Genomic DNA, 57671 nt, shown 5'->3' with positions numbered 1-57671 from the left:
GGGCCCGCGGTGGTCGGTCTCCACGACGGCCCTGACCCGGGCGACCGTCCCGCTCACGGGCACCGGAACCCGCACGAACTCCTCCGGCACCAGGCCCTTGTTGCCGAGCAGACCGTCGGGGTCCGGGATGCCACGACTCGACGAGTACAACGAGACACCCCAGTCCGCCGGAGCCAACTTCCGCTCCCCGGAAAGGACTTCTTCGACGGCGGCACTGTCCAGAGGCGCCGGCGCCTGCGCGCGGGGCACGGGCGCCAGGAAGCGGACACGGTTGCCGTAGGTGGCCCGTGCCGGCTCCCAGGAGGCTTCGGTCTCGGTCCACCGCATGGTCCAGATCTGCGGTTCGGCGACGGCGGAACCCGCGGGCAGGGCCAGGTCGCCCCAGGTGTTGTCCATGGTGGGAGCGAGACGGCCCTCCCAGCCGGTCGACAGGTCGACAAACTCCCTCGACCCCGTGGACGGCGAGGGTACGTCGTCCACCGGAGGCCCTTCACGCCATACGACGAGGGCGGCGGGGGCGCCCTCCAGCGGCACCTCGATGGTCGAGACGCCGTCGGTGACGGTGACGTGTCCGGGGCGGCGGGTGCCGGTCGCCGGGTTCCAGATCTCGGCCTCGGCGACCGGGGCCCGCACGGTGACGGAGGAGGTGCGGGCGTAGCGCGCGGGGTCGATCTCGTGGCGGTCCCCCGGCGGATGCGTCCGGGCGTCGGGGAAGGCCCCGGTGACCAGCGCGACCGCCGCGTCGCCCTTCCTCCTGACGAGCAGCGGCACCTGGCCCGTCGCGTAGCCGGCGGCGTCGGCCACCGCCGTGGCACCGGCCTCGGCGTCGGTCACCCGCTCCAGGCGCGGATGGTCCAGCAGCGCGGCTACGACGGAGTCGTCGCCGGCGAGCCCGGCCGCCCGTGTCGGAGGGCGGCCGACGACCACGACCCGTCCTCCGGCGTCGAGGAGTTCGGCCAGCCGGCGGGCCGTCTCGTGCTCCAGGACGCTCGCCGAGGGCAGCAGGACCGCGGTGTACGCCAGATCCCTGATGCGCAGGGCCCCGTCGCCGGCCTTGGCGCCCTGGATCGAGGCGTCGTCGATGACGTCGAAGGAGATCCGATGGCGGTCGAGGGCGCCCACGGCGGGCCCGAGCCAGTTGTTGGTGCCGCACAGCTCCAGGTAGTGGCGCTGGGTCTCGTCGACGTCGGCGTGGGTCTCGCCGAGGCGGCCGTCGCCGAAGTGCTGGACCGGGGCGTCGAGGGGGATGAGGGACTGCATCGTGGCGGTGGGGTGCAGAACCGCGACGTCGGCGCTGTAGGTGCCCCACGACAGGATCGAGCAGATCCGGGCGACGGCCCGGGAGAACGCGGGGTACTGCCGCCAGTAGGGCTGGCGCCAGTCGGTGGACGGCGGCGCCCACTCGAACCAGCCGCCCGCGGTGCCGAAGTAACTGGCGTGCGGGTTGTAGAGGTTGGCCCCGCTGCGCAGGAACGGCAGCAGCCAGTCGTAGGTCTCCTCCAGGGTGCCGCCCCAGCCGGAGGAGTGGAACGACTCGATCCAGACGCGCTCGTGGCCGTAGAGGTGGGCCATGGAGGAGTGGACCTTGGCGTCGCCGTGATGGTCGCTGCCGGCGGCGCTGTACCAGCGGTGGGTGCGGAAGTAGTCCGTGTAGAGCTGCGTCGACTGGGCGGGGAAGCCGGATCGGGCGGGGTGGCTCTGGTCGCAGCCCAGGAGCAGGCCGCGCTCCTCGTGCCAGGCGGCGAGGGGACGGAAGAGGGCCTCTTCGGTGAGTTCGGCGCGGACGGCGTAGTAGTCGGCGCGGATCCTCCCTGCCCGGTCGGAGTCGTCCCCCGTGAAGAGGGCGGGAAGGTGGTCGAGGAGGTCGTAGCCGCGCCGGGAGCGGAACTCCTCGGGGAAGCGGCCGGTCCAGGAGTTGGTGGCGGGCAGCTCGTCCTGGAAGCTGCCCGCGATGACATTGCCCAGGTGGTCGGGTACGCGGCGGTCGTACTCGTGATGGATGGCATCGAACAGGAGTCCGACGGCTGCGGGGTTCAGATAGTCGAAGGCCGTGGGAACGGCGAGGACCAGGCGTACCTCGGTGCCGTCGGGGGCCTCGATCCGTGGCGGTCCTCCATGGCCGGCGGAGCCGGGCCGCCCCGACGCCGTAGCGACCGTCAGGCGTGCGCCCGTGCCGTCGTACGCCCCCAGCAGCGTCTCCGTGCCCTTCAGCGCGACCGCGCCGCCGGTGACGACCGCCCGGCGCGAGCGCAGGGCGCGGCCCGCCGCCTCGGGGTGCCGGCGGGTGATGCCGCCCTGGACGTTGGCGCCGGAGAAGCCGATCTGGTCGTAGAACCACAGGCGCGTGCCCAGGTCCCCGGCGATCTCGCAGGCGTCCTGGAAGCGGGCCCACCACTCCTCGCCGAACCACACCGGGTCGTCGGTGCGGGCGCCGAAGGTCGGGCCGGCCGGTGCCAGGTTGATCACCACGAGGTTGTGGACGCCGCCGTCCGCGAACCGGCGCAGCTGCCAGGCCAGACGGTCACGGGTGACCTTCGCGCCGGACCACCACCACAGCGGGGTGGGGCCGAAGTCCCGGGGCGGGTTGTCGAACAGCTGTCGCAGGGCTGGAGAGATCACGGATGGGTCCTTCCGAGTACGGCCCGGACACTCTCACGGATCAAAAACGTTTTACGTCAGCCTCACCGTAGGACACCCCCACGGCCCCCACCAGAGCTGCGGGGCCGTCAGGTCGTTTCCACGGATGGCCGCATGACGTCTTGTTGGAACGTTTTTACCCTCCTATAGTCGCTGGACATCGGCCGAGAACAGCGACGTCCCCCTCCGCTCGGACCCCTCTCCCCAGACGGAGCCGCATCATGGCCCGAACCTCGCCTGCCCCGAACCAGCCGGAACCGCCCATCGAGAAGCGCCTGTGGAAGGTCGCGGGCCTCTCCGGCATGGCGTCCTACCTGGATGCCGCACTCATCGTCAGCATCGGTGTCAACCTGGCCATCTACCGCGACGCCTACGACATGGGCGTCTGGATGGCCGGTGCGATCAGCGCGATCGTCACCATCTGCATCGCGGTCGGCTCCCTGGTCGGCGGACGTCTCGCCGACGTCTTCGGCCGCCGCCGCCTCTACAACCTGGACATTCTCTGTTACGCCGTCGGGGCGATCATCATCACGCTGGCGCCCGACGACATCACCCTGCTGGTGGGTGTCCTGCTCGCCGGGCTCGCGGCCGGTGCCGACCTGCCGACGTCCCTGGCCGTGGTCTCGGACGCGTCCCCCGACCACGCCCGGGGCCGGCTCATCGCCTTCACGCAGGTCATGTGGATGCTGGGCATCATCGTCGTGGTCTTCGTCGGCTTCGCCCTGTCGGACACCGGCATGCTCGGGGCCCGCCTCATCACCGGCCATCTGGCGGTCGCCGCGCTGGTCACCTGGCATCTGCGCTCCCGGCTGGAACTGGCCACCGGGCCGGATCCGGAGCAGGACCAGGTCCCGGCCGAGCAGGGTGTCGCGCTGAAGAACGTCTGGACCCGGGCCGCTCTGGTGCCGATGCTCGCGACCTTCGCCTTCTACGTCACCTGGGGTCTGGGCGCCAACACCATGGGCCAGTTCACGACGTATCTGCTGGTCACCGTCAGCGGGGCCTCGCAGAGCGTGGCGACCGGCATCAATCTCGCCTGTCTCCCGATCGGTCTGGTGCTGACGCTCGCCTTCGTCCGGATCGCCGACGGCCCACGGCGCGACCGGATGTTCTACGTCGCCACGGTCGTGCAGATCGCGGCCTTCGCGATCGCCTCGCTCACCGTGGGCGCCATCGTCGGCTTCCTCGTCTTCTACATCCTCTACCAGCTGTCCTATCCCTTCGCGGGTGAGGCCAACTACAAGGTGTGGTCGCAGCTGACGCTGCCCGCGGAGACCCGGGGCACCACGCAGGGGATCACCTACGCCGTCTCCCGCGGGGTCTTCGCGGGCGTCGCGTTCGTCACGCCCGCGCTGCTCGACCGGAGCCCCAGCGTGCTGCTCTGGGTGATCACCGGCTGCATGGCGCTGTCGGCCGTCGCGGGTCTCTACATCGTGCGTGTCCTCGTTCCCCGCTCGTCCCCGGCCGCCACCGCGCCGGCGGACGTCAAGGTCGCGCAGGCCTGAACCGAATCCCGAAGGAGCGCCGACCATGGCGACGACCGAATCCACCACGACGTACGCCGGTGAACGGGAGGCCGGTCTGGGCGAGTTGCTCCCGCCCGTGACCCGGCGCCGCCCGCGGATCGGGCTGGTCTCCGGCGGGCTCGGCACGTACTGGCCGCAGTTCCCGGGACTGCTGCCCCAGTTGAAGGAGTCGGCGGCCTATGTCGCCGAGCGGCTGGGGCAGTTGGACGCGGAGGTGACGGACGCCGGGTTCGTCTCCGACGCACAGGAGGGCGCGGCCGCCGCCGAACGGCTCCGGCAGGTGGACTGCGATCTGATCGTGCTGTTCCTGACGACCTATCTGACCTCGTCGATGGTGCTGCCGATCGCGCAGCGCACGCACACACCAGTACTGGTGGTCGACCTCCAGCCGTCCGAGCGGATGGACCACGTCTCCTTCGACACCGGCGACTGGCTGGCGTACTGCTCGCAGTGCTCGGTGCCGGAGGTCGGCAACGTCTTCCGCCGGGCCGGTATCCCCTTCCGGTCGGTGTCGGGCTGGCTGCGGCAGGAGTCGGCGTGGCGGCGCATCGAGCGGTGGGTACGGGCCGCGCACGTCCGGGCCGCGCTCCGGCACGCCCGGCACGGGCTCATGGGGCATGTGTATCCCGGGATGCTCGACGTGCAGACCGATCCGACGCTGCTGTCGGCGACGTTCGGCTCGCACGTCGAGGTGCTGGAGTTCGACGATCTGCGGCACCGGGTGGAGAAGGTGACGGAGGCTCAGACCCGGGAGCGGGTGGAGCTCGCCCGGCGGATCTTCACCGTGGACGACAGCGTGGTCGACGAGGACTTCGCGTGGGGCGCGACCGTGTCGGTGGCTCTCGACCGGCTGGTGGAGGACTTCGGCCTCGACACCCTCGCGTACTACCACCGGGGGCTCGACGGCGAGCAGCACGAGCGGCTGGGCGCGGGCATGATCCTGGGTGCCTCGCTGCTCACCGCCCGGGGTGTGCCCGCGGCCGGTGAGTTCGAACTGCGCACCAGTCTCGCTCAGTTGGCCTCGCAGAGCGTCGGCGCCGGGGGCTCCTTCACGGAGATCCAGGCGCTGAACTTCGAGGACGGGGTGGTGGAGATGGGCCATGACGGACCCGCCCACCTCGCGCTGAGCGCCCGCGATCCGCTGCTGCGCGGCCTCGGTGTCTATCACGGCAAGCGCGGCTGGGGTGTCAGCGTGGAGTTCGACGTCCGGCACGGCCCGGTGACCCTGCTGGGCCTCGGCCAGGACGCCGACGGCAGCCTGTCGTTCATCACCTCCGAGGGCACGGTCGTCCCCGGGCCGCTGCTGGAGATCGGCAACACCACCAGCAGGGTCGACTTCGGCCGAGACCCCGGTGAATGGGTGGACGCGTGGAGCGCGACGGGGGTCGGGCACCACTGGTCGCTGGCGGTGGGTCACCACGGTGCGGATTTCGGGGCCGCGGCGAGTCTGCTGGGGATCGATCACCGGGAGGTCTAGGGCCCTTCTGATGGATCTCCGTGGAAGACGGAGCGGCGTGCGGTGAGCGTGTGTGCCGGGCGTCGCGACGCCGCGGAGATCCATCAGAAGGGCCCTGGTCCCGGTCGGGGAGCCTCGGCCGCCCGTACCCGGGCCAGGACCTCCCGGATCATGTCGGCGCTGATCATGAAGTGCTCCCGGGCTATCCCCTCGGCGCGCTCCGGCTCGCCCGCCGCGACGGCCTCGTAGAGCGCCGTGTGCCCGTGACCGGCCCGTTCATGGTGGGAGCGCTCGCCTCTCCCCCAGGGTTCGATCGGGAAGCCCAGACTGACCCTGGTCAGCAGGTCCCGGCTGAGCCGGTCGATCTGCGGATTGTGGGTGGCGGCGCAGATAGCCCGGTGGAACGCGCTGTCGGCGGCCTGCTCCTCACGGGGTGTGGCGGCGGAGAGATGTGCCGTCAGGGCCACGCGCATCGGCTCCAGGTCCTCGGGGCGCCGGCGCCGGGCGGCCGTCGCGGCCACCATGCCCTCCACCAGCCCGCGCAGGTCGAAGAGTTGCTCGAACTCCGCCCAGCGGGGCAGCAGCGTACGGCGGACCGCGGCGCCGGAGGACTCGGTCCAGCTGTCGCGGACGAAGGCTCCGCCGTTGCGGCCCCGGCGGATCTCGATGACGCCCAGCGACTGGAGGCGTGCGACCGCCTCGCGCACGGTGGGGCGGCTCACGTGCAGCAGTGCGGTGAGCTCGCGTTCGGCGGGCAGCCGCTCGCCGGGCAGGAAGTCTCCGACGGCGATCGCGGTGAGCAGCCGGTCGGCGACCTCGTCGACCGCCGAGTTCACCCGGACCGGACGCAGCGAGGACGACGGACTGTCGCCGTGAAGGACACGGTCGAGAACGCGAGAGAACTCGTCACCGGGTTCAGGTGCGGATGTCAGTTGTCCTCCCGCAAAGTCGTCGCTCCTGTAAACGCGCGCGGGCCACGTGAACCCGCTGTTACTTCTTGCCCCCACCCCGCTAAAAGGTCTTGTGGAGTGACCTTTTAGCCCCTCACTATCGCATCCATCCGTCACATCCCAACGATTTTCAGACAGCGGTCGGTTGGTTCCGACCGGTCTGGGAGGCTTCCGCGTGGCGATCCCCGAACCGAACCACACCGGAACCGTCGACTTCAACGGCCATTCCACCTGGTACCGGATCACGGGCGAACCGGGCAGGACACCCCTGGTGGTCCTGCACGGCGGGCCCGGCGCCGGCCACCACTACACGCTCAGCATCGCGGGGATCTCCGAGCAGGGCCGCCCCGTGATCCACTACGACCAGCTCGGCACCGGGTTCTCCACCCATCTGCCCGGCAAGGGCGCCGACTTCTGGACCGTCCAGCTCTTTCTCGACGAACTCGACAACCTGCTCCGGGAGTTGGGCGTCGCGGACGGCTACCACATCCTGGGCCAGTCCTGGGGCGGCATGCTCGCCGCCGAGCACGCGGTACGCCGCCCGCCCGGGCTGCGGGGACTGGTCATCGCCAACTCCCCGGCGTCCATGCAGCTGTGGCTCAAGGCGGCCGCCGAACTGCGCGCCGAGCTCCCCGAGGAGGTCCAGCACACCCTGCACGCCCACGAGGCGGCCGGGACCACGGACCACCCCGACTACCGGGCGGCCGAACAGGTCTTCAACGAGCGCCATGTGTGCCGTCTGACACCCAACCCGCCCGAGGTGCAGGCCACTTGGGACAACATCGCGGCCGATCCGACCGTGTACCACACGATGAACGGACCCAATGAGTTCCATGTCGTCGGCACCCTCAAGGACTGGTCGGTCATCGACCGGCTCCACCTGATCGAGGTGCCGACCCTGCTGGTGTCCGGGCGCTTCGACGAGGCGACCCCCGAGACCCTCCGTCCCTTCGCCGACCGCATCCCCGATGTGCGCTGGCACATGTTCGAGCATTCGAGCCACATGCCGCACGTCGAGGAGGAGGACCTCTACCTCCGGGTCGTCGGCGAGTTCCTCGACTCCACCGACTGACCCGGGAGTTCCCAGCCATGTCCCGCAACGCCGGACGGGGCGCGCTCGCCGCCGCCACCGTCGCCCTCACGCTCACCGCGGCCGCCTGTTCGTCCTCCTCCGACCCGGGCTCCTCCTCCGGTCCCAGCGCTTCCACCTCCGGGTCCTCCGCGTTTCAGACCCAGCACAAGGGCGGCACCCTGAAGCTCGTCGCCCACGCGGCCGCGGGCAGTTTCGACCCGCAGGTCAACTACACGCTCCAGTACTGGCAGTTGTTCCAGTCGATGTACGACGGGCTGCTCGCCTTCAAGAAGGTCGACGGGCAGGAGTCCTTCACCGTCGTCCCCGACCTGGCCACGGCCATGCCGAAGGTGACCAACGGCGGCAAGACCTACACCTTCACGCTCCGCAAGGGCGTCACCTTCTCCAACGGCAAGGCCCTGACCACCGACGACGTGGTGGCGTCCTTCCAGCGCATCTTCAAGGTCTCCAGTCCCACCGCGGGCACCTTCTACAACGGCATCGTCGGCGCCGACGCCTGTCTGAAGACACCGGCCTCCTGCACCCTGCCCCAGGGCGTGATCGGAGACGCCAAGGCCAACACGGTCACCATCAACCTGACGGCCGCGGATCCGGAGTTCGAGTACAAGCTGGCGGTCCCGCACGCCGTCGTCGTACCGAAGGACTCGCCGACGAAGGACGCCGGGACCAAGCCGCTGCCGTCGACCGGGCCGTACATGGCGGCCTCGTACGACCCCAACCGGGCGCTCGAGCTGGTCCGCAACCCGCACTTCGAGGAGTGGTCGCGTCAGGCGGAGCCGCAGGGATATCCCGACGCCATCGACTACACCTTCGGCCAGACCGTCGAGTCCGAGGTGACCGCCATCGAGAACGGCCAGGCGGACTGGATGTACGACGCGCCGCCCGCCGACCGCCTCAACGAGATCGGCACCAAGTACGCCTCGCGGGCACATGTGAACCCGCTGACGGCGTTCTGGTACGCGACGCTCAACGTCAACATGGCTCCCTTCAACAACAAGTTGGCGCGTCAGGCGATCAACTGGGCCGTGGACCGGTCCGCCGTGGTGCGGCTGTACGGCGGCACCAATCTCGCCTCTCCCGCGTGCACGGTCCTGCCGCCCGGCTTCCCCGGGCACGTCGACTCGTGTGCCTACACCAAGGGCGGCGGTACGACCTGGAAGGCCGCGGACCTCGCCAAGGCCAAGGAGCTGGTGAAGCAGTCCGGTACGGCTGGGCAGGAGGTCGGCATCGTCGTCCAGGACGACGACGTCAACAAGTCGATCGGGCAGTACCTGCAGAGCCTGCTCACCCAGCTCGGCTACAAGGCGACGCTCAAGCCGCTGTCGGGGAACATCCAGTTCACCTACATCCAGAACACCAAGAACAAGGTGCAGTTGGCCCTGACGTCCTGGTACCAGGACTATCCCGCGGCCTCCGACTTCCTCAACGTGCTGCTCTCCTGCGCGAGTTACCACCCGGGCAGCGACTCCAGCATCAACATCTCCGGGTTCTGCGACAAGGGCGTCGACGCGAGGATGCAGGCGGCGCTGAAGACCTCGGGGACCGACAAGGCGAGCGCCGACAAGCAGTGGGGTGCGATCGACCAGACGGTCATGGCCCAGTCTCCGGTGGTACCGCTGATCAACCCGAAGATGATCGACTTCACGTCGACGCGGGTCGGCAACTACCGGTTCAGCAAGCAGTTCTACATGCTGGTCGGGCAGTTGTGGGTGAAGTGACCCTGCCCCCGTCGGCAGGGGCCCGGCGCTCGCCGGGCCCCTGGCGGACCGCCGCCGGCGATCTGCTGCACAACAGGACGGCGCTGGCCGCCGCCGCGGTCCTGCTCCTCGTCGTGCTGGCGACCTTGTGCGCCCCGCTCTACGCGGACCACATCGCCCACACCGACCCCTTCCAGTCCCATGTCTCCGGCACCACGGTCGTGGACGGAAAGACCGTGCCGGTGCTCACCCCGAGCAGCACCGGCCTCGGCCTCGGCGTCACCCCGATCGGCCCGACCTGGGATCCCGCCCACGACTTCCTCGGCGCCGATAACCAGGGCCGGGACGTGCTGGCCCGGCTGCTGTACGGCGGCCGTACGAGCCTGTTCATCGGGTTCACGGCGGCGCTGCTCACCTGCGTCGTCGGTACGGTCGTGGGAGTCGTCGCCGGGTACGCGGGCGGGGTCGTGGACGCCGTCATCTCGCGGATCCTGGACGTCGTCTGGGCGTTCCCGGTGTATCTGCTGGCCATCTGTCTGTCGGTGGTGCTGCTCACCAACGGTCTCAGGCTGGGCCCCGTCACCGTCGACGCGGGAAGTCTCTGGCTGCCCGTCACGATCATCGCGGCGATCTATGTGCCGTACGTCGCCCGGCCGTTGCGCGGTCAGGTGCTGGTGCTGCGCAACAAGGAGTACATCCAGGCGGCCGTAGGCTCCGGCGCGCCCACCCCGCGCATCCTGTGCCGGGAGGTGCTGCCGAACGTGGTGCCGACGGCGATCGTGTTCGTCCCGCTGATGACCGCGCTCGCCATGCTCACCGAGTCGGCGCTGTCCTTCCTGTCCGTCGGCGTCCAGCCACCCGACGCCAGCTGGGGCACGATCATCGAGGACGGTCTGGGGCTCCTCTACACCCGGCCCGCCGTGACGATCGCGCCCGGTCTGCTGATCGCCCTGACCACGGCCGCGCTCAACGTCCTCGGCGACGGGGTGCGCGACGCGCTCGACCCGAGCGCCCGGCTGCGCGGAGGGGTGTGACCATGCTCGTCTTCGCCCTCAAGCGCTTCGCCTCGGCCCTGCTGGTGATGTTCGCGATCAGCGTGCTGGTGTTCCTTATCTTCTTCGCCACCCCGGGAGTCGACCCGGCGGCACGCATCGCGGGCCGCAACGCCGACCCGGCCACCCTCGCCCAGGTGCGGCACTCCTTCGGCCTGGACCGGCCGATGCCGATCCGCTATCTGCTGATGATGCGTCACCTGCTGATCGACCGGGATCTGGAGTCGTTCGTCAACCGCGGCTCCCGGGTCATCCCGCAGATCATCCAGGCCACCCCCGTGACGCTGTCCCTGGTCATCGGCGCGGCCCTGATCTGGATGACGGCCGGCATCCTCATGGGCACGGCCGCGGCGACCCTGCGCGGCCGGGCCGCCGACCCGCTGATCATGCTGGTGGGCGTTATCGGCGTCTCGCTCCCGGCGTACTGGCTCGGCGAGGTCGTCAACCTCCTCACCCAGAAGCAGCTGCACGACTCGCTCTTCTCCTGGGTGCCCCCGCCCGGCTACGTCGGTCTCGGCCAGGACCCCGGCCAGTGGGCGCTGCACATGCTCTTCCCCTGGCTGACGCTCGCCCTGCTGTACGCCGGGATCTACGCCCGGCTGCTGCGCGGCGAGGTCGTCACCGCACTGAACGAGGACTACGTCCGTACGGCCCGCGCCAAGGGTCTGTCCGAGCGGCGGATCCTGCTCCGGCATGCCCTGCGCTGCTCGCTGATCCCGATCGTGTCGCTGTTCGGCCTGGACTTCGGCGCGCTCGTCGGCGGCGCCGCCCTCCTCACCGAGGTGGTCTTCGGCCTGCCCGGCATCGGCAAGCTCACCTTCGACGCCCTGCAGAACCTGGACCTGCCCGTGATCATGGGCACGGTGCTGTACGCGGCGTTCTTCGTGGTCCTCGCCAACGCCCTGGTGGACATCCTGTACGCGCGACTCGATCCGAGGGCCCGCCATGCCTGAACCGCTGCTGGACGTACGTGACCTGCGAGTGCGCTTCCGTACCCGCCAGGGCCTCGTCACCGCCGTCGACGGTCTCTCCTTCTCGGTCGCTCCCGGCGAAGTCCTGGGCGTGGTGGGCGAGTCGGGCTCCGGCAAGAGTGTGTCGATGCTCGCCGTGCTGCGGCTGCTCACCAACCCGAACGTGAGCGTGTCGGGTGACGTCCGCTTCCGTGGCCGTGACTTGCTCGCCCTGCCCGACCAGGAGATGCGGGCGGTGCGCGGCCGGGAGATCGCGATGGTCTTCCAGGACCCGATGACCGCGCTGACCCCGGTGTACACCGTGGGCTGGCAGATCGCCGAGGCGATCAGGGCGCACGAACAGGTCTCCCGCAAGGAGGCACACGCGCGTGCCGTCCGGCTGCTCTCGGACGTCGGCATTCCCGACGCGGCCTCGCGGGTGAACGCCTATCCGCACGAGTTCTCCGGCGGGATGCGCCAGCGCGCGGTCATCGCGATGGCGCTCTCCTGCAGTCCCTCACTGCTGATCGCCGACGAGCCGACGACGGCACTGGACGTCACGGTCCAGGCGCAGATCCTCGATCTGATGCGGGACCTCAATGCAGGGGGCTCCGCGATGGTGCTCATCACCCACGACATGGGCGTGGTCTCCCAGATCGCCGACCGGGTCCTGGTCATGTACGGCGGCCGGGCGGCCGAGGAGGGTCCGCGGCGGGCGGTGTTCCACGGTCCGCGGCACCCGTACACCTGGGGTCTGCTCGACTCGGTGCCCCGGGTGGGCGGTCCCCGGCTGCGGCGGCTGCCCACCATCGCGGGGGTGCCGGTCGCACCGGGTGGGGTGCCCGAGGGGTGCGCGTTCGCGCCGCGTTGCCGGCTGCGGCACGACCGGTGCGAGGAACGGCCCGTTCTGTCGGGTGACACCCACCTCGACGCCTGCTGGCTGCCGTCCGGCGATCGGGCCGGACTGAGAGTGAGCGCGAGAGACACGGAGGCGACGTCGTGACGGCACAGAACATCGTGGCGGTGGACACGAACGCACCGCCCGCCGGAGAGGTCCTCCTGAGGGCCACGGACGTCACCAAGCATTACCCCGTGCGCGGAAGGCGTCAGGTGCTGCGTGCCGTCGACGGGGTCTCCCTGGCGGTGCGCGGCGGTGAGACCCTCGGCGTCGTCGGGGAGTCCGGCTGCGGCAAGTCCACGCTGGGCCGGTGTCTGGTCCGGCTCACCGAACTCACGGGCGGGCGTGTCGAGTTCGACGGGCAGGACATCTCGACACTGTCCGCTCGACGGCTGCGTCCGGTGCGGCCGGGCATGCAACTGGTCTTCCAGGACCCACAGGCCTCGCTCAACCCCCGGCGTCGTGCCGGGGACATCGTGGCCGAGCCGCTGCTCGTGCACCGGTACGGCAACGCGGCCGCGGTCCGCCGCAGGGTCCGGGAGCTCTTCGACGTGGTAGGACTGGCGGCGGCCCATCTGGACCGTTATCCGCACGAGTTCTCCGGCGGTCAGCGCCAACGCATCGGTATCGCACGGGCCTTGGCGACGAATCCGAAGCTGATCGTGGCCGACGAGCCGGTGTCCGCGCTGGATGTGTCGATCCAGGCGCAGGTGCTGAACCTCTTCGCCGATCTCCAGGAGGAGTTCGGTCTCACGTACGTGTTCATCGCGCACGATCTCGGTGTGGTCCGTCATGTGTCGGACCGGATCGCCGTCATGTATCTCGGTGAGATCGTCGAGCTCGCCGGCACGGAGGCGTTGTACTCGGACCCGGCCCATCCGTACACGCAGGCCCTGCTGTCGGCGGTACCGGACATCGACGACGGGACGTTCGCGGAGGACGGGCCGCCCCGGGAGCGCATCGTGCTGACCGGTGAGGTGCCCAGTCCGGCGGACAAGCCGACGGGGTGCCCGTTCCGCACGCGCTGTCCGTACGCCCAGGCTCTTTGTGCGGTGGAACGCCCGCGGCTCTCGCCGAACGCCTCCGGCCGTCAGGTGGCCTGTCACTACCCGCTCGCCGTTTGAGATGGTGAGGTCGGGCCCGGGGTCTGCAGCCCCCGGGGCCGGTCACCCGGCCGTCAGGTTCAGGTCCTCAGGTTCATCCGAACTGACCGACCACGTAGTCGCCGGCCGGCTGCTGGGTCATGACGTTCAGCCGGTTGAAGGCGTTGATGACGGCGATCAGGGAGACCAGGGCGAGGAGTTGGTCCTCGTCGTAGTGCTTGGCGGCGTTCTCCCAGACCTCGTCCGAGACGCCGGTCCCGTCGGCGAGGCGGGTGCCGTGCTCAGCCAGCTCCAGCGCGGCCCGCTCGGCCTCGGTGAAGACCTTGGCCTCACGCCACGCGGCGACCATGTGGAGACGCTGCGCGGTCTCGCCCGCGGCGGCGGCCTCCTTGGTGTGCATGTCGAGGCAGAACCCGCAGCCGTTGATCTGGCTCGCGCGGATCTTCACCAGTTCCTGGGTCGTCATCGGCAGTCCCGAGTCCGTGACCACCTTCCCCGCGGAGGCGAAGTGCTTCAGCAGCTTGCCGGCGAGCGGGCTGGCGAAGACGTTGAGCCGGGCTTCCATGGTGTGCTCCTTCTGCCGTTGTCGATGGCTACACACCTATGACCGAATGGACCGGCGGATTGTGACAGGCCCAGATGTGATCTGCGTCTCCCTGGGAGGGGTCCTGAGGGGTCCCCTAGCCGCCGTACGCCTTCTTCCAGCGGGCCCGATGCCGTGCGTCGCCCTGACCACGGCCGTTCACCGGGCCCAGCGACACGAGCGAAGCACCGTTGTTCCACAGGCCGAGGAGGTCGCGGTGCACGGCGAGGATGTCGTGCTCCACCGCGAACCTCTCGGAGGGGCCGGTGAAGCGGGAGGTCGTCACGAACACGGCCACGTCGGCGCGGAAGTGCACCCGGGCCCCCAGCAGATCACGCAGCTCGCGGTTCGGGATCGCCCTGCTCGGTGCGTACCGCTTGCACTGGACGACCATCGTGCGGCCGTCCGGCAGCCGCCCGAGGACATCGGCGCCGTTGTCGCCCGCACCGCCCACCCGGCGGACCTCGGTGCACCCGTCCCGCCGGCACAGCCCCGCGACCAGTTCCTCGAACTCGGTGCCCGTCATGACGTCCACCTCGGCGAGCGTCCGGCGGCCCGCGTCCACCGCGTCCTCCTGACGCCAGCGACGGTCCCGGCCACGCAGAAGCCGGTCCGTCCGCCACAGCCACCACCCGATCGCCCCGGCGACACCGACCAGCAGGAAACCCAACAGATACGGCCACACCCTCGCCCAGAACACCACGAGGAGGACCAGCGCCATCGCGCCGCCTGCCGCGCCCCACTTGAACCTCAGCGCCCGCCGTCTGCGAGCGGCCGTACCCCGTCGACGCCTGGCCACGGCGGCCTCCCCCCGGTGTCCCTGTCCAGGAGTCTGGGCAGTGCGGGCGGGCGTGGGAAGGGCGCGAGTCGGCCATGTCCGGACAGCCGCCATGGACGCGGCCGGCCGCGGTACCCGAAGGCACCGCGGCCGCCGGGGAACGGGTCAGCCCTTGACGGGCTTGCCGCGGCCCCAGGCCCAGGCGAGGCGGTCGGCGCCCGACTGGTTGGTGGTCTCCAGCCACGGCCCGTTGGCCGGGCCGACGAGCTTCTGCACCGAGTAGATGTCGTCGGTGCGCAGGCCCGGCCAGTACACCGAACCCATCTTCAGCTCGCGGAAGGTGTCGGTGACGGCCTGGATGAAGTTGACGAAGTTGTCGTCCGGGGTCTTCACGTTGTAGTTCAGACCGGTCGTCATCGGCGCGCCGAACTCGTCCGCCACGGTCCGGTTGGCGCAGTCGCCGATGCGGACCTTCAGGTCGGCCACCCACTCGTCGTAGGTGGCGTACGACTTCCAGAAGCCGTAGTGGTGCAGCGACAGGTAGGTGCCCTTCAGGCGCGGGTCGGCACAGACCGTGGTGACGTGGTCGTTGTAGCCGGCGCCGCTGACGAAGACGCGGTTGCGCGGCACCGACTTGTAGGTGTTCAGCCACTTCGCGGCGATGTCGGCCCACTGGGTGTCCGTGTAGCCGTGCGGTTCGTTCATCGGCTCGAAGTAGACCCGGGCGTTGTTCTTGTAGGCCTTGACGACGGTGTTCCACATCGGCCAGTAGGTGGCCTCGTCGTCGATGAAGCCGTCCTTGCGGTCGCCCGTGCCCTCCCAGTAGGACACGATGACCTTGAAGCCGTGGGCGGTCGCCGCGTCTATGACGCCCCGGTACGACTTCCAGTACGAGCCGTTGACGGTGTACGGGTTGATCGGCAGCCGGACGGTGTTGGCGCCGAGGTTCGCGCGGAACGCCGAGATGATGCGGCTCGCCTTGGTGTACGTCTGGGCGTAGGTGTCGGTGGTCGACAGGCCCGACAGCTGGAGCTCGTCGTCGGCGAAGTTGTCGCGCGGGTCGGCCCAGTTGACGCCCTTGAACTGGGTCGTGTCGGTGGTCGGCGCGGCGGCGGAGGCGGGGCTGCCGGTGAGGGTGGCGCCGCTGACCGCGGCGATCGCGAGGGCGACGAGCGAGGCTCGCAGCCTCGGGGCGCGACGGGTGCTGACGGGGGTCTTGCGCATCGACCAAACCCTTTCGGAATGACAGCATGTTTACGTAAACATGACGGCGCCGGAATCGTGGCATCCGCCTCGGCGACCGTCAAGGTTTCCCACACGTAACATCCGGTGCGACACGCAACACGTTCGTGTGCGGACGAAGGAGGCAGCAGTGGTGGAGCGGGGAGGTTCCGGTGTCCCCGGAGGCCGGCGCAAGCAGCGCGTGTCCATGGCGGACGTGGCCAAGCTCGCGGGCGTCTCCTCGCAGACCGTCTCGCGGGTCGCCAACGGTCAGCCCGGGGTGATCGATTCCACGCGCGAGCAGGTGCTGGCGGCGATGCGGGAACTGGGGTACCGGCCCAACAGTGCCGCGCGGGCGCTGCGGTACGGCCAGTTCAACACCATCGGCGTGATCCTTTTCAGCCTGTCCTCCACGGGCAACAGCCGGACGGTGGAGGCGATCGCCACCCACGCGGCGGCCGAGGGGTACGCGATCACCCTGATCCCCATCGACGTCCCGACGCAGGACAACGTCCTGGGCGCCTTCACGCGCATGGGCGAGCTGGCCGTCGACGCGGTCATCGTCATCATGGAGATCCATCTCCTCGACACCGGGACGGTGCAGCTGCCGCCCGGGGTGCATGTCGTCGTGGTGGACTCCGACGCCGGCGACCGCTACAGCGTGGTCGACACCGACCAGGCCGACGGCGCGCGGCAGGCCGTACAGCATCTGCTCGACCTGGGCCATCACACCGTGTGGCACGTGACCGGCCCCCAGGAGTCCTTCGCGGGGCAGCGCCGGACCCAGGCCTGGCGTGCGGTGCTGCGGGAGGCCGGGCGGCCGGTGCCGCCCGCGCTGTACGGGGACTGGTCGGCCGAGTCCGGTTACGCGGCCGGGCTGGTGCTCGCCGAACCGCCGGACTGCACGGCGGTGTTCGCCGCCAACGACCAGATGGCGCTGGGCCTGCTGCGCGCCTTCCACGAGCGGGGGCTGTCCGTGCCGTACGACGTCAGCGTGGTCGGTTTCGACGACATCCCCGACGCGGCGTTCTTCGTGCCGCCGCTCACCACCGTCCACCAGGACTTCGCGGAGGTGGGCCATCGCTGCGTGCAGAAGGTGCTTCAGCAGATCCGCGCGGGCGGAACCGGACAGCCCGGCACCGACCTCGTCCCGACCCGCCTGGTGGTGAGGGCGAGCACCGCGTCACCGCGGGGGTGAGTGGGGTGGCGGATCTTCGTGCATGATCCGACCCCCTGTGTGGCGGTGCTTGCCGTCGGCCTGGTCGAAAAGTACCGGTGCCCGCTCCTGGTCACCGCACCTTCTCAAGGTCGCGCCCGAGGCCCTGGTGCGGCGGATCGACGCGCGGCGCTGCTCTGGCCGGCCACGTGCTCGTCCGCGTTGGTTGACCTTGCCCCAAGGGGAGCCCGCAGCATCGCTCCATGGTGCGGAGCAAACGGCTGCTGGTCGACGTGGAGCCGCTGCGGACGGGCGCGTTCCGGCGGTTGTGGGTGGCGGGGATCGTGACCGCCCTCGGGGCTCAACTGACCGCGGTCGTCGTGCCGTTGCAGATCTACGAGTTCTCCGGTTCGTCGGCCTGGGTGGGTCTGGCCGGTCTGGTGGGCCTCGCCCCGATGGCCGCGGCGGCACTGTGGGCAGGGGCACTCGCCGACGTACGCGACCGGCGGCGCGTACTGCTGACGACCACGATCGGCGTCGGGGTGACGTCGTTGCTGCTGTGGGCGCAGGCGTGGGCGAATCTGCGGTCGGTTGCCGTGCTGCTCGTGCTGGTCGGTGTCCAACAGGCCCTGTTCGGTGCCCACTCCACGGTGAGCAGGGCCGTGACACCGCGTCTGGTGCGGCCCGGGCTGCTTCCCGCCGCCAACGCGCTGCAGTCGATGGTCCTCCTGTCGGCCGGGATCGCCGGACCGCTGCTGGCCGGTGGCCTGCTCCCGGTCGTGGGGAGCCGGACGCTGTACCTGGCGGACGCGGTCGCCGTCTGCGCGACGGTATGGGCGGTGTGGCGGCTGCCGGCTCTTCCCCCGGTGAGCGGCGGTGAGCGACGACAGGGTGCGGTTCTGCGCCAGATCGCTGACGGCGTACGGTTCGTGACCAAGCGTCAGGTGCTACGGACGGTCTATCTCTGCGACTTCGCCGCCCTGACCCTCGGTCTGCCCACGGCACTGTTCCCGCAACTGGCGGCAGAGACCTTCCACCCGTCGGACATCGGGGTGTTGTACGCCGCCGTCTCGGCCGGGGGTGTGCTGGCGGGGTTGTTCTCCGGGGCCTTCGCGCGCGTTCACCGCCACGGTGTCGCGGTGGCGGTGTCGGTCGGGCTGTGGGGCCTGGCGGTGGCGGGGTTCGGGTCGGCCCACTCGCTGCCCGCCGCGGTGGCGTGGCTGCTGCCGGCCGGCGGCGCGCTCCTCGCGCTGGGCGTGTTCCGGAAGACGGTGCTGCAGACGGCCGTTCCCGACGGGATGCGCGGCCGGCTCCAAGGGATCGACACGGTGGTGGCGGTCGGAGGGCCGCGGCTGGGCGACCTCCTGCACGGCACGGTCGGCGCCGCCCTCGGTGTCACCCGGACCGTCATGGGCGGCGGCGTCCTGACCGTCGTGGCGGCACTCGCCCTCCTCCTGTTCTTCCCGGGGTTCCGGCGCCATCGGGCACCGGCCGGGAGCGCACAGGAGGCGCTCAGCGCGTGAGCCGCGTTTCGGAGTCGGCGGCAAGGAATTGCTTCAGCCGCACCACGAAGTCACTTGGCCGCGTCGGGATCGACGAAGGGCGCCTGGAAGCCGACCCGCGCGGCCGGGGCGGGCCGGCCCCGCCTCGGGAACGAGCACCGCGTCCGCCGGCGTCCTCGCCACCTCGCGGCGCTGCTCCCGGCCCTCCCATGACGGTCGCCCTCAGACGTTGCGGCGGTACTGGCCACCCACCTCGAAGAAGGCCTCCGTGATCTGCTGGAGGGAGCAGACGCGGGTGGCGTCCATGAGGACGGCGAAGACGTTCTCGCCGCGTACCGCCGCGTCCTTGAGGGCGTCCAGGGCGGACCGGGCCTCCTCGTGGTGGCGGGCGTGGAAGTCACGTACGCGTGCCAGCTGGGACTGCTTCTCCTCCTCGGTGGCGCGGGCGAGTTCGACGACGCCGGGCTCGGCGGTGTCGGCGTGCGGGTTGCGGAACGTGTTGACGCCGACCAGGGGCAGGGAGCCGTCGTGCTTGCGCTGTTCGTAGAGCATCGACTCGTCCTGGATGCGGCCGCGCTGGTAGCCGGTCTCCATCGCGCCGAGCACACCGCCGCGTTCGCTGATCCGCTCGAACTCCTGGAGCACGGCCTCCTCGACCAGGTCGGTGAGTTCGTCGATGATGAACGACCCCTGGAGCGGGTTCTCGTTCATCGCCAGGCCCCACTCCCGGTTGATGATCAACTGGATGGCCAGGGCCCGGCGTACGGACTCCTCGGTGGGGGTGGTGACGGCCTCGTCGTAGGCGTTGGTGTGCAGGCTGTTGCAGTTGTCGTAGATGGCGATCAGGGCCTGGAGCGTGGTGCGGATGTCGTTGAAGTCCATCTCCTGCGCGTGCAGGGAGCGCCCGGAGGTCTGGACGTGGTACTTCAGCTTCTGGCTGCGCTCCCCCGCGCCGTACTTCTCCTTCATCGCCACCGCCCAGATACGACGGGCGACCCGGCCCAGGACCGAGTACTCGGGGTCCATGCCGTTGGAGAAGAAGAACGACAGGTTGGGGGCGAAGTCGTCGACGCGCATGCCGCGCGCGAGGTAGGCCTCGACGTAGGTGAAGCCGTTGGCGAGGGTGAAGGCGAGCTGGCTGATGGGGTTCGCGCCGGCTTCGGCGATGTGGTAGCCGGAGATGGACACCGAGTAGAAGTTGCGGACCTGGTGGGCGATGAACCACTCCTGGATGTCGGCCATCATCCGCAGGCTGAACTCGGTGGAGAACAGGCAGGTGTTCTGGCCCTGGTCCTCCTTGAGGATGTCGGCCTGCACGGTGCCGCGCACGTTCGCCAGCGCGTGTGCGCGCAGCTGAGCCGACTCGTCGGGTGAGGGGTCGCGGCCCTCCTCGGCGCGGAACCGCTCGATCTGCTGGTCGATCGCGGTGTTGAGGAAGAACGCCAGGACCGCCGGCGCGGGACCGTTGATCGTCATGGAGACCGAGGTCGTGGGCGCCACCAGGTCGAAGCCGTCGTAGAGCGCCCTCATGTCCTCCAGGGTGGCCACCGAGACGCCGGAGGTGCCGACCTTGCCGTAGATGTCGGGGCGCTCGTCGGGGTCACGGCCGTAGAGGGTCACCGAGTCGAAGGCGGTGGACAGGCGGGTCGCCGGCTGGCCCTGCGACAGGAGCTTGAAGCGGCGGTTGGTGCGGAACGGGTCGCCCTCGCCGGCGAACATGCGCGCCGGGTCCTCGCCGTCGCGCTTGAAGGGGAACACCCCTGCCGTGAAGGGGAAGTGGCCCGGCAGGTTCTCGTTCCGCCAGAACCTCACCAGCTCGCCGTGGTCGGTGAAGCGGGGCAGGGCGACGCGGGGGATCTTGTTGCCCGACAGGGACTCACGGGTCAGCTTGGTGCGGATCTCACGGTCGCGGACCTTCACGACCTGCTCGTCGCCGGAGTAGGAGGCGATGACGGCGGGCCAGTTCTCGATCTGCCGGACGATGTCGTGCGGGAGGCGGGTGCGGGCGTCGTCGAGCAGCGCGTGCACGTTCGCGGCGTCGGAGCCGGCGTCGGTGAGCTCGGCCCCGACCAGCTCCAGGCGCTGCACCCGCCGGGCCGCCTCGGCCAGCCGCTCGGTGTCGGCGTGGTAGGCCCGGACGGCCTCGGTGATCTCGGCGAGATAGCGCACCCGGTCCGGCGGAACCACCTGCCGGATACCGGAGGAGTGGCGTACGTCGACCCGCGGCAGGCTGCCCTCGGGCAGCGGCAGTCCCTTCTCCGCGAGGACCGCCGTGAGGTGCTGGTGGAGTGCGGTGACGCCGTCGTCGTTGAAGGTGGCCGCGGAGGTGCCGTAGACCGGCATGTCCTCGGGTCGCCGGCCGAACGCCTCGCGGTTGCGGACCAGTTGGCGGCCCACGTCCCGCAGGGCGTCCTTGGCGCCGCGCCGCTCGAACTTGTTGATCGCCACGACGTCGGCGAAGTCGAGCATGTCGATCTTCTCCAGCTGCGAGGCCGCGCCGAACTCGGGTGTCATCACGTACAGGGAGGCGTCGACGAACGGCACGATCGCCGCGTCGCCCTGGCCGATGCCCGGCGTCTCCACGATCACCAGGTCGAACCCGGCGGCCTTCACGACGTCGATCACGTCGGAGAGGTGCTCGGGCAGCTCGCGGCTGCCGCGGGTGGCGAGGCTGCGGAAGAACACCCGGTCGCCGTCGAGGGAGTTCATCCGGATCCGGTCGCCGAGCAGCGCACCACCGCCCCTTCGCCGGGTCGGGTCGACCGCGATCACGGCGATGCGCAGGGTGTCGCGCTGGTCGACACGGAACCGGCGCACCAGCTCGTCGGTCAGCGACGACTTCCCCGAGCCGCCGGTGCCGGTGATACCGAGAACCGGCACCCGCCGCGCCGCCGCCGCGGCCCGCAGCTCCTGCCGGAACTCCTCGGACAGCTTGCCGAGTTCGGCGCCGGTGAGAGCGCGGGCGATGGCGAAACGGTCGCCGGTCAGGACCGCGGTGAGGTCGGCCGGCTTGCCGTCCCAGAGGTCGAAGTCGCAGTCCTTGACGACCGTGTTCACCATCCCCGCGAGCCCCAGTCGCTGCCCGTCCTCGGGCGAGAAGATCGTCACCCCGCTCTCCCGGAGCCGGGCGATCTCCTCCGGCACGATCACCCCGCCACCGCCGCCCACCACCCGGATGTGCTCCGCGCCCTGCTTGCGGAGCGAGGCCACCAGGTACTCGAAGTACTCGACATGTCCGCCCTGATAGGACGAGACCGCCACGCCGTGCGCGTCCTCTTCGAGAGCCGCGTCCACGACCTCGCGCACGGATCGGTTGTGCCCGAGGTGGATGACTTCGGCGCCCTGCGACTGGAAGATCCGTCGCATGATGTTGATCGAGGCGTCGTGCCCGTCGAACAGCGCCGAGGCGGTGACCAGGCGGACGGGGTGGACGGGGCGATGCAGATCGCTCATGGCGGAGCCTTCCCGGGGCACATCGGAAGAACACGGGCTGAGAAAATAGTAGGACGTCCTAGTAAATATAGAGGGGTCCGGGTGACGAGAAGCACAGCGGCATGCCGCATGCATGACGGACGGACCTGATCCGGCCGCGGGCACCCGCTGGCGCCGAGCACCCCACCCTATGATCCCGTTCGGCGCGCAGGACGCGGTCCGGGCGGGCCACCGAAGGCGCCGTGGTCCCGGTCCCCCGTCCGGCCGACACGTCGGCCGGGTCGAACTGACTCCCGGTCAAGCGATCTCGATCCTTGATCTCTACGATGAGAGCTCAAGACAACCATTCCGGCCGGTCCAACGGGGGGACCCTGAGGGACCGGCCGGGGGTCGCCGATGCCAGGGTCCGCTCCCCGGGCTGCGGTGATCTTCCTTCCCAGGAGGACCTTCCGCATGTTCCGAAGTATTGGCAACGCTGTCGTCCGACATCCCGTCTGGACGATCGTTGCGTGGTTGATCGCAGCTGTGGCGATCGTGGCCACCGCTCCGAGCCTGCCCTCGAACAGTGACGAGAGCAGTTTTCTCCCCAGAAGTTATGAGTCCATCAAAGCGGCGGAACTTCAGGTGAAGGCGTTCCCCAGCGCCTTCACCCCGTCCGCGATCGCGCTGTACAAGCGCACCGACGGCGGCAAGCTGACCGCCGCCGACCAGAAGGATGTCGCCCGGATCACCTCCGAGCTGGGCAAGAAGAAGATCGACCAGGTGCAGAAGGTCGTCCCCGGCCAGCCGTCCTCGGACGGCAGGTACGCCCTGACCCTGGTCCAGATGGACAGCAAGAACGCCGGCCAGCCGAAACAGGCCGACGCGGCCAAGGTGTTGCGCGACGACGTCAAACAACTGGCCAAGGGCACGAACCTCGACGTCAAGCTCGGCGGCTCGGCCGCCCAGGCCCTCGACCAGCAGGACTCGTCCAAGCGCGGTGAGGCGCTGATCGGCATCGGCACCTTCCTCATCATCCTGGTGACGCTGCTGATCATCTTCCGGGCACCGATCCTGGCCTTCCTGCCCCTGATCACGATCGGGTTGGTGTCGGCGATCGCCAACGGGCTGATCGCGTACGCCACCAAGCTGTTCGACCTCCAGGCCAACAGTTCGATCTCGTCGATCCTGATCGTGGTGCTCTTCGGCGTGGGCACCGACTACTTCCTGTTCCTGATGTTCCGCTACCGAGAACGTCTGCGTCTCGGCGACGAACCGAAGCAGGCCATGATCAACGCCGTCGACCGGGTCGGAGAAGCCATTGCCTCCGCCGCCGGAGCGGTCATCATCGCCTTCCTCGCGCTGGTCCTGTCGACGCTGGGCTTCCTCAAGCAGATGGGCCCGGCGCTCGCGATCGCGGTCACCGTCACCCTGATCGCGGGCCTGACGCTGATCCCGGCCGTCGTCTCCCTCATCGGCCCGAAGGTGTTCTGGCCGTCCAAGTCCTGGCAACGCGAGCCGGAGAACGCCCGGTTCGCCGCCCTGGGCCGCGGCGTGCGGAACCGTCCGGCGCTCACCGCCGGACTCTCCGGGCTCATCCTGGTCGCGCTGTCGCTCGGGACGTTCGGCTACAACGCCACGTTCGACCTGGCGTCCGGCTCCATGCCCAAGACCAAGGAGTCGATGGTCGTCCAGGACGAGATGCAGAAGGCGTACTCGGCGGGTGCCGCCGCGCCGACCGACGTCTATCTGTCCAGCACCGACGGCAAGCCGATCGACACGACGGTCTTCGACGGGTACGTGAAGAAGCTCGGGGCCGTGGACGGCGTGGCGAACGCTCGCCTGTCGCAGTTGAACAAGGACGGCACGACCATCGACTTCACGGTCACCCTCAAGTACGAGGCGTCGACGGACAAGGCCATCGAGACGGTGGGCCGGGTCCGCGAGGTGGCGCACTCCGACGCCCCGGACGGCACCGAGGCCGTGGTGGGCGGCATGTCCTCGATCTACAAGGACATCGACACGGCGGTCAACCACGACTACCGGACGGTCTTCCCCGTCGCCGCCGCGCTGATCATGCTCATCCTGGGGCTGCTGCTGCGCAGCGTGGTCGCCCCCTTGTACCTGATGGCGTCGGTGGGCCTCGGCTTCGGCGCGACGCTCGGTGCCACGGTCTGGATCTTCCAGGAGGGCCAGGGACACTCGGGTCTGATGTTCATGCTGCCGGTGATCATGTATCTCTTCGTGGTCGCCATCGGCACCGACTACAACATCCTCATGATCGCCCGGCTGCGGGAGGAGGCCCGCGAGGGCCGTGAACCACGCGAGGCAGCCGGTATGGCGCTGCGGCACGCCGGTCCCACGGTGGCCGCGGCGGGCTTCATCCTGGCGGCGACCTTCGCCACGATGATGCTGGCGGGCAACGCACTGCTCACGGAGATGGGCTTCGCGGTCTCCTTCGGCATCGCCGTCGCCGCCTTCGTCATGGCGATGTTCTTCACGCCCAGTCTCACCGCCCTGATCGGCCACGCGGCCTGGTGGCCGGGGCACGCGGACCGGGCGAAGCAGACACCGGCCGCGCCCGAACCGGTCTCCGGCGATGACCGCGACACCGCGGTGCAGGATCCGGCCGGTCGCCGCAACTGACGCCGAGGTGACGGGAGGGACGGCGTCCGCCGGGCCGCACGGCTCGGCGGACGCCGTCCCTCCGTCCCGAGCTGCCGTCTCTTCCTCCCGAGACACCCCTGCCCGGCCGGATGCGACGGTTGTCTGCCACCCTGGACGCCGTGCCGAACCCCGCTCCCGTCACCCCGGACGCCCCCTCCCTCGTACGGGTCCCGCTTCTCACCCAGCAGTGGCTCGACCTCGCCTTCATCCACTGGGCCGCCGAGCCGGGCGTCGTGGCCGGGCTGTTGCCGCGCGGCACCGTCCCCGACACCCACGACGGGCTGACCTACGTCGGGCTGGTCGCGTTCCGGATGCACCGGGTCGGCTGGCTGGGGCTGCCGGGGGTGCCGTATCTCGGGACGTTCCCGGAGACGAACGTGCGCCTGTACTCGGTGGACGGGCACGGGCGGCGTGGCGTGGTGTTCCGCTCGATGGACGCCTCCCGGCTGATCCCGGTGGTGATGGGACGCGTCGGCTTCCGACTGCCGTATCTCTGGTCCCGGATGAGCGTCCGCACGGCCGCTGACACGGTCACCTACACCAGCTCGCGCCGCTGGCCCGGCCCGCGCGGCGCCCGCAGCCTGATCACGGTACGGACCGGCGGACGCATAGAGGAGCCGACCGGTCTGGAGCACTTCCTCACCGCCCGCTGGGGCATGCACAACGCCTTCTTCGGCGGATCCGAGTCGCCGGCCTACCTGCCCAACGACCATCCGCGCTGGCCCCTGTACCGCGCCGAGCTCCTCACCTGCGAGCAGGACCTCGTCACCGCAGCCGGCCTGCCCGCCCCGACCGACCCCCCGGTCAGCGTCCTGTACTCCCCGGGCGTCCCGGTCCGCCTCGGCCGTCCGGCCCGTCCCGCAGGCATCCCCACGCCCTGACCTCGGGGGCGGTGTGTTCACGGGGCCGGTCGGTGATCTCCGGCCGACGCGTCATCGAGCTGGCCGGACGGCGGCAGCGGCCCCGTCGAGGTCGTACCCATTGCGCGCGCCCGGGCCACCGCGGCAAGTAACTCGCCAACCCCTCCACGATGAGGAGATCTATCCGCCTGGTCCCCTGACCCCGACAGGAACGTCGTTCCTCGGACATTCACGCCGGGATCACGTCCGATGGGTTGAACCGGACCGCGACCTCACTACCGTCTGTGGCGTCCCGACCCACACAGTGAGGTGTCGATGTCCGCAAGACATGTCCTCGCCGGCTTGGCGCTGGTGCCGGTGCTCGCACTGCCGGCCGCCACCCCCGCAACGGCGTACGGCGGCCACCAACTCCCGGCGCCCAAGCCGCACTTCGACCTGCAGGCCCACCGCGGCGGCCTCGGCATGACGACCGAGGAGTCCCTGGAGGGCTTCGGGAAGGCGATGCGCCTCGGGGTGTCCACGCTGGAGCTGGACACCCATGTCACCAAGGACCGGAAGGTCGTCGTCAACCACGACCGCCAGATCAGCGCGGTCAAGTGCCGTGACACGGGGCCGGTGACGGCCGGCGACCCGATGTACCCGTATGTCGGCAAGTACATCAAGGATCTGACCCTGGCTCAGATCAAGTCCCTGGACTGCGGTTACCAGCAGCTGCCCGGCTTCCCCGAGCAGGAGGTGGTCAAGGGGTTCCGGATGGCCGAGCTGAAGGACGTGCTGAACCTGGTCAAGAGCTACCGCGCCAAGCGGGTCAGGCTCAACATCGAGACGAAGGTCGAGGCCGGCGCACCCGAACAGACCGCGCCGCGTGGGGTGTTCGTGCGGCGCGTGTACGAGGAGATCCACCGCTCGGGCATCGAGCGGCAGGTCACCGTCCAGTCCTTCGACTGGGGCGCGCTCAGGGCGATGCACCGGCTGGCCCCGAAGTGGCCGCTGGTCGCGCTCACCAACTACGACTTCCTCCAGGTCGGCAAGGCCGGCGCGTCCCCGTGGCTCGGCGGGATCGACGCCGACGACTACGGCGGCGACTTCGTCAGGGCGGCCGCCACGATCCCCGGTGTCAGGACCCTCTCCCCCAACTACGGCTTCCCGCAGAGCGGCAAGGTCGGCGACCCCGACTTCCGCTTCTACGCCGACCGGACGATGGTCGAGGAGGCCCATGCCCGGGGTCTGAAGGTCGTTCCGTGGACCTGCGACGACCCGGCCACCGTGGAGGCGCTCATGGACATGGGCGTCGACGGCGTCATCACCGACTATCCGAACCGTGTACGGCAGATCATGGCCGAACGCGGCATGCCTCTGCCGAGGGCGTACCGGCCCCGCTGACGCGGTGGCGCCACCGCGAGCCCGTCGCGGCGCCACCGCCGGCCCGGCGGCCATGACACTGTGCCGTCGGGCTCGTCGGGCTCGTTCTACAGTGTCCACAGGCCCGTTCCGCGAGCTTGACGCCGCGTCCGGCGCCAGTAAGAATCCCCGAATGAATGTGACCGGTCACACAAGCAGTTCCGCGAGCATCCGGGATGTCGCCGCGGCCGCCGGGGTCTCCTACCAGACCGTCTCCCGGGTGATCAACGGTCACCCGAGCGTGCGGCAGTCGACGCGGGAGCGGGTCCTCGCCGCCATCGACGAGCTGGGTTTCCGGCGCAACGCCACCGCGCTCGCCCTGGCCAGGGGCCGCAGCAGGGCCGTGACCGTACTCACCGCCGACACCACCCACTACGGCTACGCCTCGATCCTCCAGGGCGTCGAGGAGGCGGCCCGCGCGGCCACCTACTCGGTGGGCGTGGGCGTCCTCGAATCGGCCGACGAGGCCGCCGTCCTCGCAGAGGTGCAGCGGGCCGCGGACCTGGGCGGCGGACTGATCGTGATCGCCTACGATCCGGCCGGCGTCCGGGCCCTGGAGGCCGTCCCGGCCGGGCTGCCGGTCGTCGGCGTGGTCGAGACCCCGGCGAGCGCGCCCACCGACAACCGGCCGTGGGTGTGGACCGACGACCGCGAGGCCGCCTACGAGGCGACCCGGCATCTGCTGTCCCTGGGCCACGAGACCGTGCACTACGTCGCCATCCCCTCCGGCACCCGGCGCACCAGCGCCCGTACCGGTGGCTGGCGGCAGGCCCTGAAGGAGGCCGGTGCTCCGGAACCCCTTCCGGTGCAGGGCAGTTGGGGCCCCGCCGGAGGTCATGCGGCCGGCCTCGAACTCGCCCGGGACCCGTCCGTCACGGCGATCCTGTGCGGCAACGACGACCTCGCGCTCGGTGTGCTGCGCGCTCTGCACGAGGCGGGCCGCCCGGTGCCGGGCGAGGTCAGCGTGGCGGGGTTCGACGACGCCCCGCACTCCGCCTATCTGACGCCGTCCCTGACGACCGTGCGCCTGGACTTCACGGGCCTGGGCCGGTCCGCGTTCGCCCTGCTGCACGCGGCACTGGAGGAGTCCGCGCCGATCACCCCGCACCCGGTCTCCGCGCCGGAACTGGTGATCCGGGAGAGCTCGGGACGGCCGCCCGCCTGAACGTCCCTCACCCGGGCCCGCTCCGCCCGGCATGCCAACGACACGCCTATGAGCGGTAGTTGACCGCCGGGAGAGCCGGCCTCGGGGCAGGACGCCTGCTCGCCCATCCGTACAGAACCACCGAGCAGACCGCCGCCAGCGCGCACCAGGTCGACACGAACTCCAGCCGCCACAGCAGCCAGCACACCAGCGCGCCCGCCCCGGCCAGGACTCCGAGCCCGGTGAGCCACCGGTCGCCGGAGAGCAGCAGCGCGCCGACCGTGGCGATCAGGTAGCCCGCGACGAGGAGTTCGGCCCGGGGCAGCCCGATGACGTAGGCCATGGTGTGGCTGCGGATCTCGGCCCGGGCCGGGCGGGTGGCGAGCCCGTGGGCGAGGAAGGTGGCGGTCAGCGCCCCCACCGCCACGAGCGCCGCGACCCGGCCTCCGGCTCGGCGCGGGGCGGCGCACCACACGCCCACCGGCACCCACACGGCGAGCACGGGCAGGGCGATGACGGCCCAGGTGACGGTGGCCGCACCGGTCCCGCCCCCCACGTGCCAGATCCGGGCCTCGACCAGTTGGTGGGCGTCGAGCAGCAGGGGCAGCGCGGCGAGGGGCAGGTCCCCGGCGCGGCGGGTCCGGATCAGGCGGCCGCCCCGACGGACGCGATGGCCGCACCCGCCACGACGTCCGCTGTCGCACTCCAGCACATGACACCACCATGTCAGGCCGTGCCCCCGGCCGTGCGCTCCGCCACGACGAGGACAGGGCGGACCGCTCACGCGCAGATGCTCAGCGGTGGCCGGAACGAGCGGTCGGTGCCGGAGTCCGAGTTCACCTGGACGCGTACGGTCTCCAACTGCTGGAGCAGTGAGTCGAGTTGCCGCTGGGTCGGGTCGCGGAAGAACTCCAGGACCGCTCGGTGGAAGGCGTCCCGCAGTTCGGGCGGCATCACGTCGGAGGCGTCGAAGCACAGGGTGCGGGCGCGGGAGGTGAGCAGGGAGTCGAGTTTCCGCTCGACCGGCGTCACGGAGGCCGGCGGGGACAACCCGGCCGTGTCCGGGAACAGCGGCCGTACCGAGGAATCCGCCCGCGCCCGCCAGAGTTTCCTCCCGGCCGGGCTCGACAGCCGCTCCACGAGTTGCTGGGCGTCCGGGTCGTCGCTGAAGACGGCGGCCATGTCTCCCGCGACCTCGAAGGCGTCCTGGTATGCGGGCTCTCCGTCCAGATAGCGGGCCGACGGCTCCACCTTCACGTCGTCGCCCGCGTAGACGTACCGGATGAAGGCGCTCTGGTGCTCGTGCGTGCAGTCGAATCCCGGTGAGCCGAGCAGGCCGCGCGGCTGTCCGCCGGCGCCGGACACGCCCTCGAACGACGTGGTCAGGGACCGTTCCACCGACTCCGGGGGACGCTTGCCGAGCAGCCTCGCCCAGGTGGTCCAGGCGCGCTCGACGGCCGGGTCACGCCAGTCGAGGAGACCCCTGGCCCATGCGTCGTAGAGGGTGGGGCCCGCCTGGTGGAGCAGGAGGTCCTCGATCCAGTCGGTGCCGGGCCAGCCGGAGGTGGCCTGAGAGGCGAGCCCCACGCACCAGGTGGGCCTGTCGTCGGGCGCGTCCCGTCTGCTCCACACCAGGCTCTTGAGGTCGGCCTTCAGCGGCACCCAGTACGGGCGCGCCTTGTTGTCCACGATCATGGTCGGCACCCAGGGCGGGTAGGCCCGCTGGGTGGTCTCCGGGGCGAGCGGCTTCAGCTGGTCGCGGCGGGCGTACTCGGTGAGTTCGCCGATGCTGTTGAGGACCGCCACGTCCGGCGGGTCGTCGGCCTCCAGCTGTGAGACGAGCGTCTCGCGCAGTGAACGGGTGCCCTCGTAGGTGTACGTCCGTCCGGTCCCGTCGTCCAGCTTGTCGAGGACGGCTTCGAAGGCCTTGCCCTCCTCGCCGGTCCAGGGGCCGAGGACGACCAGCGGGGCGCGGGTGTCCGAACCGCAGCCGGGGACGAGGGCGAGCAGACACGCCACGAGGAGGACGCGCAGGACACGGCTCATGCGACGGCTCATGCGACGGCTCATGCGACGGCTCCCGGGCGAGCGACGAGCAGGTACTCGCGGCGATAGGCGTGCAGCGTGCCGGCGATCACGGCCGCGCCGACGAGACCCGTGGGGAAGACGAACGGGGCGATGCCGTCGAGGAGGGCGAGCCGCCCGTCCGCCAGGTCCTCGTCGATCCGGGCCCGGAGCGTCTCGATGGCCTGTGGCTCCGGTCCGGCGAAGGGCCTTTGCTCGGCGACCGTCTCCGTCCCGGGAGAGGTCCGCTTCGCCAAGGTGTCCGCGACGGGGACGGTCTCGTGCTGGGCGTCCAGGGCCAGCAGGGCGTCAACCGTCAGGAACGGTACGGCGAGCAACGGCAGGGCGGCGACCGCGAGGGGGATGCTCAGCCGGATCCGGAAGCGGCGGCGCAGGAAGGACACCGTCCGCCACAGCCCGGCGGCGAGCAGGGCGAAGGCGAGCGCGGCGATCACCGCCGCGGCGATCGTGTCCGCGCTCCAGGCGGCCCGGTCGGCGAGCCGTGCGCGCAGCCGCCCCTCCAGTCCGCTCACCCGGTCGACGATCGTGGTCGCGGCGGATCCGGTCTCGGCCGGACAGCTCGGATAGGGGTTCTCGCCGGTCGCTGCGACGGCCTGCGAGCAGAGCATGCTGCGCGCGTAGGTGAGTTCGGCGTCGCGCAGGACCGGGTCGGTCGCATGGCCCTGCGCCCGGCCGATCCAGCCGGTGTAGTCGACGACCAGCGCCGACACGACCCGTAGTTTCTGCTCCTCGGCGACGGTGAGGGCGCCGCTGCGGGTGACCTGGTTCAGGCTCTGCGTGGCGCGGGCGATCCGGGTCCGGTACCGCTCACTGAGTCCGCTGAGCTCGGCCGCCCGGCCCTCGGCGAGGTTCCGCTCGGCCTCGCTCTGCGCGATGAGCAGCGAGGCCCGCGCGTCCGCGAGGTCGACCAGCGCGGGCGCCGCGCGTTCCCGGATGTACGCGGAGTCGCCGCGCACGCCCGCGTAGGCCCAGCCGAGCGCGCCGAAGGCCACCACGGCGAGCAGCGGCAGCGCGACGAGCCGGTCCCGCAGGTAGGCGCGATTGCGGTGGCCGACCTCGGAGGGCCAGGCGTAACGGTGGACACGGCGGACGAGTTCGGCGGTTACGGCGGCGACTGCCCGCGTGAGGCGGAGGGTGTCCTGTGTGACGGCGCGTGTGCGACCGTACGGAGCCAGTCGGCGACTCTCTTGCCGAGCCATGGGCTGTCCCTGTGGTGTCGGTAGGCGAGCGGGCGGATCTCGTAGGCGCGGTCCAGGAGGATTTCGGCCACGGCCGCGTCCTCGGGTGCGGCGGAGCGGGCGGCCTGGTGGGCGAGGGTGACGTAACGGCGGGACAGGTCCCCCCGCAGGCCGTGCTCGTCGGGCGGGAGGCCGAGCCCGGGGTCGGCGCCGGCGGACAGGGCCGCGAGGCCCGGCGCGTCGAGGGCGCCGCGGGCGAGGGCGCCCTGTACGGCCTCCCAGACCTCGACGGTCATCCGCACCCTGGCCTCCTCGTCGGTCAGGCCGTGCGCGTGGAAGAGCAGAGCGAGGCGCTCCAGTGCCTCGCTCAGCCGCTGCGGCGCCTCGTGGTCGTGCCCGGCCCTGCGCACGTACTCGATGCCGATGCGCACGGCCGCGGTCCGCGCGGCGGTCCGGTGCCGCGAGTGTTGCGCTACGGCGTCCAGTTCGCGTACGGCCTCCTCGCGCGCCCTTTCGCCGTCCAGCGCGAGCCGGGCCCTGGCGGCGCCGAAGGCCGCGCTGCCCAGGGACGGGTTGCGCAGCCGGACCGCCTCGTAGAAGGTCAGAGCCTCGTGCCGGCGGCCGAGGCGTTCCGCACAGTGTCCGAGGGCCAGCTTGGGCGCGTACTCGCCGGGGATCGCCGCGTACACCCGGTCGAAGTGCCGCCGGGCCCTGGCGACCTGGTCGCGGGCGAGGGCGAGGAGCCCGTGGTGCCAGTCCAGCCGCCAGTCGTAGGGGGCGCGTCGGGGGCCGATCCGTGCCTCGGCCGCCCGCAGTTCCCGTTCGGCGGCTTCCGGTCCGTCGGCCGGGTTCCGCAACCGCAGCCGGCAGCGCAGGAGATGGACCTCCGTGGAGTCCCGCCAGTCACCGATGTGCTGGAGCAGGGCCTCCGGGGCGGCGTCGGCGAGCCTGCTCAGCTCGGCGTGGTGCTCGTCGTGGGGGTCGGGGTGCGGGACGGGTAAGCGCTGGGCGACTTCGGCGGGCGAGGGCGGGGCGAACGGGGACGGGGCGTCGGGGGCGGCCCAGTGGGCGAGGGGTGGCGCGGAACCGAGGGCGCCGTCGAGGGCGTAGGGCGACTGGAGGAAGAGCGGCGAGGGCTCGAAAGTCTCGGCGCCGGTGCGCAGTGACCTCAACTCACGGAAGACACCCCGTAGTTGCTGCTCCATCTCGCGCGCGTCGGCAAACCGAGCGGCGGGCCGGCTCAGCGTGGCGCGATGCAGAACCCGGGCGAGCGAGAGGAGCCCGAGCCCGCGGGGCACGGGGGCGGTGGCGTCACCGGGCACCCACGGTTCCTTGCCGGGCACTTCCCCGTCCCCCGACAGATCCTCGGCGTCACCGGGTGCCTCTCCGTGGCCGGACAGGTGTCCGGAGCTCGACGCCGCCCCGCCGTGCGGCGTCTGGAGGGGGCCCGGAGAGCCCGGGTCGTCCCACGACTGCGCCGGCCCGGGGACTGGTGCCCGGCCCGTACCCGAGCCCTCACCGACCCGCCGTGCCGCACTGGTGCCGGGCCCCTGGTCGACACCCGCCGCCTCGTCGCCGCCCGACGGATCCTCGACGCCCGGCCCTTCAGCCACACCCGAGGTCTCGCCAACGCGCGATGCCTGCTCGCCGCCTGACGTCACCCCGCGGCCCGGAACCCCCTCAACGCCCGGCGTCCCCCCGACACCAGGCGTCTCCGTCGCGCACGAGTTTTCGTCGACGCCCAAGCTCCCCTCGACGCCCGGCGTTTCGGCCACGCCCGACGCCTCGCCGACGCCGATCCCCTCCTCGCCGCTCGGAACCCCCTCGCCGCCCAGCGCTTCAGTCACACGCGAAGCCTCACCAACGCCCGGCGCCTGGACGTCTCCCGACCTCTGGGCCACGCCTCCTCTCGGAGCCGCACCCGACGCCTCACCCACGTCCAGTGCCCCCTCAGCAGCCGTTCCCTGCGCGACGGTCGGCGTCTCGCCCGTCGTCAAGGCGTCCTCGACAACCCGTGTCCGTTCGGCGGCCGACAGGGCGCCCCCTGCCGCCTGGGCCACCTCCGCAGCCGACGCCGTTCCGGCATCCGCCCCCGCTGCCCTTCCGACACCCATCCCCGTCGACCCGCCGGCCCCCTCCTCCTCCCCCAACGTCCCAAGGTCCCCCAAGCGAGCCAAGTCCTCCGCCGACGTGCCCAGTCCGCTCAGTCGGCGCAATGTCTCGCCCAGGCTGAACAGGTCGTCCTGTTGCCGGGACTCGCCGTTCGGGCCCACGGTCGCGGCCTTGAAGCCGGCGGTGGTCATCCCCGGTGCCCCGGCCGGGCGGACGCTCCCCACGTCGATGATCTTCGTCGTGGTGCCGTCGTGCATGACGTTGTCCGGTTTCAGGTCGCCGTAGACCTTGCCGGGCCGGTCGGCGTGCAGATACGCGAGGGCGGACAGGATCCGTACGCCGTAGGCGAGCACGAACTCGTGGAAGCGTTCGTCGCCGAACTCCCCCGGGTTCAGTTTCGCCCGCGCCCGCACCTCCTCCAGCGTCAGCCCGTCCACGTACTGGAGGACGAGGAAGTCACCGACGCCCGGGTGATGGCCGTAGTTGAAGACGCGGATGATGTCGTCGTGGCCGAGGTCGACGAGGGCCCGCCGCTCCCGGGCCAGGGCGGCCGCCGCGGTCGCCGCCTGATCCGGGTGCAGCATCTTGATGGCGACCTCGCGGTTGTCGACCTTGGTGTCGAGAGCGAGGTACACCTCCCCCATGCCGCCGTAGCCGAGCGGCCGGATCAGCCGGTACTGGCCCGCGAGCAACTGCCCTGGGGGCAGCGGCAGTTCCCCGGGGTCGATGCCGGGGCCCCAGCCGCGTCCCAGGAGCGTGATCGTGGGCAGCACGGTGGGATCGGGGTTCTCCGCGGGAAGGTCGACATGCGCCGCCCTCAGATACATCGGCGGTCCGGCGACGACAAGCGGACCGAACGACCCCTCGGATTCCGGTACTTCACCGAACGCACTCCCGCCCCGAGCCCCCTTCATGCCTCCTCAGAATAGGGCCAGGTGCCGGGATCGACCCCTCGCGTTCCCCTTCAGACCCGGATGTCGCCGGGTTCGGCCGGTCGCAAGGCCGGATCGGCGTCCCTCTCGCGGCGGCGCCCCTCTAGAGTGAGGGGTCCCTGTCAGAAGCGTCCGGACCGCAGCCGTCCTGGCCAGGAGCGGTGAAGGAGACACGGTGACCCTGCGCGAGAGCGATCCGGAGTCTGTCGGCGGCTACCGGATCGAATCGCGGATCGGGACCGGCGGCATGGGTGTGGTCTATCTCGGCCGGTCGGCCTCGGGACGGGCCGTCGCGGTGAAGGTCGTCCACACGCGGTACGCCGACAACCCCGAGTTCCGGGCCCGGTTCCGGCAGGAGATCGTCGCCGCCCGCCGGGTCAGCGGCGCGTTCACGGCGCCGGTCGTGGACGCGGACCCGGAGGCGGCACGGCCGTGGATGGCCACCGCGTTCGTCCCGGGCCGTACCCTCGCGGAGCTGGTCGACGAGTCGGGGCCGCTGGACTGGCCCGCACTGCGCCGCCTCGGCACCGAACTGGCCGAGGCGCTGCGGGAGATCCACCGCGCGGAGGTCGTGCACCGGGACCTCAAGCCGAGCAATGTGCTGCTCCTGGAGAGCGAGGGCGACGACGGCGCCGTACGCGTCATCGACTTCGGCATCTCGCGCGCGGCCGACAGCGATGTCCGTACCCAGACCGGCATGGTGATGGGCTCGCCGCCCTTCATGGCACCGGAGCAGTTCAGCCGCCCGCACGAGGTGGGCTCGGCGGTGGACGTCTTCTCGCTGGGCGCGGTGCTCGTGTACGCGGCCACCGGGCACAGCCCCTTCGAGGCGGAGAACGCCTATCTGGCCGCGTACAACACCGTGCACGGCGAGCCGCGGCTGGGGGAAGTGCCCGAGCAGCTGCGCCCGTTGGTCTCGCGCTGTCTGGCGAAGGAACCCGCGGACCGGCCGACGTCGGGCGAGGTCCTGGAGAGGCTGGCGGGCCTCCCGGAGGAACTGCCCGCCGGGCCGCCGGCCGACGAGCCGTCCCGGGCCCCGGAGGCCGGGACGACTCAGACGGTGCCCTCGCCGCTCGGTGCTGCCGGGACGGTCCCCCGCAGGCGCCGCTGGAGGAGACTGTGGGCCGCCGTCGCCGTCGTGGCGCTCCTCGGCGGGGCAGGGGCGGCCGCGGTCGCCGTGGTGGGCGAAGAGCCGGCGGGCACGGTCGACGAGTTCGACGCTCTCGCTCCGCGGACGACGCCCGGAATGACGGCACCCGCGGGCTGGCGGCCCTGGCACAACGCGCTGGGTTCGGACGGGAAGGACCAGCCGATGGGGATCGGCCCGTCGTGCACTCCGGACGCTCTCGGCGTCTTCTGCGCCTCGGAGGAGGTCGCCCTGATGCGACTGGACCCGGCGACGGGAAACCTCGATTGGACGAAGTCCATGAGCCGCAAGCAGGTCAGCAGCTTCTCGGTGCGCAGGCCCGTCGTCCATGACGGTGTGGTGTTCGTCTACGGCACGGACCGCTCGCAGGGCATCGACGCCTATGACGGGAAGACCGGCAAGCGGCTGTGGCAACTGAAGGGCCCCCTCGGCCAGTTCGATGCACTGGGCGGAGTGCTGCTCGTGCCCCTGGACGAGCCGAGTCCCTCCAACACGGCACGCTATGCGGCCTATGAGCCGCGCACGGGCAAGGAGTTGTGGCGGCGCGAGCTGGCCTCCACCTCGTCGAGCCCCTTCTACGAAGGCCCCGGGGACACGCTCTACGCCGATCTGCGCGGCGGCGAGGGCGGCATCGCCCGCCTCGACGCACGGACCGGCAGGACACTGAGCAGCGTCGACGCGCCCAAGGGCGACCTGTGGCTGGCGACGGTCCACGACGGCACGGCGTACTACGCGCGCTGGGAGGACGACTCGGGTGTGTCCGCGGCCTTCTTCGTCCAGGACCTCGCCAGCGGGAAGACCCGCCGGATCGACTTCCCCTGGAGCGTCGAGCCGGAGGCGCCGCCGCTGGTGCAGGGCGACACCATGTACATCTTCGACTACGGCAACGAGACCCTGCTCGCCCTCGACGTGAAGCGGGGCAAGCCGCTGTGGTCCAGCTCGCGCGACCTGCGCGTCTTCAGTGAACCGGCCTACCACGCGGGCCGGTTGTACGTCACGATGCCGGACACCCGCATCGTGGCCCTCGACCCGAGGACCGGCAAGGAGATCGGCCGCAGCGCCCCGTCCTTCGACACCGCCGGCCGCTCCTTCGAGGAACTGTCGCCGACTTCGGTGCCGCCGCTGCTGGTGGGGGACGTGCTGTACGGGGTCAGCGGCCCGGGGATCTTCTCGGTGGCCGACGTCACCTGAGCCGGGCGCCGGTCGCGCGGGGGTGGGCCCGGCGCGGAGGCCGGACCCACCCGGGCACTCAGGCGGTGTGCAGGGTCAGGCCGTACCGGTTGAGGATCTCGTTGACGGGCTGGAACCAGGTCTCGCCGCCGCCGGCGCAGTTGCCCCAGCCGCCGGAGGTGACGCCCTGGGCCTGGTCGCCGCTGATGAAGGAGCCTCCGGAGTCGCCGGGTTCGGCGCAGACGCTGGTCTTGGTCATCTGGTACACCGCGCCCTGGCTGTAGTTGACGGTCTCGTTCATGGCGAGGACCGTGCCGCAGTGCCAGTGGGTCGTCGAGCCCGAGCGGCAGATCGAGGAGCCGACGGGTGCCACGTTGGAGCCGCGCACGAGCTGGTCGGAGACGGTGCCCCAGCCGAGCACGACCGGGACGGTCCACCAGCCGCTGCCGACGTTGACCCAGGCGTAGTCGTTGTCGGGGAAGGACGAGCCCTGGAAGTTGCCGACGTAGCTGCGGTCCCAGCCGTAGACGCTGCCGGTGTGCTGGTCGCAGTGGCCGGCGGTGATGAAGCCGCCGTAGACCGAGAAGCCGATGGAACAGCGGACGTTGCCGGTGTAGTAGGGGTCGCCTCCGACGGTTCCCGCGGCGAAGGTGGTCGGCGCGGCGGCCACCTCCCGCACGGTGACGGGGCCTGCCTTGCGGGCGCGGGCGACGAACGTCCGGACATCGTTGTCACCCTGCCGGCCGCTGACGACGTTCACCACCACCGCGCCGGCCTTCGGGTCGACGTGCCAGCTGCTGACGGCGTCCGGTGCGGGGAGTTTGTCGATCCGGGCCTGGGTGGCGGAGAGTTCCCGGGCGCTGTGGGCGGCGGTGCGGACCGTGGCGCCGGCCGCGCGTATGTCGCGCAGGGCGGCGGTGGAGGCGTCGGGGGTGACGGCGACGGTCAGCGTGCCCTGGGCGGCGTCGAACCAGGAGCCGCCGTACGAACTGCCCGCGGCCCGGCGGACCTTGGGTTCCAGAGCCGTGGCTCGTCGCTCGGCGGCGAGCCTCGCCTCGGCCTGGGTCTTCGTGAGGTGGAAGTCCCGCTGCATCGCCGTGAGGAGTCCGGCCGAGGCGGGCTGCTTGTCGTCGGCGGCCGCGGGGACCGTGCCCGCGGTCGCTCCGACACCGAGCAGGACCAGCACGGCCAGGCCCGCGCGCATGATTCGGCTGCGTCTCATGGAGATTGCCCTTCGTCGTTCCAACGGGGTGGGGGTGGAACAGCAGAGTTCTCTGAGAGCGCTCTCAGTGGTGTGGCTCGGCAGAGCCTAGCCGCCCGCGATTGACAGGTCCATACCAATACCGAGGTTGTCGAAATCCTGGCCCCCGGAACGGGGATTTCCCCGGGCCCGTGCGGGGGAACTCCCCAGGAGCCCTTTCCTGCCTCACGAAGGAAGAAGATGACACGTAAGAAAGCCCTTGTGGTCCGCGGCGGTTGGGAGGGACACCAGCCGGTCAAGGCCACGGAGCTGTTCCTGCCCTTCCTGGAGGGCAACGGCTACGACGTGCGGATCGAGGAGTCGACCGACGTCTACGCCGACACCGCCGAGATGGCCGCCACCGACCTCGTCGTGCAGTGCGTGACCATGTCCGAGATCACCGCGGAGCAGGTGTCGGGGCTCAGCGCGGCCGTCGCCGCCGGCACCGGCCTCACCGGCTGGCACGGCGGGATCGCCGACTCGTTCCGCGCCTCTTCCGACTACCTCCACCTGGTGGGCGGCCAGTTCGTGACCCATCCGGGCAAGGAACCGTGCGAACGGCGGGGCGGCGAGGAGGACAACTTCCTGCCGTACACCGTCACCCTCACCGAGCTCGGCCGCGAGCACCCCGTCACCGCGGGCCTCGATGACTTCGAGCTGAACACCGAGCAGTACTGGGTGCTCCACGACGACCTGATCGACGTCCTCGCCACCACCACCCATCCGGCACAGCCGTGGCAGCCCTGGCACCGCCCGGTCACCTCCCCGGCGGTCTGGACCCGTCAGTGGGGTGCCGGACGGGTCGTGGTGACGACTCCCGGGCACAGCCTCGACGTCCTGGAGAACCGCGACGTCCGTACCGTCATCGAGAGGGGCATGTTGTGGGCGACGCGCACCGCATAGGTGTCATAGGGCTCGGCGTCATCTCCCGCGCCTATCTGGACACGCTCGTCGGCCACTCCGCCGTACGCGTCACCGCGGTCGCCGACCTGGACGCCTCCCGCTCGGCCGCCGTCGCCGCCGAACTGCCCGGAGTGCAGGCGCTGTCCGTCGAGGAACTGCTCAGCAGCCCGGACGTCGACACGGTGCTGAACCTCACCGTCCCCGCCGCGCACGCCGAGATCGCCCTCGGAGCCATCGGCCACGGCAAGCACGTCTACGGCGAGAAACCGCTGGCCGCCCGACTCGCCGACGCCCGTGCCGTGCTGGAGGCCGCGGCGAAGGCGGCGGTCGGGGTGGGATGCGCGCCGGACACCGTCCTCGGCACCGGCGTCCAGACGGCACGGGCGGCGGTGGAGGCCGGAACCGTCGGCCGCCCCCTGTTCGCCTCGGCCGTCATGGTCACCCCGGGCCACGAACGCTGGCATCCGCACCCGGACTTCTACTACACGGCCGGTGGCGGCCCCCTGCTGGACATGGGGCCGTACTACCTGTCCTCCCTGGTGCATCTGCTGGGGCCGGTGCGGGCCGTGATCGGGGCGTCCAGCCGGCTGCGCACCGAGCGGGTGATCGGGTCCGGCCCCCGGGCGGGCGAGCGGATCCCGGTCGAGGTGGACAGCCATGTCTCCGGGGTCCTCGAACACGAGGGCGGGGTCCTGACGACGATCACGACGAGCTTCGACGGCGTCGCCGCCACGGCCGCGCCGATCGAGGTCCACGGCGAGACGGGCACTCTCGTGGTCCCGGACCCGAACCACTTCGACGGCGAGGTACGGCTCCTCGAACTCGGCGGGTCCCAGTGGCGCACCCTCCCGCCCTCGGCCGGATACGTCGGTGCCGCGCGGGGCGTCGGACTGCTCGACTTCGCCGCCGCGGACGGGCACAGGGCGCCGCGCGCGAGCGGTGAACTGGGCCTGCACGTCCTGGAGACGATGACCGCGCTGCTGCGTTCGTCGGCCGAGGGGCGGCGGATCGAGCTGTCGACGTCGGTGGAGCGCCCCGCGCCGGTGCCGTTGACGCCGTCGGAGAAGTGGCGCTGATCAGTCCACGGGCCAGGTGTGCGCGGGTGCGTTGAGGTGCATGTAGTCCATGTACGTCGTCGTCATCCGCCGCAGCGCCTCCTGGCGGTCACAGCCCGCCTTCTCCAGATGGTGGACCGTCTCCGCCTGCCACAGGGCGCCGTTGCGGGCGGTGACGCACCGCTGCTCGATGACGCCGAGCAGGGGCTCACGCCACTCCGCGTCCATGCCGGCCAGCTCCAGCCCCCGGTGGGCGAGGGGCAGCAGCCGCCGCAACACCAGTTCCGTGACCGGCACTTCGCCCACTCCCGGCCAGTACAGGCGGGCGTCGATGCCGTCACGGGCGGCGGTGTGCAGGTTCTCCTCGGCGACCGAGAAGGACATCCGCGTCCACACCGGCCGGTCCTCGTCGACCAGGGCGCGGGTCAGGCCGTAGTAGAAGGCGCCGTTGGCGATGATGTCGGCCACCGTGGGTCCGGCGGGCAGCACCCGGTTCTCGATGCGCAGGTGCGGGCCGCTGTCGGTGACGGCGTAGATCGGGCGGTTCCAGCGGTAGATCGTGCCGTTGTGCAGGGTCAGTTCGCCGAGTTCCGGGACCCCGCCGCCGTCCAGTACCTCCTGCGGGTCCTCGTCGTCGCAGATCGGCAGGAGTGCGGGGAAATAGCGCACGTTCTCCTCGAACAGGTCGAAGACGCTGGTGATCCAGCGCTCGCCGAACCACACCCGGGGCCGTACGCCTTGTGCCTTGATCTCCTGGGGGCGGGTGTCGGTGGCCTGCTCGAAGAGCGGGATGCGGGTCTCGCGCCACAGCTCCCTGCCGAAGAGGAACGGCGAGTTGGCCGCCAGCGCGATCTGCACGCCCGCGACGGCCTGGGCCGCGTTCCAGTAGTCCGCGAACTCCTTGGGGGCGACCTGGAGATGGAACTGCGTGCTGGTGCAGGCGGCCTCGGGGGTGATGGCGTCGGCGTACATCGCGAGGCGGTCCACGCCGTCCACCTTGATGCGCAGGTCCTCGCCGCGCGCCGCGAAGATCTGCTCGTTGAGCAGCCGGTAGCGCGGATCGCCGGACAGTGCGGTCTCGCCGACGTCCGCCTCGCCCAGCGTCGGCAGGATGCCCACCATGATCAGGTGCGCGCCGACCGCCGAGGCGCGTTCCTCGGCGTGGTTGAGGGCGTCGCGGATCTCCTGCTCCCAGGAGCCGGGGCCGCCCGACAGCAGACGGCGGGGCGGGATGTTGATCTCCAGGTTGAACCGGCCCAGCTCGGTCGACCAGGCGGGGTCGGCGATCGCGTGGAGCACCTCGGTGTTCCGCATCGCCGGAAGCCCGTCCTCGCCCACCAGGTTGAGCTCGATCTCCAGCCCGACCTGCGGCCGCTCGCTCTCGAAGCCGGACTCGCGCAGCATCTGCGCGAGGACGTCGAGGCAGGTGTGCATCTTGTCCCGGTACCGTCGGCGGTCCTCCCGCGTGAACACCAGAGCCGGCACGTCACGTCCCATCGGGCCCTCCCGAGTCCCCTCGGCGGATACCACTCCCGTCCCAGAGTCCCACCTCCGCAGCACCCCGGACAGTCGGCGCACAGCACTGGGCGGTGCGCGACCCCCCGCTCACAGAACGTGCGCCCCGGCCCGCAGCCAGAGCGGGGCGGCGGTGAGGGGGATCCGGACCCGGCGCCAGGCGGGACCGGCGATCGGCCCGCCGGAGCCCGCGTACGGCAGCCACTCCCCCGGCGGGAACCACACCTGTCTCCGCCCACCCGGCGCGTACAGCGGGGCGACCAGCAGATCCGGGCCCAGCAGGTACTGCAGGTCGGCCGCGTGGGCGTCCGGGCGGTCCGGGTGGTCCAGGGCCATGGGGCGGGCGAGCGGCTCACCGGTGCGGACCGCGTCGGCGGCGGCCGAGTGGAGGTACGGCAGCAGACTCCTGCGCAACCGGGCCGCGTGCAGGACGGCCGCGTACGCCTCCTCGCCGAAGTCCCAGGGCAGCCGGGAGGTCATGCCGTGGAACCGGCTGAGAGGCGACATCAGACCGAACTGGGCCCAGCGGGCGAAGAGTTCGGGGTCCGGTGTGCCGTGGAAGCCGCCGATGTCATGACTCCAGAAGGGGTGACCGGAGAAGGAGAGCGAGAGGCCCGCGCGCAGGGTGGAGGCCAGGTCCTGCCAGCTCGCGTCGGGGTCGCCGGTCCACTTGGCGCCGTGTCGCTGGCCGCCGGTCCAGGTGGAGCGGCCCCAGGTCAGGCCGTGGCCCGCGACCTCCCGGGTGACCTCGGCGACCAGGTCGTTGAAGAGGAGGGGGTAGAGGTTGTGCAGTCGGTCGCCCGTCATGCCGTTGTACGCCACCGCCGCCACGGGGACCGCCTCACCGAAGTCGGTCTTCAGGACCGACACCCCGGTGGCCAGTACCCTTCGGACCCGGCCCCGGAGCCAGTCGGCGGCGCCTGGGTGCGTCAGGTCGAGGACGGCCGAGTCGGGGTGCGCGCCGCCCCAGACCTGCCCGATCCACGTACCGCCCGAGGCGGTGTGCAGGAACCAGCCGTTGTTGTCGGCCTCGGCGAAGTGCGGGCTGTCGACACTGAGGTACGGGTTCATCCAGAGCGAGACGTGAAAGCCCTGTCCGGCCAGGTCGGCCACCAGCCCCTGGGGGTCCGGGAACGCCTCGGCGTCCCACTCCATGTCCGACCAGCAGCCGGGTCGCTGCCAGTAGGTGTCGATGTGCAACACGTCGCAGGGGAAGCCGAGTTCGCGGATACGGCGGGCCCGCTCGCGTACCTCCCGCGCGCTGTCCCGGCAGAATCCGCCGGAGATCCAGGGACCGAAGGCCCACTGCGGGGGCAGCAGGGCGGGGCCGGTCAGGTCGCGGTAGGTGCGCAGGCACTCGCCGGGGGTGCCGGTGATCAGGTAGTAGTCGAGTTCCTCGTCGGGGACGGTGAGCGACCAGGCGCCGGTGTTGTGGTGGGCGAGGTCGAAGGAGGCCGCGGCGGTGGTGTCCACGAGGACGGCGTAGCCCCGGCTGGAGAGCAGGAACGGGACGGCCTTGTAGGAGCGGGTGCCGGTCGAGCCCTGGGCGTCCTCGACCCAGCAGTCGACGCGTTGGCCGCGCAGGTCGGGGCCGGTGAAGCGTTCGCCGAGGCCGTAGAAGTGCTCGTCGGGTTCGGTGAACCAGCTGTCGTGGTAGGCCGGTTGACCGTCGGCGAGTTCGGTGACGCCGAGCGGCAGGACGGTCCTGCGGCCGCTCGGGTCGCTCACGTCGGTCGCCTGCCGGAGGTGAGGGTCGGTCAGTTCGAGTGCCAGGGGCGAGAGATGGATGTCCAGACGCAGGGCGTCGAGTCGGAGGGTGAGTGTGTCCGGTGACCGCTCGACCAGGCAGCCGGTGGTCGCGGGCGCGGTGACGACGGAGACCCTGGGTGTCGTGGGTACGCCGTCCAATCGCAGGGTGATCCGCAGGGAGTTGCCCGTCGCGGGACGCAGGCGGAGCGTGCCCGTACGTCCGGCCGCCGTGCGTACGTCGAGGGTCACGCCGTCCGTGTCGGCGACGGCGACGCAGGCACCGGCCAAGGGATCCAGCAGGGCCGGGACCAGGGGTGGAGGCGGTGCCACCCAGGGCGTGCGGTCGCGTGGATGCATGGCGTTCAGCCCCTCACGCTGCCCGTGGTGAGCCCGCCGACGATGAAGCGCTGGAAGACGGCGAAGACGCAGACCACCGGGATGCTGATGAGGGTGGCGGTGGCCATCAGGGCGCCCCACGACGTCCCGTGCTGCCCGATGAAGGCGTTCAGCAGGACGGTGACGGGCTGGACGTCGGGGTCCTCGGCGAGTGTGAGCCCGAACAGGAACTCGCCCCAGCCGATCAGGAAGGACAGCCCGGCCGCCGCGACCACACCGGGCACCATGAGCGGCAGCACGACCCGCAGCAGCACACCGGGCAGTCCGCAGCCGTCGACCAGGGCCGACTCCTCCAGCTCCGGAGCGACGCTGCGTATCACGGGACGCAACACGATCACCGTGAAGGGCAGCGTGAGCGTGGTGTCTGCGGCGATCAGGCCGAAGTAGGTGTCGGTGAGACCGGCCCGGCGTTCGAGGATGAACAGCGGGGCCGCCAGCACGATGGCGGGCGGGAGCTGGGCGACGAGGAGCGCGAGCACCATCGCGCCCGAGCCCCGCAGCCGGATCCGGGCGAGGGCGTAGGCGAGCGGGACGCCGAGCAGCAGGGTGAGCGCGACCACCCCGCAGGAGATGACGAGACTGTTGAGCAGGGCCCGGGTCAGGCCCTCGTAGCCCAGGGCCGTGGAGTAGTTCTCGCCGGTGACGGGAGTGGGCGCCCACTGCGGGTCGGGGGTCTGGATGCGGTCCGGGCGGGTGAGGCCGGTCTTCACCATCCAGTACACCGGGAGCAGGAAGACGGCGGTGATCAGCGTGGCGAGCGCGGTCAGCAGCCAGGGGTGGCGCGGTGGTCTCATACGGCACCTCCCGCCGGTGCCTCGTCCTCGCGCCGCAGCCGTCGTACGTACCAGGCACCCGCCAGCAGGGGTACGACGAGCAGCAGCAGGCCCGCCGCGGCTCCCTGGCCGAACCGGAAGAACGTGAAGAACACCTCGTAGACGTAGAGGGAGAGCACGCGGGTGGCGTCGACGGGGCCGCCGCCGGTCATCACGAAGACGAGGTCGAAGACCTTGAAGGTGTAGAGGAGGCCGAGGAGGAGGACGGTCACCGAGACGGGCCGCATCAGCGGGAGGGTGATGTGGCGCAGGCGCTGCCAGGCGCTCGCTCCGTCGATGGCGGCGGCCTCGTGGAGTTCCGGGTCGATGGTGTGCAGTCCGACCAGGAGCAGCAGCATGTTGAAGGGCACGCCGACCCAGACGTTGGCGAAGATGACCCCCGCCATCGAGGTGGACGGGTCGGTGAGCCAGTCGTGGGACAGACCGGCCGGCTTCAACAGGGCGTTGTAGGCGCCGGATTCGGCGTCCAGCATCCAGCGGAAGAGGGTGCCGCTGACCACCGGGGGCAGCAGCCAGGCGACCAGCAGCAGGGAGCGCAGGAGGCCGCCCAGGGGGAACGGGCGGGCGAAGAGCAGGGCCAGGGCGAAGCCGATCGTGAACTGGAGCAGCAGCGAGCCCAGGGTGAAGACCAGGGAGAGGCGTACCGAGTGCCAGAAGGCCGGGTCGTCGGCCACGGTCCGGTAGTTGTCCAGTCCGTTGAACCGCGCGTTCCCGCCGAGGAGTTGGCCCAGGTCGACGTCGTGGACCGAGGTCCACACGGTGTAGAGGAGCGGGTACGCCAGGAAGAGGGCGAGGAAGGCCATGCCCGGCAGGCAGAACAGGTAGCCGGTGCGGCGGCGGTGCGCGGAGAGCGAGCGGGGTTGTCTCATTGCTCGCCCAGAGCCTTGTCGATCTTTCCGGCCGCGGTCCTGGCCGCGGCGGACGGGGACGCGGACCCGGTGAGGACGGCCTGCTCCGCCTCCGCGACGGTCTGCGAGGCCTCGGCGTAGTGGGCGCCGTACTGGCGTGGCCGGGCCAGGGGCAGCTGACTGAGGAAGAGCCTGAGGGCCGGGTCGGAGGCCCAGCTGCCCCGGCCGGCGAGGTCCTTGCGGGCGGGCAGCTCGCCGAAGGACACCAGGTACGGGACGAGGACCGAGGGGCGCTGTGTGTACTGCAGCACCTCCCACGCCTTGTCCACGTGCTTGCTGTTCGCCATCACGACCCAGTTCTCCCCGCCCAGGCAGGTGGCGGCCTCCTTGTCGCGGGGCAGGGCGACGACGTTCCAGTCGAAGTCGGCCTTCTTCAGGGTCGGGATCTGCCAGGGGCCGTTGATCTGCATCGCGGCACGCTGGTTGAGGAAGCGGGTGTTGACGTCCTGCTGGGTCCAGCCCACGCACTGCTCGGACAGGGAGCCCTTGGCGATCAGCTCGTCGAGGAAGGTGAGCGCGGTGGCGCCGTAGGTGCTGAAGGTGTCCAGGTCGCCGCCCGCCTGCCAGAGGAACGGCAGGAACTGGAAGACACCTTCCTCGGTCTTGATCGCGCTCAGGGCCAGGCCGTAGCGGTCGCCGCTGGTCAGTTTCTGGGCGGTGGAGGCGAGTTCGTCCCAGGTGGTGGGGGGCTCGACACCGGCGGACTTGAGCATGCGGGTGTTGTAGTAGAGGGCGAGGCAGTTGCTGTTGTTGGGGATGCCGAGGGTCTTGCCGCCGACCTGGCAGCCCTCCCACGGGCCCTTGTAGTACTGGTCGGCCTGGCCCCACTTCTCGACTCTGGCGGTGAGGTCGGCCAGGAGCCGGCTGCCGCCGAGGGTGTTCATGGCCACGTTGTCGACGATCGCGAGGTCGGGGAGGTCACCGGAGATCGCGCCCAGGGTGATCTGCCGTTCCAGCTCGGCGAAGGGGAAGGTGCGGCGCTCGATCCTGACGTCCGGGACACCGGCCTCGATGTCCTTGATCAGGCGGTTCATCCCGGGCTGGAAGTTGTCCAGGGTGAAGTAGTCCCACCAGCGCAGGGTCACCGGTCCGGACTCTCCGGAGCTGCACGAGGTCAGACCGAGGGCGGCGGTGGCCGCCGCCGCGCCGGTGACACGCAGGAAGCCACGGCGGTCGACGGGGTACGACATGGTCTGCTCCCAGAGGTTCGATGATCGGGCACAGAAACCGACGTATCAGAAATCCAGGTCGATATCGGGGAAATCGGGCAGGTCGGGGAGATCGGACTCGGGTTCCGAGCCGGGCACCGGTCGGCAGCGTCCCGTGCTCCCGCGCAGGGTGATCAGCGGCTTCAGCAGGACGTGCCGGGCAGGCGAGTCCGGTGCGCGCAGCCGCCGCACCATCAGGTCCACGGCGACCCGGGTCATCTCCTTGGCGGGAATCTCGGCGGCCGTCAGGGGCGGGTTCACCTGTTCGGCCCAGGGGCTCGCCGCCACGCCGACGACGGAGAAGTCGCGCGGCACGCTGCGGCCGTTGCGGGTGAGTCCGCGGTAGACGCCCTCCAGGGCCGCTTCGTTCATGGTGACCAGCGAGGTCGTCGCCGGGTCGTCGCTCAGGATCCGCTCCACGACCTCCTCCCCCGAGGCGACGTCGTCGCCGCACAGATAGGCGTGCGGGGTGAGCAGCAGTTTCTTCAACGCCTCGGTGTAGCCCTCGTCCCCGAGCCGGGCGAAGCCGTAGCCGCTGTCGAAGAGCTGCTCGGACCGGTTGACGAAGGCGATCCTGCGGTGGCCGAGGTCGGCGAGGTGCTGGACGCAGCCGCCGGCCAGTCCGGCGAAGTCCAGGTCGACCCAGCCGGCCGCGTCGGCCCGGCGGTTGCGGCCGATGGCCACGAACGGGAAACCCGCCTCGGCCAGGTACTCGACGCGGTCGTCCTCCCGGCGGATCTCCATGACGATGACGCCGTCCACCCGCCGGTCGTCGACCATCCGGGGGAACGAGGGGTCGTCATGGGCGCCGGCGGGGGCGAGCAGCAGGTCGTAGCCCTGCGCGGCGGCGGCCTCGGCCACGCCGCCGACGAAGGCGAGCTGCATGGTGGTGTACTCGCCCAGGCGGCCGGCGGGCGGGTAGAGGAGCCCGAGTGTGTGCGTGCCACGGTGGGGGCCGTCGGTTGCTGGTCGCGCTGCCATGGTCAGCCGGCCGGGAGGGACTGTTCGGCCCAGATGGTCTTGCCCGCGGGGGTCTGGCGGGTGCCCCAGCCCTGGGTGAGCTGGGCGACCATGTGCAGCCCGCGACCGCCCTCGTCGTAGGTGCGGGCGCGGCGCAGATGCGGGGCGGTGTTGCTGGCGTCGGAGACCTCGCAGATCAGGGTCCGGTCGCGGATGAGCCTGAGGCCGATCGGTACGGCGCCGTAGCGGATGGCGTTGGTGACCAGCTCGCTCACCACCAGCTCCGTGACGAACGCCGCCTCCTCCAGGCCCCACGCCCTGAGCTGGCGGGTTACCTGGGCGCGGGCGTCGGCCACGACCGACGGGTCGGAGGGCAGCGACCAGGCGGCGACCTGGTCGGCGTGCAGGGCACGGGTGCGGGCCAGGAGCAGCGCCACGTCGTCGGAGGGGCTCGCGGGCAGCAGGGCCTTCAGAATGGTGTCGCAGGTGGCCTCCAGCGAGGTGGCGGGGCCGGACAGCGCTTCGCAGAGCCCTTGGAGACCCAGGCCCACGTCGCGGTTGCGCGTCTCGACCAGGCCGTCGGTGCAGAACGCCAGCAGACTGCCCTCGGGCAGCTCGATCTCGGTGCACTCGAAGGGCAGCCCGCCGACGCCGAGCAGCGGGCCGGGGGTCAGCTCGACCACGCGGGCCGTCCCGTCGGGGAGCAGCACGACGGGCGGGACGTGACCGGCGCTGGCGATGGTGCACACCCGGGACACCGGGTCGTAGACGGCGTAGAGACAGGTCGCGCCGATCTCGCCGCTGACGAGGTACGGCTCGTCCGGGGCGATGTCCTCCTTGTCCGTGGCGAGATGCGTGACCAGGTCGTCGAGGTGGGTGAGGAGTTCGTCCGGGGGCAGGTCGACGTCGGCGAGGGTGCGGACGGCGGTGCGCAGCCGGCCCATGGTGGCGGAGGCGTGGATGCCGTGGCCGACCACGTCCCCGACGACCAGGGCGACCCGGGTCCCGGACAGCGGCACCACGTCGAACCAGTCGCCGCCGACGCCCGCGCCGGTCCCGGCGGGCAGATAGCGGTACGCCACCTCGACGGCCGCCTGCCTGGGCAGGTCCCGGGGCAGGAGGCTGCGCTGGAGGGTGAGGGCGTTGGTGCGTTCGCGGGTGTAGCGACGGGCGTTGTCGACGCCGACCGCCGCCCGGCCGGCGAGCTCCTCGGCGAGGAGCAGGTCGTCCGGTTCGAAGGGCGGGGAGCCTTTCACCCGGGTGAAGACCGCCACTCCGAGGGTGATGCCGCGGGCGCGCAGCGGGGTGGCCATGACGGAGTGGAAGCCGAACTCCGCCACCCGGGCGGTCCGCGTCTCGTGCCCGGCGATCCAGGCCTCGAAATCGGGGTCGTCCACGCCGCTGAGCACCGGTTTCCCGTCGGCCAGGCAGCGAGCGGGCGGTGAGAACGGCGGGTAGGTGTCCATGTCCCCCAGGTCGATGGCGGCCTCGGGCACATCCTCCCCCTCGGCGGTGGACTGATGGGCGGCCCTGCGCAGCACCACGGCCGCGTCGACCGGTCCCGGTACGGGTTCGTCGCCGCGCAGCACGGAGTCGAGGAGGTCCACGCTGACGAAGTCGGCGAGGCGGGGCACGGCGAGGTCGGCGAGCTCCTGGGCGGTGCGGGTCACGTTCAGGGTGGTGCCGATGCGGGCGCCGGCCTCCTGCAGCAGTGCCAGCCGCTGCCGGGCCGCGTGCTGGTCGGTGCTGTCGAAGGCGGCGGTGCCGACCCCGACGACCTCACCGGTGCCGGGGTCGCGGACGGGCCACAGCTCGATCACCCAGGCGCGGTGGTGGGTGGTGGTGAGGAGGGGGGTGGCGGGTGTGGCCCCGGGGGCGCAGGACGGCTCCGGGGCCAGACACTCGTAGCGCAGCGGGGCGCCTTCGTCGGCGACCCGGCGCACACTCCGCAGAAAGCCGTCGTCGGCGAGGGCGGCTGCCTGCCGCTCGCCGTCCGTCTCGGCAGCGCCCTCGACTCCGCCCTGTGCGACCGCGTTCCGTTGCCATGCGCCGGACGCCGTGGCGTGGGTCGAGAGCGCGATCGAGGACTGGTCGAAGGCCCACTGCACCAGGGGCGGCCCCGAGTGCGGGAAGAGGGCCACGACGAAGTACCGGGCCCTGCCGTCGGCGTCCAGTGAGGGCTGGGCGTGCAGGGTCGTCTCGACGCGGTGACCGTCCCGATGCCGTAGTGCGGCCGCGCCCCGCCATTCCTGGGAGCCGGTGAGGGAGAGCCCGGTCGCCTCGGGAGCCGCCGCACCGTGGAGCAGATCGGTCGCGGCGCGCCCTACGACCTCGGGGGCGCGGTGCCCCAGCAGTCGTCGAGCGCCCTCGCTCCACCCTGTGACCACGCCGTCCAGACTGAGGGTGACCGTCGCGACATCGGATGACCACCCGCTGTGACCGTTACCTTGATCAAAAGTGGCCATTCTTGCTCAATTCGCGCGGTGAGGTGCCTCACAGACCCAGGGTGCGCGCCGCACCGGAATCGGACAAGTCAGGTCCTTCACAGCTCGGTCCCCGGATCGCAGCACCCCTCACGCCGCATCTGCCGGCCCACCTCGAGCCATTCCGCGTCGGAGGACGCGCCAGGTGACGCGTCGGAGCGCCGCAGGGAGCCGAAGGAGTCCACGAGGTCCGCCTGCTCGAAGGGCACACCCCCGCGCAGTACCACCACCGTGCGGATGAGAGTGTCGAAGTCGGTGAAGGGATCACCGTCCACGACGGTGAGATCGGCGAGCTTGCCCTCCTCCAGGGTGCCCAGGTCCGCGTCCGCGCCGAAGACCCGGGCGGGCAGCAGGGTGGCGGTGCGCAGGGTCTCGGCCGGCGAGAGGCCGCCGCGGTGCAGCGCCCGCAGGGCGAGGTGCAGCTGCAGTCCGACCGGCACGAGGGGCTGGTCGGTGCCGAGCGCGACGAGACCGCCTTCGGCGAGGATCCGCCGATAGATGGCCAATTCCCGGTCGAGCGTGGCGAGTTGGGGGGACGTGGGTGGCAGCCCGGCCTGTTGGCGGACCAGCGCGCTGTCCCACGGCGGCATCAGCGTGGTGACACGGCGGTCCTCGGCGAGCGCGGGGTCCGCGCCCAGCAGGGCGAGCGCCGTGAACGGGGTGGCGATCAGGTGGAAGCCCGCCTCGGTGTAGATCTCCCGGACGTCCTGGTGGGCGCGGCCGGTGGCGGTGGTCGCATGCCCGAACTCCAGCCGCTGTGTGGCCTGCAGATGGGTCGTCAGGTCCTGCCCGAGCTGCACGCCCGGCGTACAGAGGTGGCTGCCGCTGCGCACCCCGAGCCTCTCGTGCGCGAAGTCCGCGGCCTCCTTCATCACCCAGCCCGGGGCGCGGACGTACGTCTTCACGAAGTCCCAGTCCAGCGCCACCGCACGCGCCAGTGAGCGGCGCAGCCCTTCGGGGGTGCGGTGGGCGCGGCCCATGCTGTAGGCGACGCGGGCTCCGTCGAGCAGTTCGCCGGTGGTCAGCAGCCGCGGCCCGGCGAGCGCGCCCGCGGCGACCGCCTCGCGGATGCGGGCCTGCTCGTAGGCGAAGCCGCCCAGGGAGACGGCGGTCGTGATGCCGTAGGCGAGTTGGAGCGCGGTCTGCCGTCCGCCGTAGGTGCTCTGCCAGGGGTGGGTGTGCGCGTCCCACAGTCCCGGGAGTACGGTGCGCCCGCTCGCGTCGACCCGTCGTGCGGCCGACCGTCCGGCACGGTGCGGGGAGACCTCCGCGATACGGCCGTCACGGATCAGGAGGTCGATGTCCTCACGGACGTCCTCCCCGGTGCCGTCCCAGAACCGGCCGGCGTGCACGAGGGTGTCGGCGGGGCGGGGGCGCCGGTAGCTCATCGGCACCTTGACGGTCCGGGCCTTGCCGCTGCGGACGTCGATGAGGCGCGGGGTGCCTGCGGAGAGGTAGAGCAGGGTGCGGGCGTCGGCGGACCACGAGGGGTGGTCGGCGGGCTCGGCGGTGAGGCGGCGCGGCGTCCCGTCGGGGGTGCCGTCCGCGCGGACCGGGAGCAGCCACAGGGCGGACTCGGTGACGACGGCCATCCAGCGGCCGTCCGGCGACCAGACCGGGCCCGAGTCGTAGCGGTCGGACAGGGAGGTGTGCGGGGCGAGGGCGTGCAGGGTGGCGCTGCCGGTGGTGGTGTCGACGACCCTGATGAGGTTGTAGCCCTCGCGGAAGCGCTGGTTGAGCCGGTTGCGATCGCACAGGGCGACATACCGGCCGTCCGGGGACCAGCTGGGGCGGCCGGGCAGCCCGCCCGCGCCGAGCGGGGCGACGAGGGTGCGTTCGCCGCCGTCCGGCAGGTCGCGCACGATCAGGTTGCCGGACATGTCCAGGCAGGCCAGCCGGGTCCCGTCGGGCGAGAGCGCGGGGAAGACCCGGCCGCCGTCGGCGAGCACGGTCTCCTCGCCGGAGTCGAGGTCGCGGCGCCGTACGGCGAACAGTCCGTCGCGGTCGTCGCAGTACAGCAGGGCGGTGCCGTCGGGTGTCCAGATCGGCCCCGACACATAGCGGGTGGGCGGTACGTGGAGGATCTTCCGGGGTGGGCGGCCGCCCGATGTCCCGGCGGTCCACAGGGAGTTGAGTGCGGCGAAGGCGATGCTGCGGCCGTCGGGCGAGAGCACGGGCAGGTGCAGGGCGCGCACCCGCCGGATGCCGGTGCCCTCGAAGTCGTAGGCCTTGCCCCGGTAGCGGGGCCGTTCCACGGGCATCTGAGCCGTGAACGGGATCTCCTCCGCCGCCGCGGGCGCCCCGGGGTCGAGGAGGCGGAAGTGGCCGTCCACCGCGAGCAGGAGCCGTTCGCCGTCGGTCCAGCGGGGCGGGGCGGGCAGCACGTCACCGTCGACGGCGACCGGCGTGCGGTCCACGACGAGGGTGCACGAGGCGCTGGGGGCGGGCGTGGTGCGCAGATACGCGAGCGTGCCGCCGGATGAGACGGCCGGGGTCATGAGCTGGGCGCCGGAGTCGTCGGTGTGCTCCACGGTGACCGGCCCCGAGCCGTCGGCGGCGACCGAGGCGACGGTGTCGGCGCGCAGGGCGCCCGAGGCGGTGACGGCCGCGCGGACGAACAGCACGCGCTCGCCGTCCGGCGACCAGGTGGGGTCGAAGTCCTCCCAGGCGCCGCCCTGCGCCGGGCCCTCCTGTCCGGGGTGCCCGGTGAGCCGGGTCAGCGCTCCGGAGCGCACGTCGACGACCCAGATGCGGTACGGGCTGCCGGTGACGGTGTCGCCGCCGCGCTCGGAGGCGAACGCGATCCGGGTGCCGTCCGGCGACCAGGCGGGGCCGCGGTCGTCCCAGGGCCCGTCGGTGAGCTGTCGTACGTCGCCGCCGTCGGACCGCAGGGTCCAGAGGTGGAAGCCGCCGCCACGGTAGGCGCACACGACGAGCCGACTGCCGTCGGGCGAGAACTGCGGCCGGGCGGGTTCCAGGCCGGGCGTGGTGAGCGCGCGGGCGGTGCCGCCGGTGCGCGGAAGGGACCAGAGCACGTTCTGCACCTCGGCGACGAGCCGGTCACCGGCCGGGGAGAGCGTCGCGGAACCGCCGGTGACAGCGGTCAGGGTGAGGGTGGCCGTGGCCTTGTCGGAGGGGGCCGCCGAGGCGGGTGGGCCGGCGGCCGCGACGGCGGTGGCGGTCACGCCGGCGGCCTGGAGGAATCTGCGCCGGGAGAGCGGGCCGGGCCGGGAAGTGTCGTGGGTGCCGTGGGCGTCCAAGGGAGCCTCCAGTGGGCGCGGGTGAGGTGCCGGACGACAGGGCCCTTCCCCGCGGGGACCGGTCCTGCGCACCAGCACGGTGTCCGGGGACGTTTTTCGCCCCCGGACACCAACCGCTCAGCTCACAGACCGTCACGCACCATCGCGGCGACGATCCGCACGTGGCGGTCGGCCGCCGTACCGGAGAACTCGTTCTCGTAGTTCAGGCCGTAGGGCCAGAAGTGCCCGCCGCCGGTACTCAACTTGACCGAGGAACCGTCGAACTGCCGGACCAGAGCGGTCGCCTGGGCACCGGTCCAGGTGCCGCTGCCGCCCAGGGAGGACCAGCCCGAGCTCGTGCCCACGCCGATGGTGTGGGCGATCTCGTGCAGGGCGGTCCGCTCGGTCATGTAACTGCGGTTGCCGCCGAAGCGGATGGTTCCGTTGATGTTGCCGTCCGCGGTGGGCACGCTCGGGTCGTAGCGGACCGTGAGGGACTTCCCCAGATCGCTGAGGTTGTTGTAGCGGGCCACCGCGGCGTTCATCGCCGAGGTGATGAGGGTGTACGCCGCCTGCTGGTCCGCGGTGGGGTTGCTCGCCCGCTCCAGGGTCCAGGTGATGGTGGCCGCCGCGACCTGCTCGTGGGGTGCGGTCGCGGCGGGCGGGGCGGCGTGGGCGATGCCGGGGCCGGCCAGGAGCAGGGCGGCCAGCGCTGCTGCCACTGCGGTCTTTCGTCGGTTCATGTGGGGGTCCTCTTGTGGGGGGAGTGGATCCCGTGGGGGGAAAGTCGAGGCATGAACAGTCGGAAAGCGCTTTCCAAGTGGCACGGATGCTAATGATCTGACTTGCTCACGTCAACAAGTTCGACCACAGGGAACTCAGCGCACCAAGCACGGCCGCTTCGCGTCGAACGTCCAGTCCTTGATCAGGTACTGCATCCCGGCGGCATCGTCACGACCCGCCGAGGCCACCTCCTCGTACAACTCCTCCGCGGCCCGGAGCCGGTCGCGGTCCAACCGGACGCCGAGGCCGGGGGTGCCCGGGACGGCGACCTCGCCGCCGCTGATCCGCGGCGGTTCGACGGTGAGCCGCTCCATGCCCTCCTGCCAGATCCAGTGGGTGTCGAGGGCGTTGTACTCGCCCGGGGCGGCGGCACCGCAGTGCGCCATCATCGCGAGCGAGATGTCGAAGTGGTTGTTGGAGTGGCAGCCCCAGGTCAGCCCCATGGCGTGGCACAGCTGGGCAACCCGGACCGAGCCCTGCATGGTCCAGAAGTGCGGGTCGGCGAGCGGGATGGACACGGACTGCAGGGCCAGGGCGTGGGTCAGCTGCCGCCAGTCCGTGGCGATCATGTTGGTGGCGGTGGGCAGCCCGGTGGCCCGGCGGAACTCGGCGAGGACCTCCCGGCCGGAGTAACCGCCTTCCGCACCGCACGGATCCTCGGCGTAGGCGAGCGTGCCGACGAGCGGACGGCACAGCTCGACCGCCGCCCGCAGGGACCACGCGCCGTTCGGATCGAGGGTGATCCGGGCCTCGGGGAACCGCTCCTTGAGGGCGCGTACGGCCTTCACCTCCTCGCTGCCGGGCAGCACACCGCCCTTGAGCTTGAAGTCGCGGAAGCCGTAGTGGTCGTAAGCCGCTTCCGCCTGACGGACGATCGCCTCGGGGGTCAGCGCCTCCTCGCGCCGGACGCGGTACCACTCGACGTTCGCACCGGGCTCACGGACGTAGCCGAGGTCGGTGCGGTCCGGGTCGCCGACGTAGAAGAGATAGCCCAGGACCCTTACCGCGTCGCGTTGTTGGCCGTCACCGAGCAGGGCCGCGACCGGGATGTCGAGATGCTGTCCGAGCAGGTCCAGAAGCGCCGACTCGACGGCGGTGACCGCGTGCACGGTCGTACGGAGATCGAAGGTCTGGGAGCCGCGGCCGCCCGAGTCGCGGTCGGCGAAGGTGTCGTGGAGGGTGCGCAGGACGCGCTTGTAGTCGCCGACGCGAGCACCGACGACCAGGGGCTCGGCGTCGCGCAGGGTCCGGGTGATGCCCTCACCGCCCGGCACCTCGCCGAGGCCGGTGCGTCCCTCGGAGTCCTCGAGGACGACGACGTTCCGGGTGAAGTACGGGGCGTGGGCACCGGAGAGGTTCAGGAGCATGGAGTCCCGGCCGGCGACGGGGTGGACGGAGAACTTCGTGACGACGGGTTGACTCATGGCGGGGCGGTGTCCTTCTGACGAGTGACGAGGGGGAGGTCAGACGTTCAGGGCGTCCAGCACCTGTTCCAGGACCAGTACACCGCCGAGGCCCAGGAGTGCGAGGACCGTCGTGTACGTGGTGCGTGCCTTGATCGCGTCGATGACGGACAGGTTGAAGTACTCCTTGAACATCCAGAATCCCGGGTCGTTGACGTGCGAGAAGGCGATCGACCCGCAGGAGACGGCGAGCACCATGACCTCGGCGTGGACCCCGCCGCCCGCGAGCAGCGGCAGTGCGACGCCGGAGGCGGTGACGACGGCGACGGTCGCGGAACCGAGGGCCACGCGCAGGATCGCGGCGATCAGCCAGGCCAGGATGATCGGGGAGATGGACCAGCCGTCGGTCGCGTCCTTGATGTAGTCGGAGATCCCGCCCTCGACCAGGACGTTCTTGAAGGCACCGCCCGCTCCGATGACCAGCAGGATCATCGCCATGGCCTGGGCCGCCTCTCGGCACGAGGTGCTCACCTCCGCCAGGCTGCGCCCCATGCGCGGTCCGAAGACCCAGACGGCGACGAGCAGCGTGAGCAGCAGGGCGATGGGCGCGGAGCCGATGAAGGCGACGAAGTGCAGTCCGGCGCTGTCCCCCGAGGTGGCCAGGTCGGTCACCGCGGCACCGGCGATCAGCACGACGGGCAGCAGGGCCACCGCCAGCGACCAGCCCATGCCGGGCATCTCCTCCTCCTCGAAGACCCGTTCGCTGACCAGGCCCTTGGGGATCTCGGGGTTCATCCGCCGGACGAACGGCAGGCGCGGCCACAGCAGCGCGATGAACGCGCCGACCGGCACGGCGATGAACAGGCCGTAGAACAAGGTCAGTCCGACAGAGGCGTGGAAGGTGGCCGCCACGGCCGTGGGGCCCGGATGGGGCGGCAGGAAGCTGTGCATGGTGGACAGGGCGATCGACATCGGCAGCCCGACCCAGAGCAGGTTGACCCGGGTGACCCGGACGAGGGTGAAGGCGACCGGCACGATGATGACGAAGGCGACCTCGTAGAACATGGTCACGCCGATGAGCATCGCGGACAGCACCATGGCGACCTGCACCCAGCGCGGGCCGCACACGTCGAGCAGTCTGCCGGCGATCCGTTGGGCGGCGCCGGAGTCCCCCATCACCCGGCCGACCATGGCGCCGAGCCCGATGGTGAGCATCGTGTCGCCGATCTGGCCCCCGATGCCCTCCGACAGGACGTCCGGTATCTCCTCCAGCGCTATCCCCTGGACCAGGGCGACACCTACGGCGACCAGGAGGAGGGCGGCGAAGCCGTTCAGTCTCAGCTTCGTCATCAGAAAAAGCAGGACGAGGACGCTGATCCCGACCACGACGAGCGGCATGTGTCAGTTCTCCCTTGAACCGGCGGAGCGGTGAGGAGAGTTCGGCGGAGTACCCCGGTGAGTCACCCCACTGAACTCGGTCCTCATACAAAGACATCGTCTACATATGAGGACGGAGGCTAGATGTAGGGATCATCGAAGGTCAATGGGTGGGCACACATCACCTCGCGATTGGCCAACGCCGGAGCGCGCGGGCGTCCCCGCGGTGAGGTCGGCGGCCCATGTCGCCGCGGTGCTCGATCTGCTCGCGGGGCGAGGCGAACTCGCGCAAGCGCCGGGGTCTCCTCGGAGCAGCGCGTGCGCCTTGTGCGGACCGTCATGGAGGGCGGCTGGGTCAGCCGGTGCCGGCGAGCCGTCGGGGGCGTTCACGGGCGCGGTCGACGGGCAGGAGCGGGCACCTGCGCACGCAGCCGCGTTGACCGGCGGGTGCCCCCCGGGGGTGCCCGGGGAGGCGCTGCTCACGGAGCACGCCGACGCATCGACGACGAGCCGTTGGAGGCGTTCACGGCCTCGACCCACCGGCAGGAGCGGGCACTCGCGCATGATCAGGCGCCTGGGCCAGCAGCCGCTGCCCTCGCACGCCGGGGCGCCCGGGGAGGCACGCGCCGATGCCTAACTCCCCGTGGGCGACGGGCTGTTGGAGGCATTCACAGGCTCGGGCGACCGGGAAAAGGCAGGCACTTGCGCACGATCAGCCGCCTGGGCCAGTGGCTGCCCTCGAATGCCGGGGCACCCGCGGAGGCACCCACCGATGCCTAACTCCCCGTGAGCAACGGGCTGTTGGAGGCATTCACAGGCTCGGGCGACCGGGAGGAGGCAGGCACTCGCGCACGATCAGCCGCCTGGGCCAGTGGCTGCCCTCCTATGCCGGGGCGCCCGGGGAGGCACG

At 71.2% G+C, this 57671-nt stretch carries 38 protein-coding genes and 1 pseudogene (1 of these 39 running past the window's edge); 17 read left to right on the top strand and 22 right to left on the bottom strand.

Going from position 1 to position 57671, the window contains the following annotated elements; genetic code table 11:
- Nucleotides 1–2619, bottom strand: the 5' portion of a protein-coding gene (locus ACIRP7_RS31855) for a glycosyl hydrolase (RefSeq protein ID WP_403666212.1). Its footprint begins 1341 nt before the window's first position; only the first 2619 of its 3960 coding nucleotides appear in the window; the start codon lies at nucleotides 2617–2619; the stop codon falls past the left edge of the window.
- A 239-nt stretch (nucleotides 2620–2858) separates the two neighbouring features.
- On the opposite strand from ACIRP7_RS31855, the gene ACIRP7_RS31850 reads away from it, so the two are divergent.
- Both ACIRP7_RS31850 and ACIRP7_RS31845 read left to right on the top strand, forming a co-directional pair.
- On the top strand, nucleotides 2859–4142 hold the full coding sequence (locus ACIRP7_RS31850) for an MFS transporter (RefSeq protein WP_403666210.1): 1284 nt from the start codon (nucleotides 2859–2861) through the stop codon (nucleotides 4140–4142).
- A gap of 25 nt (nucleotides 4143–4167) precedes the next feature.
- A complete protein-coding gene (locus ACIRP7_RS31845) occupies nucleotides 4168–5640 on the top strand; it encodes an arabinose isomerase (protein ID WP_403666208.1) in 1473 nt (490 codons plus the stop codon).
- Nucleotides 5641–5723: 83 nt separating this feature from the next.
- Here the strand turns inward: ACIRP7_RS31845 and ACIRP7_RS31840 are convergent, their stop codons facing one another.
- On the bottom strand, nucleotides 5724–6455 hold the full coding sequence (locus ACIRP7_RS31840) for a FadR/GntR family transcriptional regulator (protein ID WP_403666206.1): 732 nt from the start codon (nucleotides 6453–6455) through the stop codon (nucleotides 5724–5726).
- Nucleotides 6456–6744: 289 nt separating this feature from the next.
- Between ACIRP7_RS31840 and ACIRP7_RS31835 the strand changes: the two genes are divergently transcribed.
- From ACIRP7_RS31835 to ACIRP7_RS31810, 6 genes are read left to right on the top strand one after another with little or no spacing between them, the layout of a single operon-like run.
- Complete coding sequence (locus ACIRP7_RS31835; protein ID WP_403666204.1) at nucleotides 6745–7641, top strand: proline iminopeptidase-family hydrolase; 897 nt, start codon at nucleotides 6745–6747, stop codon at nucleotides 7639–7641.
- Between the two features lie 17 nt (nucleotides 7642–7658).
- On the top strand, nucleotides 7659–9380 hold the full coding sequence (locus ACIRP7_RS31830) for an ABC transporter substrate-binding protein (RefSeq protein WP_403666202.1): 1722 nt from the start codon (nucleotides 7659–7661) through the stop codon (nucleotides 9378–9380).
- A complete protein-coding gene (locus ACIRP7_RS31825) occupies nucleotides 9368–10393 on the top strand; it encodes an ABC transporter permease (protein WP_403666200.1) in 1026 nt (341 codons plus the stop codon). Before ACIRP7_RS31830 ends, ACIRP7_RS31825 begins: the two co-directional genes overlap by 13 nt.
- Before the next feature lie 2 nt (nucleotides 10394–10395).
- Nucleotides 10396–11364 carry an ABC transporter permease gene (locus ACIRP7_RS31820; protein WP_403666198.1) on the top strand — a complete coding sequence of 323 codons (969 nt, stop codon included), beginning with the start codon at nucleotides 10396–10398 and terminating at the stop codon, nucleotides 11362–11364.
- Entirely contained in the window at nucleotides 11357–12364 is a 1008-nt protein-coding gene (locus ACIRP7_RS31815) for an ABC transporter ATP-binding protein (RefSeq protein WP_403666196.1), read from the top strand. Before ACIRP7_RS31820 ends, ACIRP7_RS31815 begins: the two co-directional genes overlap by 8 nt.
- Entirely contained in the window at nucleotides 12361–13383 is a 1023-nt protein-coding gene (locus ACIRP7_RS31810; protein WP_403666194.1) for an ABC transporter ATP-binding protein, read from the top strand. Before ACIRP7_RS31815 ends, ACIRP7_RS31810 begins: the two co-directional genes overlap by 4 nt.
- A 73-nt stretch (nucleotides 13384–13456) precedes the next feature.
- Here ACIRP7_RS31810 and ACIRP7_RS31805 read toward each other — a convergent pair whose 3' ends face one another.
- The 3 genes from ACIRP7_RS31805 to ACIRP7_RS31795 form a co-directional block, all read right to left on the bottom strand.
- On the bottom strand, nucleotides 13457–13927 hold the full coding sequence (locus tag ACIRP7_RS31805; RefSeq protein WP_403666192.1) for a carboxymuconolactone decarboxylase family protein: 471 nt from the start codon (nucleotides 13925–13927) through the stop codon (nucleotides 13457–13459).
- 115 nt (nucleotides 13928–14042) lie between these two features.
- Nucleotides 14043–14666 (bottom strand): restriction endonuclease, encoded by a 624-nt coding sequence (locus ACIRP7_RS31800; protein ID WP_403666330.1) that lies wholly within the window; start codon nucleotides 14664–14666, stop codon nucleotides 14043–14045.
- Nucleotides 14667–14888: 222 nt separating this feature from the next.
- Nucleotides 14889–15947, bottom strand: a complete 1059-nt coding sequence (locus tag ACIRP7_RS31795; protein WP_403666190.1) for a glycoside hydrolase family 5 protein — start codon at nucleotides 15945–15947, stop codon at nucleotides 14889–14891.
- A gap of 148 nt (nucleotides 15948–16095) precedes the next feature.
- On the opposite strand from ACIRP7_RS31795, the gene ACIRP7_RS31790 reads away from it, so the two are divergent.
- On the top strand, nucleotides 16096–17142 hold the full coding sequence (locus tag ACIRP7_RS31790; protein WP_393601966.1) for a LacI family DNA-binding transcriptional regulator: 1047 nt from the start codon (nucleotides 16096–16098) through the stop codon (nucleotides 17140–17142).
- A gap of 221 nt (nucleotides 17143–17363) precedes the next feature.
- Entirely contained in the window at nucleotides 17364–18623 is a 1260-nt protein-coding gene (locus ACIRP7_RS31785) for an MFS transporter (protein ID WP_403666187.1), read from the top strand.
- A gap of 201 nt (nucleotides 18624–18824) precedes the next feature.
- Here ACIRP7_RS31785 and icmF read toward each other — a convergent pair whose 3' ends face one another.
- A complete protein-coding gene (gene icmF, locus ACIRP7_RS31780; protein WP_403666185.1) occupies nucleotides 18825–22055 on the bottom strand; it encodes a fused isobutyryl-CoA mutase/GTPase IcmF in 3231 nt (1076 codons plus the stop codon).
- Between the two features lie 432 nt (nucleotides 22056–22487).
- Between icmF and ACIRP7_RS31775 the strand changes: the two genes are divergently transcribed.
- The 4 genes from ACIRP7_RS31775 (at nucleotide 22488) to ACIRP7_RS31760 (ending at nucleotide 28106) form a co-directional block, all read left to right on the top strand.
- Nucleotides 22488–24659: an MMPL family transporter gene (locus ACIRP7_RS31775; protein WP_403666183.1), complete on the top strand. Its 2172-nt coding sequence runs from the start codon at nucleotides 22488–22490 to the stop codon at nucleotides 24657–24659.
- A gap of 140 nt (nucleotides 24660–24799) precedes the next feature.
- A complete protein-coding gene (locus ACIRP7_RS31770; RefSeq protein ID WP_403666181.1) occupies nucleotides 24800–25561 on the top strand; it encodes a YqjF family protein in 762 nt (253 codons plus the stop codon).
- Between the two features lie 294 nt (nucleotides 25562–25855).
- Complete coding sequence (locus ACIRP7_RS31765) at nucleotides 25856–26923, top strand: glycerophosphodiester phosphodiesterase family protein (RefSeq protein ID WP_403666179.1); 1068 nt, start codon at nucleotides 25856–25858, stop codon at nucleotides 26921–26923.
- Nucleotides 26924–27074: 151 nt separating this feature from the next.
- Entirely contained in the window at nucleotides 27075–28106 is a 1032-nt protein-coding gene (locus ACIRP7_RS31760; protein WP_403666177.1) for a LacI family DNA-binding transcriptional regulator, read from the top strand.
- Nucleotides 28107–28152: 46 nt separating this feature from the next.
- On the opposite strand, the pseudogene ACIRP7_RS31755 reads toward ACIRP7_RS31760, so the two are convergent.
- The 4 genes and pseudogenes from ACIRP7_RS31755 to ACIRP7_RS31740 form a co-directional block, all read right to left on the bottom strand.
- Nucleotides 28153–28799: pseudogene (locus ACIRP7_RS31755) on the bottom strand (DUF6629 family protein).
- A 66-nt stretch (nucleotides 28800–28865) separates the two neighbouring features.
- Nucleotides 28866–30155, bottom strand: a complete 1290-nt coding sequence (locus ACIRP7_RS31750; protein ID WP_403666175.1) for an extracellular solute-binding protein — start codon at nucleotides 30153–30155, stop codon at nucleotides 28866–28868.
- On the bottom strand, nucleotides 30152–31369 hold the full coding sequence (locus ACIRP7_RS31745) for a hypothetical protein (protein ID WP_403666173.1): 1218 nt from the start codon (nucleotides 31367–31369) through the stop codon (nucleotides 30152–30154). Before ACIRP7_RS31745 ends, ACIRP7_RS31750 begins: the two co-directional genes overlap by 4 nt.
- Complete coding sequence (locus ACIRP7_RS31740; protein WP_403666327.1) at nucleotides 31273–34287, bottom strand: tetratricopeptide repeat protein; 3015 nt, start codon at nucleotides 34285–34287, stop codon at nucleotides 31273–31275. Before ACIRP7_RS31740 ends, ACIRP7_RS31745 begins: the two co-directional genes overlap by 97 nt.
- A gap of 280 nt (nucleotides 34288–34567) precedes the next feature.
- On the opposite strand from ACIRP7_RS31740, the gene ACIRP7_RS31735 reads away from it, so the two are divergent.
- Nucleotides 34568–36730, top strand: coding sequence for a PQQ-binding-like beta-propeller repeat protein (locus ACIRP7_RS31735; protein ID WP_403666171.1), 2163 nt, complete (start codon nucleotides 34568–34570; stop codon nucleotides 36728–36730).
- 58 nt (nucleotides 36731–36788) lie between these two features.
- On the opposite strand, the gene ACIRP7_RS31730 is transcribed toward ACIRP7_RS31735, so the two are convergent.
- Nucleotides 36789–37931, bottom strand: a complete 1143-nt coding sequence (locus tag ACIRP7_RS31730; RefSeq protein ID WP_403666169.1) for a S1 family peptidase — start codon at nucleotides 37929–37931, stop codon at nucleotides 36789–36791.
- A gap of 219 nt (nucleotides 37932–38150) precedes the next feature.
- On the opposite strand from ACIRP7_RS31730, the gene ACIRP7_RS31725 reads away from it, so the two are divergent.
- Together ACIRP7_RS31725 and ACIRP7_RS31720 are read left to right on the top strand one after the other, a co-directional pair.
- The gene (locus ACIRP7_RS31725) at nucleotides 38151–38852 is read left to right on the top strand and encodes a ThuA domain-containing protein (protein WP_403666167.1); all 702 of its coding nucleotides are present in this window, start codon (nucleotides 38151–38153) and stop codon (nucleotides 38850–38852) included.
- The gene (locus tag ACIRP7_RS31720) at nucleotides 38831–39928 is read left to right on the top strand and encodes a Gfo/Idh/MocA family protein (RefSeq protein ID WP_403666165.1); all 1098 of its coding nucleotides are present in this window, start codon (nucleotides 38831–38833) and stop codon (nucleotides 39926–39928) included. Before ACIRP7_RS31725 ends, ACIRP7_RS31720 begins: the two co-directional genes overlap by 22 nt.
- Here ACIRP7_RS31720 and ACIRP7_RS31715 read toward each other — a convergent pair whose 3' ends face one another.
- The 11 genes from ACIRP7_RS31715 to ACIRP7_RS31665 all read right to left on the bottom strand — a co-directional run bounded on the left by ACIRP7_RS31715 (nucleotide 39929) and on the right by ACIRP7_RS31665 (nucleotide 56782).
- Nucleotides 39929–41404, bottom strand: a complete 1476-nt coding sequence (locus ACIRP7_RS31715) for a glutamate--cysteine ligase (RefSeq protein ID WP_403666163.1) — start codon at nucleotides 41402–41404, stop codon at nucleotides 39929–39931.
- A gap of 108 nt (nucleotides 41405–41512) precedes the next feature.
- Entirely contained in the window at nucleotides 41513–43528 is a 2016-nt protein-coding gene (locus ACIRP7_RS31710; RefSeq protein ID WP_403666161.1) for a TIM-barrel domain-containing protein, read from the bottom strand.
- A 5-nt stretch (nucleotides 43529–43533) separates the two neighbouring features.
- Entirely contained in the window at nucleotides 43534–44361 is an 828-nt protein-coding gene (locus ACIRP7_RS31705) for a carbohydrate ABC transporter permease (protein WP_403666159.1), read from the bottom strand.
- Nucleotides 44358–45269, bottom strand: a complete 912-nt coding sequence (locus ACIRP7_RS31700) for a carbohydrate ABC transporter permease (protein ID WP_403666157.1) — start codon at nucleotides 45267–45269, stop codon at nucleotides 44358–44360. Before ACIRP7_RS31700 ends, ACIRP7_RS31705 begins: the two co-directional genes overlap by 4 nt.
- Nucleotides 45266–46498, bottom strand: a complete 1233-nt coding sequence (locus ACIRP7_RS31695; protein WP_403666155.1) for an ABC transporter substrate-binding protein — start codon at nucleotides 46496–46498, stop codon at nucleotides 45266–45268. Before ACIRP7_RS31695 ends, ACIRP7_RS31700 begins: the two co-directional genes overlap by 4 nt.
- A gap of 45 nt (nucleotides 46499–46543) precedes the next feature.
- Nucleotides 46544–47497: a LacI family DNA-binding transcriptional regulator gene (locus ACIRP7_RS31690; RefSeq protein ID WP_403666153.1), complete on the bottom strand. Its 954-nt coding sequence runs from the start codon at nucleotides 47495–47497 to the stop codon at nucleotides 46544–46546.
- Between the two features lie 2 nt (nucleotides 47498–47499).
- On the bottom strand, nucleotides 47500–49941 hold the full coding sequence (locus ACIRP7_RS31685; RefSeq protein WP_403666151.1) for a SpoIIE family protein phosphatase: 2442 nt from the start codon (nucleotides 49939–49941) through the stop codon (nucleotides 47500–47502).
- 77 nt (nucleotides 49942–50018) lie between these two features.
- Nucleotides 50019–53219 carry an amidohydrolase family protein gene (locus ACIRP7_RS31680; RefSeq protein ID WP_403666149.1) on the bottom strand — a complete coding sequence of 1067 codons (3201 nt, stop codon included), beginning with the start codon at nucleotides 53217–53219 and terminating at the stop codon, nucleotides 50019–50021.
- Between the two features lie 122 nt (nucleotides 53220–53341).
- The gene (locus tag ACIRP7_RS31675; RefSeq protein ID WP_403666147.1) at nucleotides 53342–53941 is read right to left on the bottom strand and encodes a hypothetical protein; all 600 of its coding nucleotides are present in this window, start codon (nucleotides 53939–53941) and stop codon (nucleotides 53342–53344) included.
- A gap of 135 nt (nucleotides 53942–54076) precedes the next feature.
- On the bottom strand, nucleotides 54077–55405 hold the full coding sequence (locus ACIRP7_RS31670) for an enolase C-terminal domain-like protein (protein WP_403666145.1): 1329 nt from the start codon (nucleotides 55403–55405) through the stop codon (nucleotides 54077–54079).
- A gap of 39 nt (nucleotides 55406–55444) precedes the next feature.
- Nucleotides 55445–56782 (bottom strand): gluconate:H+ symporter, encoded by a 1338-nt coding sequence (locus ACIRP7_RS31665; protein WP_403666143.1) that lies wholly within the window; start codon nucleotides 56780–56782, stop codon nucleotides 55445–55447.
- Between the last annotated feature and the right edge of the window lie 889 nt (nucleotides 56783–57671).

The organism is Streptomyces sp. NPDC102270, from assembly GCF_044766405.1.
Lineage (GTDB): Bacteria > Actinomycetota > Actinomycetes > Streptomycetales > Streptomycetaceae > Streptomyces.
This window is presented reverse-complemented; position numbering and strand designations above follow the sequence as displayed.

Bases quoted from the DNA above. Each gene is read 5' to 3' on its own strand.
- ACIRP7_RS31670 (WP_403666145.1), bottom strand. From the start codon at position 55,405: ATGAGTCAACCCGTCGTCACGAAGTTCTCCGTCCACCCCGTCGCCGGC.
- ACIRP7_RS31795 (WP_403666190.1), bottom strand. From the start codon at position 15,947: ATGCGCAAGACCCCCGTCAGCACCCGTCGCGCCCCGAGGCTGCGAGCC.
- ACIRP7_RS31740 (WP_403666327.1), bottom strand. From the start codon at position 34,287: ATGTATCTGAGGGCGGCGCATGTCGACCTTCCCGCGGAGAACCCCGAT.
- ACIRP7_RS31745 (WP_403666173.1), bottom strand. From the start codon at position 31,369: ATGGCTCGGCAAGAGAGTCGCCGACTGGCTCCGTACGGTCGCACACGC.
- ACIRP7_RS31800 (WP_403666330.1), bottom strand. From the start codon at position 14,666: ATGGCGCTGGTCCTCCTCGTGGTGTTCTGGGCGAGGGTGTGGCCGTAT.
- ACIRP7_RS31700 (WP_403666157.1), bottom strand. From the start codon at position 45,269: ATGAGACAACCCCGCTCGCTCTCCGCGCACCGCCGCCGCACCGGCTAC.
- ACIRP7_RS31820 (WP_403666198.1), top strand. From the start codon at position 10,396: ATGCTCGTCTTCGCCCTCAAGCGCTTCGCCTCGGCCCTGCTGGTGATG.
- ACIRP7_RS31715 (WP_403666163.1), bottom strand. From the start codon at position 41,404: ATGGGACGTGACGTGCCGGCTCTGGTGTTCACGCGGGAGGACCGCCGA.
- ACIRP7_RS31710 (WP_403666161.1), bottom strand. From the start codon at position 43,528: ATGCATCCACGCGACCGCACGCCCTGGGTGGCACCGCCTCCACCCCTG.
- ACIRP7_RS31785 (WP_403666187.1), top strand. From the start codon at position 17,364: ATGGTGCGGAGCAAACGGCTGCTGGTCGACGTGGAGCCGCTGCGGACG.
- ACIRP7_RS31730 (WP_403666169.1), bottom strand. From the start codon at position 37,931: ATGAGACGCAGCCGAATCATGCGCGCGGGCCTGGCCGTGCTGGTCCTG.
- ACIRP7_RS31830 (WP_403666202.1), top strand. From the start codon at position 7,659: ATGTCCCGCAACGCCGGACGGGGCGCGCTCGCCGCCGCCACCGTCGCC.
- ACIRP7_RS31805 (WP_403666192.1), bottom strand. From the start codon at position 13,927: ATGGAAGCCCGGCTCAACGTCTTCGCCAGCCCGCTCGCCGGCAAGCTG.
- icmF (WP_403666185.1), bottom strand. From the start codon at position 22,055: ATGAGCGATCTGCATCGCCCCGTCCACCCCGTCCGCCTGGTCACCGCC.
- ACIRP7_RS31685 (WP_403666151.1), bottom strand. From the start codon at position 49,941: ATGGCCACTTTTGATCAAGGTAACGGTCACAGCGGGTGGTCATCCGAT.
- ACIRP7_RS31750 (WP_403666175.1), bottom strand. From the start codon at position 30,155: ATGAGCCGTCGCATGAGCCGTCGCATGAGCCGTGTCCTGCGCGTCCTC.
- ACIRP7_RS31845 (WP_403666208.1), top strand. From the start codon at position 4,168: ATGGCGACGACCGAATCCACCACGACGTACGCCGGTGAACGGGAGGCC.
- ACIRP7_RS31775 (WP_403666183.1), top strand. From the start codon at position 22,488: ATGTTCCGAAGTATTGGCAACGCTGTCGTCCGACATCCCGTCTGGACG.
- ACIRP7_RS31695 (WP_403666155.1), bottom strand. From the start codon at position 46,498: ATGTCGTACCCCGTCGACCGCCGTGGCTTCCTGCGTGTCACCGGCGCG.
- ACIRP7_RS31665 (WP_403666143.1), bottom strand. From the start codon at position 56,782: ATGCCGCTCGTCGTGGTCGGGATCAGCGTCCTCGTCCTGCTTTTTCTG.
- ACIRP7_RS31815 (WP_403666196.1), top strand. From the start codon at position 11,357: ATGCCTGAACCGCTGCTGGACGTACGTGACCTGCGAGTGCGCTTCCGT.
- ACIRP7_RS31725 (WP_403666167.1), top strand. From the start codon at position 38,151: ATGACACGTAAGAAAGCCCTTGTGGTCCGCGGCGGTTGGGAGGGACAC.
- ACIRP7_RS31765 (WP_403666179.1), top strand. From the start codon at position 25,856: ATGTCCGCAAGACATGTCCTCGCCGGCTTGGCGCTGGTGCCGGTGCTC.
- ACIRP7_RS31705 (WP_403666159.1), bottom strand. From the start codon at position 44,361: ATGAGACCACCGCGCCACCCCTGGCTGCTGACCGCGCTCGCCACGCTG.
- ACIRP7_RS31850 (WP_403666210.1), top strand. From the start codon at position 2,859: ATGGCCCGAACCTCGCCTGCCCCGAACCAGCCGGAACCGCCCATCGAG.
- ACIRP7_RS31690 (WP_403666153.1), bottom strand. From the start codon at position 47,497: ATGGCAGCGCGACCAGCAACCGACGGCCCCCACCGTGGCACGCACACA.
- ACIRP7_RS31760 (WP_403666177.1), top strand. From the start codon at position 27,075: ATGAATGTGACCGGTCACACAAGCAGTTCCGCGAGCATCCGGGATGTC.
- ACIRP7_RS31675 (WP_403666147.1), bottom strand. From the start codon at position 53,941: ATGAACCGACGAAAGACCGCAGTGGCAGCAGCGCTGGCCGCCCTGCTC.